The sequence below is a fragment of the Bacillus tianshenii genome, assembly GCA_020524525.2.
In the GTDB taxonomy this organism is placed as follows: domain Bacteria; phylum Bacillota; class Bacilli; order Bacillales; family Bacillaceae_N; genus Bacillus_AV.
In genome coordinates, this window is sequence record CP129018.1 from 1787114 (window position 1) to 1844784 (window position 57671).

A 57671-nucleotide genomic window follows, 5' to 3' on the forward strand; every position below is an offset into this window, starting at 1 on the left:
CGTTTCCTTCTCATAACTACCATCAAAATACACTACCAAATCATGCGGTTCTTTATCAAGCTCTTTTAAGAAACGTTCTAGGTTCTTTACAGTCCACTGCTCGTTTTTCTCATCAATTAACTTAAGTGATTTCACGCGTCCTGTCCGCTCAATGTCCTTTGCCAATTTAAGCGCTGATTGCGCCTTCATTTCTTCACTTTGAAATACGGTTTGAGGACCCTTCGGCGCTTTATATAGCCATTCAATTTTTATTTTCATCGCTTTAAACCCTTCCCTTATTTATACTATTCATATGTTTGGTTTGCACCTCTAATACGTGCCTATTCTATTGCATTTTTCAAACATTAACACTATAATAATAAACTTGTGGAAAATTTCATAGCAGGCGGTTCGAAATCTCCCGCGTTATCAAAACTATTTTCTTGGAGGTCTTTTCATGTTTAATGAATGGTTATGGCTTGGATTTGCCATTGTAAACTTTTGTTTTATTTTAGCGGCCTATCAGCTTTTCGGCAAGAGTGGACTGTTTGGCTGGATTGCCCTATCTACCATTTTGGCAAATGTACAAGTCGTTAAAACGGTTGAGTTATTTGGTATTATTGCCACTCTTGGTAACATCATGTATGGAACTGGCTTTTTAGCAACTGATATTTTAAATGAAAAATACGGACGAAGAACAGCCCAAAAAGGCGTAGCGATTGGTTTCTTTTCTCTGCTTGTCATGACGGTCCTTATGCAGATTGCAATCCGCTTCGTTCCCCATGAATTTGATGTTTCTCAAGAGGCTCTTAAGACGATTTTTGGTATTCAAATTCGTGTTGCAGTGGGAAGCCTTGCTGCATATTTAATTAGTCAATATGTAGATGTACGTTTATACAGCTTATTAAAAAATAAGTTTTCTTCTAATCGTTACCTTTGGGTCCGCAATAACGGCAGTACAATGATAAGTCAGCTGCTTGATACGCTTATCTTTTGCACAATTGCATTCCTAGGTGTGTTTCCGACCAATGAATGGGTGATGGTTGTCTTGTCTACTTATGTAATTAAATGGCTTGTGGCCGTTTTAGATACACCATTTTTATATATTGCTAAACAGTTGCAGCCGAAACAATGGGATTGAAGTTATGCTAAAAACTTCTAATGCCTTCATCCCTTATGATACAATACAAATTATCTGACAATAATGTAAATGGGGTGTACGTGTTGCTTGAAGTCTATATTGATGGTGCCAGCGCAGGAGACCCAGGACCTTCTGGAGCTGGTATTTACATAAAAAGCAGCGCTATTCAACAACGACATTCAGTACCACTTGGAACAATGTCAAATCATGAGGCCGAATATTGGGCTTTGATTAAAGCACTTGAAATTTGCTTAGAGCTTAATGATTCGGTTATTTCAGTTCGAACAGACTCGAAATTAATTGAACAAGCGGTTGAAAAGCGATGGGCAAAGAATAATCGTTTTGTACCACTTCTTGAAAAAGCTTTACTTCTTGCAGATCAGTTTGACCTCTTTTTCATAAAGTGGATTCCAAGTAAACAAAATGGTGCCGCAGACGAACTTGCAAAGCAAGCTGTTCAACAATGTAAAGAAGAAATGAGAGAAAACGAATGAAGAAAACAATATTAGCCGATGTTTGCTTACTACTTGTTGCAGTCGTCTGGGGTGCTACATTTGTCATTGTACAAAATGCAGTGGCTATTCTTGAGCCCTTTACCTTTAACGCAGTCCGCTTTGGAATTGCAGCCCTTTTTCTTTTCCTTTGGACATGGTTATTTGCACGAAAGCAATTTAAACAACTGAACAGAAAATTGGTGTCAGCAGGTCTTATTATGGGTACATGGCTTTGTGCAGCCTATGCGTTGCAAACATTCGGTCTGTTGTACACAAGCTCTTCAAAGGCCGGATTTATTACTGGGTTAAGTGTTGTGCTCGTTCCACTATTTGCTTATCTCTTTCTGAAACAAACGCCAAAACCAAATGCTATCACAGGTGCTTTGCTTGCTACATTTGGGCTTTACTTATTAACATTAGGGGATACCTTTTCGGTCAATCAAGGTGACTTACTTGTCTTCTTCTGTGCCATTTCCTTTGCCATGCATATTATCGTAACAGGAAAGTATACGTCAGCCTACCCGACACTACTATTAACATCTGTACAAATTGCAGTTGTATCAATATGGAGTGCAGTTGGCGCCTTGTTTGTTGAACCATGGCAAATGGCTTTTGACCTTGAGGTGATTGCCCATACAGATGTGCTGTTCGCTCTCATCATTACTTCTATCTTTGCAACCGCGCTTGCATTTTTGGCACAGACAAATTTCCAAAAATACACAACACCCGCTCGTGTTGCCTTAATCTTTGCAATGGAGCCTGTGTTTGCTGCGATTACTGCATTTATTTGGGCAGGTGAACGATTAACATCAAAAGCACTTGTTGGCTGTCTGCTTATCTTTCTTGGTATGATTCTCGCAGAGCTACCACAAAATGTTTTCGCCACCACAAGACGAAAGAAAAACAGTTTATATAGGTAGAAAAACGTCTAAGCAATAAAAACCCACAGCCATCAAATCATTTAAGCTGTGGGTTTACGTTTATTCGCTTTGCTTATTTTGCATTTTTTCAAGTTCCATTTCTGCATAAGAAGCAGAAACACCATCTTTCTTCATTTCCATCTTCTTTGCATTATTATTGCGCTGTGCATTTGGGTTACCTTTCTTTTGTCTACCCATTTTTCGATATCCTCCTTGTGTATTAAAAGTCTTTCCACCTTAAATTGACTCTATAAACAAGGAAATATACTTACTTACAGCGTAATATTTGCGACGTTATCTTTTCCTCGAACGGCTTGTACATTTACTGTCTTATCAGCGTATTTCTTTTTAAGCTTTTCAGCATAGCTTTGGGCAAGTTGTTTTGCTTGCTGGTCAGTAATTCCTGCTTCTAAGATAAGCGTCCCATAAGCGGTATTCTCTTTCGTATAAACCTTCCCATCAACAACACCCTTTTCTTTCTTGATCGCTGTTGTTAGATCCGTATCTTCATTATTTGCCGGCTTTTGTTCTTTTGGCTGTTCTTTTGCAGGCTCTTGCTTTGTTCCTTTTTTATCGTCAGATTTGGGCTGCTCTGCTGAATTTTTCTTATCAGCTTCTTTAGCCTGTCCCTCTTTTTCCACCTGGTCTTTAGGCTGAGCATCTTTCTCTGCGTCAGTCTGTTCTTCCACTTGTTTGTTTTCAACTTCCTTCTCTGACTCTTCTGTTTGTGAACAGCCTGCAATTAATGAAGCCGCAAGGAAAAGTGCTACCCAACGTTTCATGACCTTCATCCTCCTCTAATAGTCCCTTTAATTATTTACCATTTATAATATTCGGTCTCAGTTTCTTATTATGACCGTTTATTCCCATTTTTGATTTGTACTGTTAGTGTAAGAATAACTTGGGTTACCGTCAAGAATTTTGCATTTAAATTATACAAAAAAAGCTCTGCCTGCAATAGACAGAGCTTCCTTTATAAGGTCAGCTTATTTTGTTGAAGTTACTGATTCAACTTCAAGCTTAAGACCTGTTGTTTTGTTACCTTCCATATCTGCTACAACAGCTTCTTGGTCCACTGTGTCACCTTCAAATACTTCCTCTTCTGTTGTAAGTGTAATTGTATTCGTTCCATTACCTTCAACAGCTGTTACTTTGTTGTCACCATCATTCACAACAAATGTACCGTTGTTTACCCATTGTACTGCTTCATCAAATACGATTGTTACTGTCTTTCCGTTAGCAGTAACCTGTTTTACATCATCTTCATCTTCCATAACAGATGGTGCGATTTCATCAACAATTACCTCTTGAGCATCTTTGTCAAGTGTAGAGCCATAACGGTTTGTTGACTCCTCACCAACTGCAACTAGTTTGTATTGGATATCTTCTGGAGACATTACATCTGCTGATAAGTCTTCAGCAAGAGTAAACTTCACTTCATCTCCATCAACTCTTTCAACGCTTGAAACAGCAATTGATTCGCCGTCATCAACCAAGCCATCTCCATTAGCATCTGCAAATACAGCAAAGTCTTTAAGCTCGATATCTTCAAGTGAACCATCGAAAGTCACTTCTAGTTCATCTTTTGCAGTAGCTGTAACTTCTTCAAAGCCAATTTTCTTCGTGTCTGTTCCTTCAATTTCTTTTGAAGCGCCGATTGCAGTATAGTTACCAGCTGCATCTGCTGCACGAGCGATTGTTAGTTCATTGTAGTTTGAGATATCTGCACCATCAACAGTGATTTCAACTGCTTCACCATTTTCTACTGCGTCAATTTCTACGTCTACATCACTCTCATCAGCTAGGTCTTGAAGGTTTTGACGAGCTACTTCTGTACCTTCTTCATTTGTTTCGATAAGGTCATAGATACCTAGGTCAAGAACAGAATACTTACCATCTAGGTCCATTTTTTCGCTGTAACGAACAATGACTTTGAATTCTTTATCGTCTTCTTTTTCAAGAAGTACTTCATCAATTGTTGGTGTATCTTCATCTTCAACTGTGAAGTCTTTTGTAACACTGCTCATTTCATTGCCTTCTGTGTCTTCTACACCCTCAACAACGATTGAATAGTCGCCATTGTCAAGCTCATCATCGAAATGAACAACAACTGTGTCACCATCTTGAACGATGCGGCGAATTGCACCTTCTACTTCATCGCCATCAGCATCAAGGATTGTATAGTTATCCTTGTCTTCAGCTGTATCTTCATCTACTTCTTCTGTAAATGTAAGTGTTGCTTGGTCTTTTGTTGCTTCGATTTCATCAATTTCTGGAGCTTCTTCATCGCCTTTTACTTCAACTGCTGTACGAATATCATCAGCATTTTCGTTATCCCAAAGGTCAGAAACAGCACCTTCTTTTACATATACATATGCTGTACCTTCAGGCATTTCATTTTCATCTGCAAATTCAAGTGTTAGCTCGTTACCGTCAACCGTAACGCCGCCTTCTTTTACTTTGTTACCTGTGTTTGTATGATAGAAGTTTTCTACTGCATCATCTTCAAGTTGGATGTCTTCATTGAATACAAGTGTTACTTTGTTTGGCTCTGCGTCTTTGTAGTCGACAACTTCTGGAGCCTCTTCATCTGTCATCACATCAACTGTTTTTGTTACGGGAACAAGGTTAAAGCCAGCAAAGTCTTCCAGGCCGTTTTCTACTGAAAGGCTTAGTTCGCCTTCATCGAAAGAACCGAATACTTTTACATTTGCTTCTTTTCCGTTCTTAAGTACATCAATTTTGTCTACTGTATAAGATTTGTTGCCAACTTTGATTTCGAATTCATCTTCATATTTGCTATTTGCAACATTGTTATCATCAGCTTCGAAGTTCATTGGCTCATTAAACATTAATTTAACCGTGTCTTTTCCGACAACTTTTACATCTTCAATTTCAGGGATGCTGTTGTCGAAGAAGTTTAGGTCGAATTCAGCTTCTTCACCAGTTACAGCACTGTCAACTGTAATAGTTGCATCAGTTTGGTTAGCTGCAGCTTCTTCTAATGTAAGTGTTGCTGTTTTGCCATCTACATCAACGTCTTTGATGTCTAGTTCGTCACCATCAGTATCTTCAATTTCATAGTTTGCTGGGTCTTTTGCTTCATCTTCATCGTAATTTTCATTGTTAAATGTTACTTCAACCTGCACAAGGCTTGTTGCTTTTGCATCTTCTACAACAGTTGCGCTTGGTTCTTCAGGTTCTTCTGGCTGTTCGTCGTCACCAGCAATTTCTGTTTTATAAACAAATGCTGCTACTTGAGCACGTGTTACGTTTGCAAGTGGTGCAAATTCGTCTTCTTTCACGCCATCAACAATACCAGCATCGTAAAGAGCTGCAATATATTCTTTCGCCCATGTTGCACCTTCAAGGTCTTCAAATGGGATTTCTGCATCTTCAGCTGCTTTAATGTCATATGCTTCTGTAATCATTTTAGCCATTTGAGCACGTGTAAGTGTTTCGTCTGGACGGAATGTACCATCTTCAAAACCGTTGATTACACCTTCTTCAACAAGTGCTGACACATAATTTGCATACCATGCATCTTCATCAACATCTGGGAAGCTCACTTCGTTTGTATTTTCAACATCAAGCTCTAATGTCACTGCAAGAATTTTTGCAGCTTGGGCACGTGTAACATCTTCACTTGGACGGAAGCTGCCATCTTCAAATCCATCTAGTACATCTTTGCTAGTAAGATAGTTTACTGCATCATAGAACCAATCGTTTGATTGTACATCTGTGAAGTTTGATTCAGCATTTGCAACAACAGGAGCTACCGCAGACGCTACAACTGCAGTGCTGATTGATGCTGCCATAAATTTACGTAATGATTTTGGTTGGTAAGACATAGAAGAATTCCTCCTAAAAAGGGTAAAATATTTTATTTAACACATCTCCTGCTCTCTTTGTTTGTGCAGGTAGATGATGTTCACAATTTCTTGCTTAACTAGTAAAACATGCTATGTTCATATGTTTCAAGAATCAAAGTTTTCCAATTTCTAAATCCACCTCAATTATTATCCAAGGAATATGTTGTTTTCATATCCTGTGAATGTAACAACTTACATCTTTTATTAAAACGCTAAACATTCAATGGTTCAAGGTGAAATGTTTTCCAATGATTCCTGTAATATGTATAGCTGTTAATGAACTTGCGTAATTAACTATAACGCTGACAAAAACAACCTTCAACACGTAAAGTTTTCCAGTAAACATTCAACCCATAAAAACCAGCACTGGAAACGAACAATTCCTGTTCCTATTTTCACCATTACCTTTCGATAAATCTCCTTAAACATGTGTCTGTTGTAATATTTATGTAATTTTTTCAGCCAATAAAAAAAGCCGCCCGTGTGAACGGACGACTGTATTTAACTTACTTGGAATAATTTAAAATTGTAATCCCTTTGTAACATTGTAAAAGTAGATTATTTACCAGTTTCTACCGGATTATCTTCATATGAAGACCAATCACTCCAGCTACCAAGGTATAATTTAACATTTTCAAAACCCGCTTCTGCTAACCCAATAATATTCGGACAAGCGGATACACCTGATCCACAATAAACGATCTGTTCTTCCCCTTCACCAAAACCACGATAGAAGTTAGATAGTTCGTCTTTTGTCTTCCATGTACCCTTTTCATTGTAATTCTGTTTCCAAAACGCATTCACTGCGCCAGGAATATGACCTGCTTTTTTATCAATTGGCTCTTCTAAGCCTGCGTAGCGTTCAGGACTTCGAGCGTCAATTAAAACAGTTGAAGCAGGTCGTTTTTTTACTTCTTCTATGTCTACAACCAAATCAGATTGAATGTTCGGCGTAAAGGTCTTCTTCTCAACGACAGGGAAATCTGTATTTGTTGGATAGCCTTTACGGTTCCATTCATTAAAACCACCGTCAAGAATAAATACCTTTTCATGACCTAAATATTGAAGCATCCACCAAAAGCGTGCTGAAAACATGCCGCCATCTTCATCATAAGCAACGACTGTAATCGTTTCATCAATTCCTGCTGCTGAAAGTTTCTCAGCGAACAAGTTGATTTCAGGCAACGGATGTCTTCCGCCATGCTTTTCTGCTGGTCCAGACAGGTCTTTCTCGAGGTCAAAAAACAATGCCCCAGGAATGTGGGCTTCAATATATTTCAACAGGCCTTCTTTCGGCTCTCCTAACACAAACCTTGTATCTACCACACGAACATTCGGATCTTGCAAATGCTGATTAAGCCAATCACAATCGACGATTGCTTTTCTCATTTCCCTGCCCCCTGTTCATCTATTCGGTCATACACTATTAATCTTGTCCATTTTCTTCACGTTCTTTTAGGTTGGAAACATATTCCTCTAACATTTCTGTTGTAACGAGCTTCCGAAGAGGCGTAGGCCCTGTTTTGGCCAATTCATTAATTTGCTTTGTGATATCATTAATTGTATCAACCGAGTATGGCTCCCCTTTTTTACAAAGAAGAACAGCTTCATCAATCGCTCTTTCTCGCTCTTCTTCAAGAGAATGAAACATTTTCACTTTTTCATGCTGTGATTCGGCATGCTTTGTAATTGACTTATGTACGCTCATGCTCAAGCACCTCCATTTTTCTTCTACATGTTATTATAGCACGAGAAGTCCTTCCAGCATGGAAAAGGTGTGCAATCATAATTAATTTGCACACCTTTTGTACTTAATTACGGCCTGCCGAAACAGCAATTTGTTCTTGATGATACAAATCTAGCTTTCCGTCTTTATGCCGCGTACTATTTTTAAAATGCAAATCAAAATGCCCGTTATAGTCATTGTCTTTAATGAACTCAATGTCATGCGGCATTGATGCCATCGAAGCAGCAACCCTTCGACCATCAACTTCTACGATTACAGCACGTGTATTCCAGCTATATTCTCCGCCCCAAACTTCCTTTATAATTTCAGCATCTTTGCTTGTAAGCGGCTCTGAGTCAGCGTGGTTCGCCCCGATCGTCCGTTTAATCATAAAGGTTGTGCCAGTTTCAAAATCCGTTATTTTAGCAACTTTTCCAATTGGAAATACATATTGTGCTTCAGTCCACCAATCTAGTTCTTCTCCATAATCTGCTCCTGCTGTTTGTTTAACTGGTACATTGTGGACTGGTATTTGAATTTCCTGACCTACTGATAGAGAGGTACTTTGAGAAAAACCGTTCACTTTTAACAATTCACTCATCGGAATACCAAATTCAATGCTGAGGTTCCAAATTGTATCGCCTCGTTTAATATTATAGGAGTCGTACGTGACTGATTTCTCGATATTTTTTTGCTTAGGTTCACGTTTCGTTTCCTCTTTTGGCTTAGGTGTTGGTTCTTTTTTAGGTTTTGTCGGTACAGGTGGAGCTGGGTTTGGTTCTGGCTCTTCAATTTGAGGTGCTGGTTTCGGTAATTGAGTAGGTGTTGATACGCTGCTGCTTGGAATCACTAAAGTATGACCAACATATAACGCATCAGAAGTAAGATGATTGGTTTGCTTAATTTCTGAAACGGTTGTGTTAAACTGTTGCGATATTTTCCAGAGCGTGTCCCCTTTTTGCACAATATATGTACGGCCTGTAGTCGGTTTCACTTCTTTATCAAAAGTTTGTCCGCTAGATTGCTTTTGAGGCAGGTTCAATACTTGACCAACAAAGAGAGCCTGGCTGCTTAAGCGATTCGCTTGCTTTAACTTTGTTGCAGTTGTGCCTGTAGCAGCTGCAATCGTCCATAATGTATCGCCTTTTTTCACAATATACCGGGTATCGTCGGCATAGATTAACTTGTCCCCAACATAAAGCATATCTGAGTGAATACCATTCAACGTCCGTAATGTTGAAACAGACACCGAAAACTGTTTACTAATTTTCCATAACGTATCGCCTCGTTGGACGGTATATGTCTTTGTGGCAGCATTTGTAGGAGTTGTAAATAACGTAAATGAAAGTGCAGCTGTTGTAAGAAAGATGCCAGCTTTTTTTACTAATGTTTTTTTCTGGGTCATTTGGTGTTTCCCCCTTGTTGTGTTCTACTTTGACAATTTTACAGTATCACTGCCAATTAGCATTATGCAATACCTTTTTTCTACAAATATTAACAATTTGTAGGACATCTACAAAATTTGATTTTAAAAAAGGATTTAACAGATTAATCTCGAATTGTTTATATACCAAAATCTGCGAAATAGAGGAGCGATATCATGAAAGTCGGTTTTATCGGATTAGGTAATATGGGACTTCCAATGGCAAAGAACTTAGTTAATGCCGGCTATGAAGTATACGGCAAGAATCGAAGCAGAGGAAAAGAAGAATTATTCGAACAAGCAGGCGGTAAAACAGGCCTTTCACTTGCGGAAATGGCCCAAGAGCTTGATGTTATTCTTACGTGCTTACCACTACCAGAAGATGTCGAAAATGTCTATTTTGACGATGAAGGCCTAATTGCTCATGCACGAGAAGGTCTTATTATCGTTGATCATAGCACGGTTGCACCAGAATTAAATCGGACAGTGGCGCAAGCTGTCGAAAAAAAGGGTGCAGCCTACTTAGATGCACCGATAAGCGGTGGTAATTTCGGTGCTGAAGATGGGACATTGACAATTATGACAGGCGGTAAGAAGGAAGTATATGAACAAGTACTGCCGTTATTTGAAGTAATGGGAGAGAATATTTATCATATAGGGGATGTTGGCAGCGGTTCCGTTGTAAAGCTTCTGAACAATCTAATGGTCAGCTTTCACACGCAAGCAGTTAGTGAAGCAGTTGCTCTCGGTAAGAAGATGAACGTCGATACCGATCTCTTATTTAATATTTTAAATGCCAGCTATGCCCAAAGCCGTATCTATGAACGCCATTATAATAACTTTATTGCAAAGGATGACTTTACAGCCGGTTTTGCAATTAAGCTCCTACATAAAGATATGAAGCTTGCCGAGCAAATGGCCGACAGAGCTGAGATGGACTTACCAATCGGCAAACAGCTTACTTCACGTTTAAAAGCAGCGATGGATGATGGCCTTAGTGAGGAAGACATGTCTGCACTCTATGTATTAATGCAACGCGAAAATGCCAATATTGTAAAGTGAACAAAAGGCCCCGCTCAATTGGAGTAGGGCCTTTCTTCTTTTAAAAACGTAAACGAACCATATCAAATGGGGTGATAATACCAAGCAGCCGTTCATCCGGCCTACCGTTATCGGTAATCAATACAGCTTCAAGACGAACACCATGTCGTTCCAAATGATGATAAAAAAGTTCACGGATGTCATATACATTTTTCGACTTTGCCATAAATGTATAGTTTTTAATATTTTTTTCGAAGTTTAACACATCTTTTAGTGTAATTTCGTTTAATTGACGGCATTTTTCAAGATCATTGACAAACCAGCGAGTAATACCTCGGTCTGTAATTAACCCTGTACATATTCCATTTTGCATCACAGGAAATTGGGAAAAGCCAAAAATCTTAATACCGTCCATTAATTCCTGCACAGTTTGAGAGATGTCAAAGGTAACGACATCTCTTTCAAAAATCGGAATTAACGTTTGTGGCTCTGTCAGCTGAGAAGCAATATATTCAAGCTTCTCAACGACAGAAATATGCGGGTCAGCAATAACCCGCTCTGGAAAATCTCTGTCATGCACAATTGCATTTCGCAAATAGGAATATTCCTTCAAATCATCCTTAAAGTGCATCACAATGCCATTCTTTTTCTTAGCCATGTCGACCAATCGAAAAAAAGGTAAATATTTATTCATACCGACAATTAATTCTAATTCTTTTGTGATTGTATTGTATGCACTTAAGAATCGCTCGGCATTCGTTCTATTTTCAGCCAAACCCTTCACCTATCTTTCTGCTTCCACCAACACATCATACGCACGTTCTAACACAGTTGTATCAACTGTTTCACTCAAGGCTTCAAGCAATCCATCATAAAATTCATTCACATCACCTACACGCTTTTGCAGCTGTTCTTCTGTAAGTGAAAGAAATAATTGTTCATAGTATACCTTAAATTGCTCTGCATACTGCTCTAATTCAGCATGAACAGGAGATTGCAGACGGTCTTTCAGTATTTCTCGTATCTCTCGCTTTCCACCCTGTTCAAAGAATTGCTTTGCGTTTTTAAATTGATTTAACACATCACGGTAACGGTTTGCCTCTTCTTGCTTTAAGCCGTTTTCAAAATCTTGTTCTTCAAATTCAATCCGTTCAAACGAAAGAAAATTAAGCTCGTCATTTTGTTCCTTTGCTTCTCGCTGTAATTTTTCGTCATAAGACTGAAGCTTTTTATTAAGGACATTTTCGATCCGCAGTGTTGTCGCACGCATTTCTTGAGACAAATCAAAACCAAGTGAATCAATTAACTCTTGCATACATCGTTGTAAGACGTCTTTCGGGTTTCCATTTCGGAAGGCTCCTGGATGAAACGCCTCGTTATAGAAATCAGTAAAGCGAAGGAACATTCGCTGTTCTACATAATAGACTAATTCTTCAACTTCCTGCAGGACAGATTGTGTGTAAGAATGAAGCGAAACGTTGTTCATTTTCTCATTCGAAAGCTGTTGTTCCGTAAGTGCTTGTTCTTTCCGCTTTGCTTTCTCATCTGCACTTTGACTTGCCATTTCAAGCAACGATTGAAGGCGGTCTTTCGTTTGCGTTAAATCTGTTTTAGCAGCTTGCACGGCTACATCTGTCAGCTCATGCTGAATGAAGCTTTCTAGTGCCCCTTCAAACTCCCCAAACGCCGCACCATGGTCATTTTCTTTACCTAATTTGGATTCTAACGCGTACTTACTTGATAACGGGAAGATCTTTGGCAAACGAATTCCATAGCCAGTCAGCTCATCGCCAACATACGTAACGACATCATCAAGCTCATCTTCTGTTTTCGCTAGATCACTTGCATTGACAATAAAGAACATCTTATCAAGCTCAAATGTTTCCTTTACACGCCCTAATTGAATAAGAAATTCACGGTCAGCTTTTGAAAAAGCATGATTATAGTATGTCACAAATAAAATGGCATCCGCATTTTTAATATAATGGAACGCAGTATTTGTATGACGAGCGTTAATTGAGTCGGCTCCTGGTGTATCTACAAGCGTAATCCCTTTTTCCGTTAATGGACAGTCTTTGTACAGTGTCATCCATTCAACAAAGCAAGATTTCTCTTCCTCTGCTGCGTAACCTGCAAATTCAGCTTGCGAAACGGTTACCATTTCACCAAGACTGTCTTTCACAGCATGATAGCCGCGTTTTGCTGCTTGTAAAAACGCCAAATGTACGTTATCCTCTGCTGAATTCTTCTGTACGGAATCAACTGCTTCAAGCGCTTGTTCAACCGTTGCTTGCTCCATATTGAATGGATGAAGGGCAGCATTTAAGTCTTCTAATAGCTGCTCTGTATTTTTAAATTTGATCACAACTGTTCCATCAGGATGTTCGGCATCAGGTGGTGCGATTTTATTAATTGCAGCTGTCGTCGGATTTGGCGAGACAGGTAAAATCGCATCACCCATCAATGCATTTGCAAACGATGATTTCCCTGCACTAAATGCTCCGAATAACGCAAACGTGAAACTACGCTTTTCAAGCTTTTCCGCTTTATTACGCAGTGTGTTTGCATAGGATGTCATCCCTTTAACGTTTTGTACAGCTGTAGCACTTTTCATAAGTGCATCGATTGTTTTTTCTACTTCTTCTATTGATGTGCCCGCATCTGAGGCTTCTTCAATTTGCGGTTCTTTCACCTTACGCGCTTTCTCCTGCTTAGAACGAAGCGGGGCCTCTGCTTCTGAAACAACTTCACGAGCAGATGCCAGCCATTCCAATGCCTTATGCTTCTCTTCAATGCTGGCTTCTTGCGCTGCGATCACTTCTAATTCAGCTCGTCGCTGACTGAGCGCTTTGTCAATTTCTACAAGCTCATTTGCCGCATTCATTTTTGCTTCATATTGTTTGTATTCGTTATTTAACTCGTCAATTCGTTGTTGGTTATGCTTTTGAATGGATGCTTTCGCTTGTTCCATAAGTGGCATTAATGCATGACGATACAACCGTTTTACTTCAGCAGCTACATCATTTGTATAATTCAGTACATAATCACCTGAAACAGCAGCACCGCTTTTTACAGTATTCTTTAATAAGCTTTCATCAAAATCAACCTGAATGGAATGGATTTGACCGTGTAACTCTTCATCATCAAGGTTAAATGTTTTTAAAATCTTCTCAAGGAAGCCTTTAATATGAAAAGATAATTCCTTATCTACTTTTTCACGAAAATCGTTATAAAAGTTTTGCAGCCGTTGCTGACGCTCTTCCTCTGTCTTCTTCTTCGCAAATAACAGCCCTACTTTAAAATTAGGCTCTCTGCTTTCTAAATATAAATGCGCTAAATCACGTGTTGTGGCAGGCATTAAATAGGCGTTATCTAATAAGTCATCAAGCTCATCACGGAACGTCTTTTCAAAGGTTTCTCCTTCTCGCTTAAGCACGGCAAGCTCTTCTTGAATTTGTACTACCTTACTTTTAAGCGTTGAGACATCTTCATCTAATAGTAGCTGTTGGAGCTCTTGACGGCGTTCCTCTTGCGCGTCCTCCACATGCTTTAAATGATCTTCAATGATTTGCTGTGCTGCTGAAAGCGCTCTTGTCGAAATGACTTCTTCTGAAAGCTCACTTTCTTGTGTTAACAGCTTTTGCACTTGTGAAAACTGATTATGGGCATTTTCTGGGTCAAATAATGTCGTATAGTAGATCCCTTTCGGCTCCACTCCCCAGTTCGCAAAGCTCGCTGCTGTACTATTTTGGAAGGATGAAAAAGAAAGCTCACGTTCATCATGTTTATCAATTTGATTAACTACCAAATAAATATCTTTGCCAATATCTTGTAATGTCTTTGTAAAGGTAAAATTCACTTCAGATTGAACGTGGTTGTAATCCATCACATAGAAAATCACATCTGATAAATGCAAAGACGATTCTGTCGCAAGACGATGGGCATCATCTGTTGAGTCGATCCCAGGTGTATCCATTACAACAACATTGCTTGGAATCGCTACATCCTGATCACTTATTTCTAATGAATGAACATTTTCTCCGTCTTTACATAGCTCTTGAACGGCTTTCATATCAAACGGCGGTGCAAATTGCACCGTCTTATCATTTGTATAGTAAATGCGTGCATAATCCTCGCCTTTTTTTACGCGAACAAGGTTTGCACTTGTCGGAATTGGACTTGACGGGAGAACATCCTTTTCGAGAAGCGTATTTAACATTGTGGACTTCCCTGCGGAAAAGTGGCCGCAAAACCCAATTACTGCTTGTTTGTTCTCTACTTTTTCGATTAATTGGAGCATCTTCTTTGCTTGTATATCATCTTCATACGTTGATAACACTTCTGCCAGACGGGCAAAACGCTCGACCATTTGCTCGATAGACAGTTTTTGTCGTTCAATACTTGTTGACATCTACCCTACCCCTTTTTTATCTGCTCTTATTTAATAGTATGTTATCAATTGTTCCGATTTCTCACAATCTTTTTTTCATATGTTTCCTAAAAAAGCGACAGCATACGAAAAAAAAGCAACCGCAATATACGGCTGCTTTCTATGTAATTAATTTGTCGTCATCGCTTGTTCTTTCACATTTAGAACAGGTTTCCCATCTTCTACGACAAGTGAAGCACGAGTTGAAATAGGAGCACCTGGTTTTGTCACATACGGCACGACCTGAAAGTCAGTCTGCCAGCTTTGCTGTGTTACATGACAACGCACATAGCCTCGTTGATTATTAAAAAATTTAATATGTGGGTTCTCGTTTAATACTTTTTCTGTGCTATCACGTATATCTGAACCGTCACCACCAGAAGAGATAGACGTACCGACAAATTCAACTGCTACATTTTCAGCATTCGAATCATCGAAGTTTGCCTTTACCTCGTTAGCCCAATTTGAATGAACATCTCCTGTTAAAACGATAGGATTTGAAATATTCTGCTGTCTTAGGTGATTTAAAATTCGCTGACGGGCTGCTGGATAACCATCCCATGCATCCATACTATAGTACTCTGCATCCGGTCCCCACCCGTAATCTCTTCTGGCAAAAAAGACTTGTTGCGCCAAAACATTCCACTTCGCCTTCGAGGCAGAAAGTCCATTTAAAAGCCATGTTTCTTGATCATCTCCTAATAAAGTACGTGTCGTATCAGTTGATTGGCTTGTCGGCTCATGCCAGCCATCTCCATTTGCTTGATCATCACGATATTGACGTGTATCAAGCATATTGAACTCAACTAAATTACCAAAGGAAAAACGTCTATACAACTGAATTGCACCATTGCTTGGAAAGGATGTGCGCCGGAGCGGCATATGTTCATAGTACGCTTGAAAAGCTAAGGACCTTCTCTTTAAGAACATTGCTTTTGTTTGCCGGTCAGGGTCTTGTGGTACATCTGCAGCCCAGTTGTTATCAACTTCGTGATCATCAAATGTAACAAGCCAAGGAAACTTAGCATGGGCAGCCTGGAGATCACTATCAAGCTTATACAGTGCATAACGATTTCGATAGTCTTCTAATGTATAAATCTCTGGATAAACTTGTTCAACCGGACGTACGCCTCTTGCATCATGAACACCTTCATAAATGTAGTCCCCTAAATGAATGACAAGGTCAAGGTCATCCTTTGCCATATGCTGATACGCTGTGTAATGACCATTTATCCAATATTGACAGGAAGCAAAAGCAAAGGATAATTCCTCAACATGGCTATTTAAAGCAGGAGCTGTCTTTGTTCTGCCAACAGGACTAATATCAGAACCTACTTTAAAGCGATAATAATACCAAGAGGATGGTTGAAGACTTGATACTTCCACATGTACCGAGTGTGCGAGGTCTGGTTTTGAAAGCTCCGTTCCGCGCTGCACAATCTTATTAAACCCTTCATCCAAAGCAATTTCCCATTGCACCGGGAACGGACTTATTGGCATTCCCCCTCCATTTAACGGGTCAGGAGCGAGTCTTGTCCATAACACAATCCCATCAGGAAGCGGGTCTCCTGAAGCCACACCTAAAGTAAAAGGATAAGCTGAAAACTTCGATTGAGCAGAAGCTTTTTGAAACGGTAACGCATTAAGCATTGAAACACCTACAGCGACTCCAGCTGCTTTTCCAGTTTTCTTTAGGAAACTTCGACGACCGAATACATGTGAATCCCAATCATTTTTCTTCATTGTTTTATCCCTCCTAGTCTTGTTCACTAACTAGTGTAGGAGGGATTTTTTAAGGGAGGATAAGATTTATGTATAGATTAGAAATAGGAAGAAAATTAGTTATTTTGTTCCATTATCTTTCCATTAAGCATTCAAAAGTTCCAGTTATTAAAATCAAACTCAACCTTAAACTTCTTATTTACAAACGAAAATAGACCTACCAAATTCAAGTATCTGAAAGAATAGCTCTAAAGCACGTCTCTTTTTTTGTTAAGTTTTTTAATTATTCGTAAATAAAATAAAAACGCAGATGGCATTGCATCTGCGTTTTTACTATCGTTGATTATTTATGACTGATTGAAATGGCGCTGGGCTAAATTCACGAGCGTTTGTTGTACGTTTTTGATTTGGCTTGTAACGGTTTACTGTATGGTTTAAGACGTACACCATTATTCCACTAAAAAGTACAATTGTTAATGCCGCAAGCAAATACATCATTTCTCCTCACCGTCCCATTTCGTTTTTTCTATGTCGATAGTGATAATTATTATCAGTTGTTCGTTAGGTTCATTCTAGCACGAATGATTTTTATTTTCAATTAGAATTTTAAAAATGTTTAACGCTCCTTTTGCGGTGTAAAACGAGCTTTATGTGTAAATTTTGTTCGATAATTTGTATGCTGCATAAGTCCCTGCTCTTCAGCTGTAATGCGAACTTTCAAAATAATTCCATTTGCAAGTGAAAACATTAATGCCGTGTAATAGGCTTCAAACATCATCGGCAGGAGAAAGATCTCCATCGTAACAATTAAGTAATTTGGGTGCCGGATATATTTATAAGGCCCTTTTGAAATCACATTAACGTTTGGCAGAACTAATATTTTCGTATTCCAAAAACGACCTAACGACTTTAAGCTCCAGAACCGGATATATTGGGCACTGACAAAAAGCACAAAAAATAATGGCCAAATTGGTGATAATTGGCGTTCAAGTGCCAGTACTTCTGTCAGTAAAGAGATAAAAAATGCGATGTGCAGGAAAACAATCCATTTATAATGCTCTTTCCCAATTTCGATTGCACCATTTGCTTTCATCCATTTTTCATTTCCACGTGCAATGAATAATTCAAGCAGCCTTTGTATAATGACAATTGAAAATAATAGATAAAAGAACATTATGCATCCCTCGGTTTCCATTGAAGTAAAACAAACTCTGTACTAAACCCCGGTCCTAACGCACATACAAGACCATGCTCACCTTCACTCCGATGTTGGTTTAAAAATTCTTTTAAGACAAATAGGATCGTGGCAGAGGACATATTTCCGTATTCCTTTAAGATTTTTCGAGAGATATCTAACTTTTCTTCAGGCAAGCTCAACGCTTCAGCATAGGCATCAAGCACCTTCTTTCCACCAGGATGTGCAATAAACGCTGTAATATCAGCGGACGACAACTGTTGTTTACGTAGAAAGCGGTTGGCTTCCTCAGCAAACCAATTGTGTACAAGAGACGGAATATCACGCGAGAAAATAACATATAAGCCATTTTCTTGCACATCCCACCCCATCACATCTAAGCTGTCCTTCATCAAAACAGCTTCTGTATGCACAAAGGTCGGGATATAGTCAGCGGATACGCTGGAGCGAAGGGAGGATTGCTCTCCACATATAAGCGCACATGCCGCTCCATCACCAAATAGCGATGTCCCAATTAAGTTACTTTTGGACGTATCATCTTGTTGAAATGTAACGCTGCATAGCTCAACACATATTAGCAAAACATTTGATTTTGGATAGGTTGTACAATATTCCAGCGCCCTTGCGAGTCCAGAAGCCCCACCACAGCATCCTAATCCCCAAATCGGAATTCGTTTTGTATAGGGTGAAAAATGAAGTCTATTCATTAGATAAGCATCAATAGAAGGGGCAGAAATCCCTGTAGTTGAAACGAAAAAAACAGCATCAATTTCAGTAGCATCAACATTTTTCCGCAGTTTTTCCGAATTTAAACATCGATTAACAGCTTCTTCTGATAACGTGACAGCTGTATCAATATATAGCTTATTTTTTTCATGAAATGGTTTCTTATCCGCAAACCAGTTAATAGGAGCAGATACATATCGTTTTTCAACTTGTCCGTTTTCAAAAATTCGCAGCATCCGTTCAAGGTTACGAAATCTTCCATGAAATAACGTCTTTACAAATGTCATTGCCTCGTCTTGCTTTATTTCATGAGGAGGATTTGCTACACCGACAGAAGCAATAAATGCCATACTAATGACCTCCAATCTACTCGTCCATCATTAGTTTGAACATATTTGTAAATTTTAAACAAAATATTAAGTTTATCCTAACTGATCTCTCATACAATAAATGGTATTAGGAATATTCAGCCAATTCATACCGGTTTCCAGACACAAAAAGGATCTATTTTCCTATATTTTTTGTAATATTTTTCATCCAATGTCGATAATTGTTCTAGTAATATGTTATTATTTTTTTAAATGATAAAGAGTTTAGGGGGCTACAAAATGTCCATCGGGGTTCAAGTAACAAGTATTTTAAACGGCACGATTGAAGCAGTGAACAGCATCATTCCAGTTGAACTACATATTGATAAGCCATCATTAATGACGCAGCCGCTTCAGCAATCATCCATCGGGGTCTTAATCGGAATGACAGGAGATGTTCGGGGGCGTATTGTTATCGTTGGTGATGAATCAACTTTAAGTAATATTGGAGAAATCATGTTTGGTATGCCACTTGAAGGAGAAATGCTGCAATCATTTACTGGAGAACTTGGCAATATGATTGCTGGTAATATTTCTACGAATATTTCACAAAAAGGATTAACGACAGATATCACACCACCGACCGTTATGGTAGGCCAAACAAAAATGTATGGCTTCGATCGGGCATTCCGCGTTCCAGTCAACATCCAAGACAAAGGTGAGATTCAAATCATTTTGATGATTGAAGAAAAAAAATAAAATTCTTTTCACACAAAAAACAAAACCATGTCTTTTTGAAACTTAATAGACATGGTTTTTTGATCGATTTTTATTGTGTTACTAGTTCACCATTTTTACAAACAAGATCTAATTTGCCTGTTTTCGGATCAATAACTAATCCATGGACAGGGACATCTGTTGGAAACAATGGATGTTTCTTAATTTGCGTTACAGAAGCTTGGACATTATCTTGCGGTGAATCAAACCCACTTAACCATTTATTAAAGTCAACACCAGAGTATTCAAGCAATTGATATTTTTCATCGGTTAAACCATGCTCACGTGCTTTTTCAATCATTTTATCTGCTCTAAGGCCAGTCATGCCGCAATCATAGTGACCAATTACAAACACTTCTTCAGCTTGAAGCTCATAAACAGCAACGAGGATGCTTCGCATAATACTTCCATACGGATGAGTAATCATCGCCCCTGCGTTCTTAACCATTTTGACATCACCATGGCCAATATTCATTGCTTTTGGAAGAAGCTCTGTCAAGCGTGTATCCATACATGTTAACACAACATACTTCTTGTTCGGATATTTCGTTGTTTCATAGGATTCATACTTTTTGTCTTGTACGAATCGGTCGTTGTAATTTAGAATCTCTTCTAATCTGCCCATGCTACATTTCCTCCACTTTTTCTTTTTTCTTTTTTTCTATCTATTTTAAACAATTCGACTTTTTTTGCAAGCTCCCTGCACAGTAGAAAATAAATTATAGCATTTCGTATGAAGGCGGAAGCCAGCGACCGATCTCCTTGCCATTAACTGCGTATACTTCACCGCTTCTCCGACACTTCGGAAAGGTAATAAAATCAATGATGTAATTTGTCACATCATCTACAGAACCGATTTTCCAGTAGTCTGGCAGAGTCTCTCCTTTTTGTTCTGCATGCTGTTGCGCTTTTTCAATGACAGGTCGTGTCATATCTGTTAATGCAGCTGGTGAAATGGCATTCACTTGAATTGCATCTTTTTCAAGCTCCTTTGCTAATGTCCATGTCATACCAAGGATTCCTGCTTTCGCAGCACTATAATTCACTTGTCCAACCGTACCAACTAGGCCTGCTTGAGAGGTCATATTCAGAATCAGCCCGCCACTGCCTTGCTTCCGCATTTGCTGAACAACAGGCTGTGTTGTGAAAAACGTCCCCTTCACATGAACGTCAATCACCTCTTCGAATTCCTCTAACTTCATTTTGTACGACATCTTATCTCGAATAATACCGGCATTATTAATAAGCGTAGTGACTGTGCCAAACTTTTCTACAGCAGCATCCACAAGCTGCTGACCAACATTCTTATCCGTTACACACCCAACAACACCAACTGCTCTTCCGCCGCTCTTTCTAATTTCGTCTACCGTTTCGTTCACACACTCTTCCTGACGCCCATTTACAACAACAGCTGCTCCTTGTTGTGCTAGTTGTTTCGCTGTACTCTTTCCAATTCCTCTTGTAGAACCTGTGATAATAATAGCTTGCTTCTCCCATTTCATCGTATCAACACTCCTTAGGTCATATTTGTTACTAAATCCCCTCAAAAAGCGTCGCAAGTCCTAAGCCGCCACCAATCCCTAATGTCGCCAGGCCTTTCTTCAGTTGTTTTCTTTTCATTTCTGTAAAAAGCCTTGTGACAAGAATTGCTCCTGATGCGCCATATGGATGACCAAGTGCTAATGCTCCCCCTGAACAGTTAACCATTTCCTGTTTCAATCCTATTTCATTTAATGAAGCAATCACTTGAGAAGCAAATGCCTCATTAAACTCAACAATCTCAATCTCTGCAACAGATAGGCTTTGACGCTTAAGGAGCTTCTGAACAGCAGGAACAGGTCCTATTCCAAGGTAATTTGGGTCAACACCTGCTGCAGTAGCATCTACAAATCGTAATACAGGAGTTAGTCCATATTCCCTGCATTTCTGTTCTGACATGACAAGTACAAGCGCCGCTCCATCATTAATTGGACAAGCATTTCCGGCCGTAACCGTGCCGTTTTCAACAAAAATAGGCGGGAGTGCCGATAGCTTTTCAAATGTTGTCGTCGGACGTGGACATTCATCTTTTTCAGCACCGTGTATGCTAACAATTTCTTCATCAAACCAGCCATTACGCTGAGCTGCTACTGCTTTTTCATGACTATTCAATGCGTAACGGTCTTGTTGGTCTCTAGTGACATCATATTTACGAGCAACATTCTCTGCTGCAACCCCCATTTCAGGGTCCCCAATTGCCTCAGGTGAAAAGCGAGCCCTCTTAAAAATATGAGGCCCGCCAGGCTGATAAAGGGATGACGGCTTTTCAATTTTCCAAGGTGCTAAGCTTGTACTTTCAACTCCGCCAGCTAAATAAATGTCACCTGCTCCAGCTTGAATCAATCGTGCCGCTTGATTAATCGCTTCTAAGCCTGAACCACATTGACGGTCAACCGTAACACCTGGTACCGAGACAGGCAAACCTGCTTCAAGGGCAGAAAGCCGCGCCAGATTACCGCCTGGTCCGACTGTGTTACCGAGTATGACATCGTCAATTTCAGTCGGGCAAATTTGGCCCTGCTCTATAATCGTATTAATTAGCGGACTAACAAGCTTCTCGGGTGGAATATTCTTTAACATACCGCCAACCTTTCCAACAGCAGTCCGCTTTGCCATAACGATAACAGGCTGATTCATGCAATCCCCCCTTGTTGTCTAGCAGATAACCGATTCTTTAACTCCCCACGAGCAATTTTTCCACTTGATGTATATGGAAACTGTTCAACCTCAATAAATTCCTTCGGACATTGATATGTTGCTAGATGCTCACGACAATGCGCTTTCATGCTTTCAACGTTTTGAGGAAATTTAGCTGTATAGCATGCAACCACTTTTTCTCCCCAATAGGCATCATCTAGGCCAATAACGACAACTTCATCAATAGCCTGCATGCGTTTGATGACTACTTCAACTTGCTCAGGATAGACATTAAGCCCCCCGCTAATAATTTTATTGCGTTCACGTCCGACAAGGTGAATATATCCCTCATCATCGATAAACGCTAAATCACCAACCGTTGCCCATTCCCCATCAAAAACTTCTGCACTTTCAGAAGGGCGGTTGACATAGCCTGCGAATACCCACGGACTTCTTACATACAGTTTGCCGACCTCATTTCTTGCTGCTTCTGTTCCATCATCATGTTTTACTTTCACATCTACTCCAGCAAATGGACGCCCTACTGTCTGACTCTTACGGTGGTGTGCACCAGGAGAGAGCAGACTAACAAAGCTTAATTCAGATGCTCCGTAAAATTCATATAGCTCGGTGGTTGGAAACAATAAGGCTGCCTTTTCTTTTGATTGAAAAGACCATTTGTCACCTGAAGAAATAATGATGCGCAAATTGCCTGCATTGTGTTCAGCTTGTCTCTTTTTATACATTGCTTCAAACATCGTCGGTACTTGATAAAGAACTGTAATTGGAGCTGTATGTATAATTCCCCACACGTAGGAAGCATCAAAACGAGAGCAAAGATAAATGGTCGCCCCGAGATGCAGAGCTTGGACAGCCGCATATAAAAAGTGTGAATGTACAAGTGGACCTGGAACGAGGATATGGTCCTTTTCTGAAAGTGTAAATAATTCCTTACTGTATTGAAAACAATCATACCAAGAACGATGATTTCTCATATATCCTTTTGGCGTTCCTATCGTACCAGAAGTATATCCAATATAGAACAGATCTTCTTTATCTAAAGGTGCCTGATTTACTCTTACGTGTTCGAGCTTTAAAAATGATTCAAATTCCATCGCCTTTTCGTTTCCTTCAATCTCCACCTGCTCTTTCAAGCTTGCATGGTAGAGAAGGTAATCCGCATTACAATCTTGCCAAACATCAGTTGATTGATTTTTACTCCACTTTGGATCAAATGGCACCGCAACACCGCCAAATGCACTCACAGCGAGAAACAACGTCAGTAACTGCGGGCCATTTTCTAAAAGAAGAGCAATCTTTTTCCCTTTAAAGTTTGGAAATAAATTTGTTAAGCGTGCTTGATGGTTATGAATTTCTTGTTTTACATTTCCATATGTAAAACATCTACCATGAAAGTAGATGGCTGGCTTGTCATTATCTACAAAGTCAGGGAGCAATCCGATCATCTTTTCCACCTCCTATAAGAAAAGGTTTGCTGCTACTGAGCAAACCTTTTCATAGAATCGTTAGGCAACGCGAGAAAGACGTTCTTTATCTTTTCCAATTAACGGATATACACGTCTCATTTGATCCGCAAGCAATGCGGCCACAACAACTTTTACAAGATCACCAGGAACATATGTTACAAGTGCTGCAGTTGCAGCTGCCAGCCATGGCGTTCCTGTCATCATAGATAAATACGTTATACCAATCGAATAAACAACGAGAATACCACCGATAAAATTAAATAGCAGGAATAGTCCTACATTCATACGGTTCCAAAACTTTTCAACTAGCCAGCCAATTACAAAAGCCGCAATTGGCCACGATAATATGTACCCACCTGATGGGCCAAAAAAGACACCTATACCGCCACGTCCACCTGAAAGCAAAGGTGCACCAAACGTAACAAGTAACACAAAAATAATTAAGCTCAAACTTCCACGTTTTGCTCCAAGCAATGCGCCGGCAAGCATGACACCTAGCGTTTGTGCCGTTATTGGTACTGGTGTTAATGGGAGTGTAATTGGCGGTAGTAACCCAAGAACAGCTACTATTGCTGCACACATGGATATATATACCATAGAACGAATATTCATACGATTCACCTACTTTATGAATTTGTTTCTAGATTATAAGAATCAGTAGGTTTTGTCAACTTTTATTATAAATAAGTTTACAATTAAAAAATTGGTATTTTATACATTATTATGCAAAAACCCCTTCCAAAAGGAAGAGGTTTAAGTTCTATACTTCAATTGTCGCAACTGGCAGGACCGACCTTACTTTCTCAAGTAGTTGTGCTTCTTCATCATGAACACAGATTGTAACGAACCCACGGTCCTCACTTGTACGAATGAGCCGGCCCACGCCTTGACGTAAGCGAAGCAGCATATATGGCAAGTCAACTTGTTCATATGGCTGTACAGCATCTTTTCGCTTTGATTGGAAGACTGGGTCATTTGGTGGAAAAGGCAACGACCAAATCACAACGTGAGAAAGTGACGGACCAGGGATGTCTAATCCTTCCCAGAGCCTGTAGGCACACAGCACTGAATGCTCATCAGCTTCAAAGGCAGCAGTTAATGTACTGATTTCTTCATCGCCTTCAAAATACATCTTCCATGGCAACTCATAGCCTTGTAATTCTAATCTAAATTCTTCTAGTTCTTCTTTTGAGCGGAAAAGGATTAAGCCTCTCCCTTCGGATTTCTTCAACTGTTCAATCACTTGGGCTGTTTTTTCTGAACGTTTATCACTACATTTCATCTCTTCAAAACGCGCTTGTGTTTCATAATCAAACGGTGAATCAACTGAAAACGTAAGCGAATTTTCTACACCAAGTGAACGTTGAACATAATCAAATGACCCATTCTCTGAAAGTGTCGCAGATGTGAAAATGATCGGACGTTTCACAGCAAACAATGATTCCTTTAACATATCAGGCAGCTGTTTCGGCATAATGACAAGCGTAAAATCACTGCCACGTCCCTCAGCCCAGTAAACAGCATTTTTTTCTTTTAACAGCAGGATAAGCATGCGGGCTAATCGACTTAATCCTTCATCAAAGATGCCAAGATGGTATTCTTCAATGAGATAGCTTTCTCCTTCAAATACAAGCTCATCCTCTAGCTTTTGCACAAGTGCCAGCAGCTGTTCGCCATACGCTTGCACCGTATCATTCCATGTAATGTGATAACGCTCTGAGCCTGCAATATGTGTCGCATTATCCTGTAAAACAGCAAAGAACTCCTCATTTTGGGCAATTACTTGCTCAACAAGTTCTAAGAAGGACAGACGTAGCCCATTTTCTAAAATCGGCTCACTAGCCTGTAAGAAATGGTCAACTTTCATACGATGTGTTAAGGCTTTTTGTGCCGCAAATTCAACAAGGTGTCCTTCATCAAATACGACGGTTGACATCTCTGGAAGCAACGGAAGCTGTCCTTCTTCTACGCGTGACTCCTTCGTCCATACATGTTCCATAAAGAAATCATGTGAGCAAACAATTAAGTCTGAGGCCTTCCGATAATAATCACGGTTGAGCGTCATTCCACAGCGATGACGCTTTTCACAGGAAGGACACTGCTGCAGGGAATCCCAGTTAATTTGTTCCCATTGCTCGTCTGAAAGGTAAGGGAATTCTTTTCGGTCACCATAACGATGAAAGTTTTGCATCGTTGCTTTTTCAGACACAAACTGCGGGAGTTGTGCATATACTTCTTCAAAGATGAAATCATCGTCGTTGAGTGAGGCCTTTTCTAATTTTTGCAAGCATAAATAGCTTGATGGCGATTTTGCAAGACGAGCATCGATGTTTAAGCCGAGGTGTTCTTGAAGCTTATCTAACTCTCCACCCGGCTTCATCAATTGCTCGATTAAATTTTCATCCGCACATGCGATGACAGCAGGCTTCCCTGTGTAACGCGCATAGCAGACAGCATACAGTAAATAGACGAGTGTCTTTCCAGTTCCGACACCCGCCTCTGCAAACATAATACGCTTTTGTTTGTACGCTTGTTCTAGCTGAAACGCCATAAATATTTGTTCATCACGCTCTTCAAAGCCCGCTTCTGGAAGAATGTCATAAAAGACATCGCCAATCCAATCAGATAGCGCTTGAAAAAATGATGATTCTTTATCATATGAAAACGGCAGATTTGTACTGTTCGTCAACATTAAACCTCCATCCGTAACAATCAGTCTAATTTATGATTATCGTATATAGATCGAGGTTTTGTCAATCCCACAGCAAAGCGAACCTTATTTTTCTAAAGAAGATAACGTGCCGTATAAGCTTCGTTCGGATTGTGTTGCATATGCTAAGGCGAGCAGACAGTTTTCCTCCGCTTCACCAAATTTACGTTGTAAGCTAAACCTCTCTTCCTCACTTAACGTTAACGCTTCAGCCTGTGCTCTAGCCTTACGAAGTGCCCGGGCAATTTTCAAGACATCATTCCCGAGGTACTGCATACTCATCCCTCCATTTTTATAGTGAACAATAAAAGCTAGGAAAAAGACAAAACCTTTCCCTAGCTACAAATTCACCAAAGTATTACTTATTATATTCAATCATTTTCCTATATATTCCTCTTACTATGAATAAAAAAAGTGCATGCCATGATGGCATACACTAATTTTTCGGAGGACGCGGTCCCCAATATTGATAGTAATCTCCACGGATAAAACCGTTGAAAAGCTTTCGTTTCTTCGTCGCCTTCGCGCCGTAATGCTTTTCAAAATCACTGTAAGAGGTTAGTACATATACACTCCACGTATCAAGAGACTTAAATGCTTCCCCCATTTGACGATATAACTTTTCAACAGATTCACGTTCACCAATACGCTCGCCGTATGGCGGATTGGAAACGATAACCCCATAATCATCCTTAGAAGCAAAGTCTTTCACTTGCATTTGTTTAAAGGTAATTAAATCAGCAAAGCCTGCTTCCATTGCATTTTCTTGTGAAGCTTCAACCATTCGGTGGTCAATATCTGTTCCGTATATTTGTAGCTTCTGATCATATTTCGCAAGATCCTCTGCTTCTTGAAAAGCTTTATCCCATACATCTTGCCCAATCCAGCCCCATTCTTCTGCTGCAAATGAACGGTTAAAACCTGGAGCAATATTTTGCCCAATCATCGCCGCTTCAATCGGAATCGTTCCCGAACCACAAAGCGGATCAGCGAAAGGACGGTCTGGATGCCATGTTGTTAGCTTAACAAGTGCCGCTGCAAGTGTTTCCTTAAGAGGAGCTTCACCTTGCTTCACCCGATAACCGCGTTTGTGTAGCCCTCTTCCGCTCGTATCTATTGTGAGCAATGCTGAATCTTTTAATAGTGATACTTCGATTCGGTGCATTGGCCCGTTCTCTTCAAACCATTCGACGCCTCCATAATACTCACGCAAGCTTTCAACAACTGCCTTCTTCACGATCGATTGGCAATCAGGTACACTATAAAGCTGTGATTTAACCGATTTTCCGATTACAGGAAACTCGGCATCCTTTGAAATATAGTCTCCCCAAGGAAGGGCCTTCGTTTGCTCAAATAACTCTTCAAAAGATGTTGCTTTAAATTCTCCAACTTTTAATTTGACGCGATCAGCTGTGCGAAGCCAAAGGTTCGCCCGAGCAATCGCCGACTTATCTGCTGTGAACGTTACACGTCCGTTTTCTACCGTTACCTCTTCATATCCTAAATCACGCACTTCATTTGCTACGATTGCTTCTAAACCCATCGCCGCAGTTGCGATCAAAGTTACTTTAGTCATGTCTTAAATCTCCTGTTCTTGTGAAATATATTGCGGCTCCCATTCACTTAAAAATTCCCGTAAGTCCTTATAATTAATAGGCCTGCTAATATAATACCCTTGAATCATATCACATTTTTCGTCTTTTAAAAATTCAAGTTGCTTTTGCTGCTCGACACCTTCTGCTACGACATGCATCTGCAAGCTGTGCGCCATTGTAATGATCGCCCTTACAATGGACGCGTCTTCATGATAATTTAAAAGATTCCGAATAAAGCTTTTGTCAATCTTGATCGTATCAATTGGCAACCTTCCGAGATAGCTTAAAGAAGAATAGCCTGTGCCAAAATCATCAATTGCAATTTTAACACCGAGGCGCTTCAGCTGAACTAGCTTATCAACAGCTCTGCTCGCCATCGGCATAATCATTGTTTCAGTTAATTCAATTTCAAAGCAACGTGGGTCGAGAGATGTTTCTGAAAGAATTCGGTGAATATTCTCTACAAAGTCTTCCTGCTGAAATTGAATGGCAGAAATATTAACGCCAAGACGAATTGCGTACCCTTTGTCATGAACTTCTTTCGCTTGCTTGCATGCCTCTTTAATAGCCCAATAGCTAATCGACATAATTAAGCCTGTTTCTTCAGCCAGCGGTACAAAGGATTCAGGAGATACAAACCCAAGACTTGGATGGTACCAACGAAGCAAGCACTCCATCCCAGCAATCTCACCTGTTTTTATACAGATTTGCGGTTGAAAATTAATTGAAAATTCTTCCCGCTCAAGTGCCTTTCGCAAATGATTTTCCAGCTGCACTTCCTCTATGCGAGGTGCGCTTAAATGATGACTATAAAATGCATAATTATTCCTACCCCGAATCTTTGCTTCATACATTGCCACATCAGCATGTTTCACTAACTCATCTGCTGACTCACCATCATTTGGGTAAATGCTAATGCCAATGCTTGGAGAGGTATACACTTCATGACCTTTAAGCAAAAATGGCTTTTCTAAGCTGTCAATCACTAAGTTTGCAGCTGTACGGGCAGCATTTGAGTGGTGAATTTCAGGCAAGACGATTGTAAATTCATCGCCTCCAAGCCGGGCAATAAACGTTTCTTCACCCAAACATGCCTGCAAGCGCTTGGCAACGCCCTTTAACAGTAAATCACCGATTCCATGACCGAGTGTATCATTAATAAGCTTAAATCGGTCAAGATCAAGAAATAGAACGGCTAACTGATGCTCATTCTTTTGCGCCGCTTCGATATACTTTTTTAACCGCTTGTTATATAAATAGCGGTTTGCAACGCCTGTCAGCATATCATAATGTGCGAGGTACCTAAGGCGCTCTTCTGCTTTCTTACGTTCTGTAATATCTGAAAACACCGCTACATAATTGGTTACTTCGCCTCGTTCATCTCTAAGCGAACTAATATTTGCCCACTCTGTATAAAGCTTACCGTCCTTGCGACAATTCCATAGCTCCCCTGTCCAGCTGCCTTTTTCATTAATCTGCTCCCACATTTGTGCATAAAAACTTTCACTATGTACGCCAGATTGAAGAATTTTCGGGGTTTTCCCGATTACTTCTTCACTAAGGAAACCTGTAACCGTCTCAAATGCTGGATTCACAAATAAAATATTTCCTTGCTTATCGGTAACCATCACACCTTCGCTAGTATTTTCAATAATTTTTTCTGCTAAACGAAGCTGTGATTGTGAACGCTTCTTATCTGTCATATCGCGAAATGCAACAAGATAATTTATAAGTTTCCCATCGCTGTCATGGATCTCTCGAAGTAAAAGCCAGCACGAAATCACTTTACCTGACTTCTTTTTTAATTGGACTTCACCTTTCCACCTGCTGTTCCCTTGATGCATTCCCCAGATGCATTCATCTGTATGTTCAAAAAGGTCATCAAAGCTAAGCTTCAATAATTCATCATGTTCATAACCCGCTAGTGCCAATGCCATTGGATTCGTCACAATGACACGCTTTTCTTTATCTAAAATAATCGTTCCCTCTTCAATATGGTTAAAAACTGAGACAAGATGTTGTTGTTTTATCGTTCTTTCTTTCTTCTTCAATGGTTTCCAAGAATTCTTCATACCGTCCCCACCTTAGTTCGTCCAAATTCTCTTCTTCCATTTTACAACAAATGAAGCTGTACGTATGTATAAAAATAGAAAAAGTCCCACCTAATTGTTCATTAGATGGGACTTTGAGTTGTAAATATTATGATTTCAGCAGTAACGCTTGATAAGCCATGTTCTGTTCCTTCGTACTACAAACGGCTTTCACCTCGTACTCCGGTAGTAATCATCTATCTGCAACGACATGTGTCGTTACCCTTCTCTCCGTTCACTTCCTTCGAGAAGGCGCCCCTACCATTATTTGGGTTTCTCGCTCGAGGGGTTTACCGCGTTCCACTTTCGCCGTTTCCGACGAAACTACGTCTCTGTGGCACTTTCAAGATACTAACAGCATGCTGCAAATGCAGGTTAGCTGCTTTCTCTGCCGTCACCCTAGCCGCAGCCAAGGTGCCTTGGCTTATTGTTTCGCCAAGCACGAACACTACGGGCATCTCAGCACCGTGCGAGCATGGACTTTCCTCTGCATGCTAAGCATACAGCGATTACTTAAGCGCTACTTGAAATCTTACACAAGTATTAATTATAGTACATGTACAGAAAAAGTCAACAGGATTCCATTTATAAATATTTGGAATAAACCCCATTGTGCTTAATCATACAATTTACTTCCAAATACATGTTTCTCTAAATTGGAAAGCCGCTTTAAAATATCATAGTTCGTTGAATTTGAAGAAGGCCGTTGTGAAGTTGATTGGCTTTGCTGAGCTTCCTCTACTTGTTTCTTTAAGCGAACATTTTCTTGCTGAAGCGTTTCGATTTCCTGGTAAAATGTTTCGTAATCTTTGATGATGATATCAAGAAATTGATCCACTTCATCGGGATTATAGCCTTTTAACGCTGTTTTGAAATCTTTTTCTAAAATCTCACGAGCACTTAAACGAATTTTGTCAGATAGCATACGAATCACCTCAAATACGCTTCATATCAAGTTTTGGTTATTTAACAACATTCTTGCAAAGAGACTGCTAAATGTCAATTTCTTTATTTTATTGTGCCCAATAGTCTGAATTAGATAATTGTTCATCCTCCGCAATCATTTGAATATCATATGGCGTAATCGTAATAATCTCATAGGAAGATTGCGCCTGCTTCTTCTTCCCTTCTGCAATTAAAAAATCTGGCGTTCCCTTTCTTTCTTCATCATGAAGCACAAGAAGTCCATCACTTTTTTCCACGAGCCACGCATTTAAATTTTTAAATTGCCATGGCGCTTCATATGGACGCTTCGACAAAGTATCGGCAAAGTCTGCTTGCATCAATACCATTTCAAAGTATTCTTGCTTCTCTTCCGGCCAGCGCTTGTAGTGCTCTTCAAATGGCATCACAATCCCCAATTGCAGCTGTGGCAACTCTTCTTGCAAATCAAATACAACTTCAGCACACCACAGCTCAACACCTGGTTGTCCACTGATGAGCACCCATTCTAATCCTTCATCTACAAGCTGTAGCAGCTGCTTGCGGAACGCTTTTTGTATGTATTGAACCCCTGGATGGTCGTCCTTAAAGATACCAAGTTCATGAGGCTTATATCCTGTTATTGCCACTACCTTCATTACGCTTTCCCTCCTACGTTCGTCTATTTTTGATTGCTTCTATGTGAATGTCCGTGCCATCTTCTTACCGTTAATCATAAAATACAGAAAAAACCGGCTCCAGTAAAAGGAGCCAGCTTAAAAAATATTATTACCAACGAGGGTAAGGAGGCATCATGCCAGGGCCACCCATGCCAGGCCCCATCATACCTGGTCCGCCCATACCTGGGCCACCCATACCAGGGCCACCTTGCCCGCAGTTAAAGTTTTGATGTGATGCTTCCTGCACAAATGAATCTGTGTGCGGGAAATAGTGAAGATGCTCATAAACATTATGTTTTACATGTGTTGTGTGAGAAGGATGAATATGCGGCACAACAAACGTTTCAGTCGAATGCTCCTCACAGCACTTCGTCGGATGAACAATTGGTGCTAACTGTTGCGGACGATGACAATACATCAAACATTCCCCTTTCATAAAGTTAGGTTACTTTCCCTAATAACTTATGAAAAACAAAGGATACATGTACTAATCAAAACACCTAATTTTATCAAGAAAAGCGGAGAAAGGCGGTTAGGCTGGCCGATTGCTGGAGCCTTTACACAGAGAAAGCTGCTCTTTGCTTTCGGCGTGAAAAGGTGAAGCAACTCGCGCAGCCTGCCTTTCGCAGCTAGACATCAAGAAAAGCGGAGGCGGCTTGAACAGGGGCGACAAGCATAAGGCAGAATGTGGAGGGGACTGCCCTTTGTCCCCGCAACAGGCTGACTTATGACCTCGAGCCCCTAGCCGCCGCAGCTGGACATAAGAAAAGCGGAGAAAGCCCGCTTAAATCGTTCGGCTGGTGGAGCTTCTGACAGAGAAGGTCGGTCTTTACCTTCGACAGAAGAAGCGAAGCAGCCCGACGATTTGGCTTTCGCAGCTGGACATACCAAAAGCAGAGAAAGGCGGTTAGGCTGGCCGATTGCTGGAGGCTTTTCATATGTAAAACCAATAAATGCAAACCTAAATAAAAAACGTTGATGAAAGAGCATTCCGTGCTCTTTCATCAACGTTACGAATAATGTGTCCAGCTGCTTAAGATGATCGCCGTCAAACAAATAACTGCAAAGTACATAAACAAAATCCAATTTCTCATTCTTTCCTCACCGCTCTTAATAAAGTTATCGTTTAACATTTTAAAGGAAGAATGCATGAGATTCAATTTGAAAATTGACTTTTTTGTAACTTTTTTGTCAAGCGGCGTAATCTTTTGTCATATTTGTCATCTTCTAGTTTTTTTGTTCGTGATAACAGCTGCTTTTTTTGTTGAAAGCTGCTATAAGCAAGCTCTGTGTAATAGATTGCTTTTTCATAATCACGGAATTGATGTTCACATACTTTCGCAAGCTCAATGGCTACTGTTTCATCAATGAAAGCCTGTCCTGTAAGCAGCTCTTCCCATAGTCTACACGCATTTTCATATGCCTTTTGTTTTTTGTAGAGCATCGCTTGCTTTAGCTTTGCTTGTCGGTTAAGTGTCGAATGTGTTAATGTCTCGTATTGTGCTAAGGCTTTATCTTGCTCGCCAACCTGCTCCATCCAACGAGCAAGCTCATATTGTTCCCTATCGCTCATAGGCTTTGTTTGTAAAATTTTTTGTGACAGATGAATGTAAAGCGTGATTAATGACAGGATATCCTTTTCATTATGCACCATAACGCCTTTTATACCGCGTGGGTTCGGGTCTTTTAAGAAATCAAAGTAAATCATTGGTGCTAAATATCCTGGTACATCTTCTGTACGCTCAAGGCCAAGCTTTTTCTCTTCCACTGTTGAAAGACGTACATTATCTAATTCATGCTTCCAAAAGCGACGAGCAGCATGCAGTAAGTCAAAATGACCAAATTTCGGCAGCTCAGGTACAATGTCGCGCAGCAGCGTATGCCTTGTTTTCACTTGAGGCCAGTCAAACGCTTTGCCGTTATAGGTAACAAGGTTGGTTAAACCTTTTACATCGTTTAAAAAGTGAGCATACAGAGCCGCTTCCGCTCCAGGTGTCGGAAGCAAATATTGCTTCAGCCGCACATGATTCCCCTCAATAAAAGCACAACCGAGTAAAAAAATTGTTGTTCCAGTCCCAGCTAATCCTGTCGTTTCTGTATCAAAAAATAATAAATCCTCTGCTGCTTGCTCTTTCGGGTTTAACGGGTGTTCCAATCGACTCGCACGCCAGTTCCGAAACACCTCTAACAGCTCTGAAAAGCGGTGACTGCCGTGTTGATAATCAAGCGGGTAAGTGACGTCGCGGATAAGAATCGTTTCATTTTCAAAAGAATGCGCCTTTGTTTGGAAGCTTTCCCATTCATTTAGATAAGGGATAGCAGGCTGCTTTTCTTCTGTTGGTTTCGGCTCTGACTGATGATGACTCATATGGGATTTCAGTCGTTTAAGCTTTGTTTTTAATGACATCTTATTCCCCTGCCTTTAACGCGCTTGAAGCAATTTCGAGTACAGCACTTTTAATATCACTAGAACCGTCATCATACATCACACCAACACAAGATGGACAACCGGTTTCACATGGACATGCTGACACAATTTTTATAATCTCCCGTAAAATCACTTCATGTGTTTGGTAGACTTGTTCAGCTAATCCGATCCCACCTGGATATCTGTCATACATGAAAATTGTCGGCTTCTCATTGTGAACAGCTTTCATCTGTGGTACCACGTGGACATCCCCGCCATCACACATAACAAATACAGGAATAATTTGACGCAACACATGAGACATGCCCATTAAAGCATATTCAAGTGTATCTTTTTGAAACTGCTCTGTGACTTCATCAGCAAAAGTTATCCAAGCGGCACTTGTATGAAGCTCTTCTTCAGGAAGATGAATCGGGCCTGAGCCAATATTTTCAAAGGTTGATAGCTTGATTTTCTTAAAAATAGTTGCCTTTGCGTTAACCGTTACATCCCCATAGTGTAAAGAGAAGTGCTTTTTATCTAGTTGCTTGTCTTCTTCTAACACTTTTAATTCAACAGCAAGGTTTGCATCTGTAAAATACTCCACATCGACAGCACGTACATATGCCTTCTTCTCTTCCCAATCAAGCTCCTCAACTTGAAATTGCTGTCCTTCATGTAAGTAAATCGCTTCATCATGCAATAAAGTCATCGCGCTAAAGCGGTCCATTTCTCCAATTACTTGATGATTGCCTGTTGTACTTATATCAATGATAATGACATTTTCCTGAGATGCTGACCGCAAGCTGATTCCTACTGCTGGAAACCCATCATTCATCCAATACCATTTTCCGTTGGAACGGTGCAGCACATCTTCTTCAGCAAGATATTCTAAGATTTCTTCAACGTCCAAGCCACCGAAGGTTTCGCCTTCTCGAAACGGTAATTCATATGATGCACATTTAAGATGATCGACTAAAATAATTAAATTATTTGGGTTGATACGGGCATTTTCTGGTGTCTTTTCGAAAAAGTAGTCCGGATGCTGAATGACATATTGATCCATCGGGTTCGAACTCGCTACTAGAATCATCAATGCTTCATCTTGCCTGCGCCCAGCGCGTCCAGCTTGCTGCCATGTGCTCGCAACTGTACCTGGATATCCTGTCATAATACATACTTGCAACTGGCCAATATCAACACCAAGCTCCAGTGCATTTGTGCTTACAACGCCACGGATTTCACCATTTCGTAAACCACGTTCAATCTCACGCCGTTGTTTTGGCAAATAACCGCCACGATAAGCCCGAATTGATTTTGGTCCTAATTCTTTTTTTACAAGCTCCTGCAAATGACTAAGAATGACTTCAACACGCACACGGCTTTTTGCAAAAACAATCGTTTCAATTTTATTTTGCAAAAACATTCCCGCTAGATTTGTTACTTCTGCAGTGGCGCTCTTCCGAATGTTTAACGGCTTATTCACGACTGGAGGATTATAAAAAAGGAAATGTTTCTTACCGCTCGGTGCCCCATTATTATCAATTAACGTCATGCTTTCTCCAGTTAATTCTGAAGCAAGCTCTTTCGGATTAGCAATTGTTGCGGACGTACAAATAAAGATAGGAGAACTTCCATAAAAGTTACATATTCGCTTTAAACGACGAATGACATTTGCTACATGACTACCGAAAACACCGCGATAAGTATGCAGTTCATCAATAACGATATAGCGAAGATTTTCAAATAGTGAGACCCACTTCGTATGGTGTGGCAAAATGGCAGAATGAAGCATATCTGGGTTCGTCATCACAACGTGCCCAGCCTTACGAATGACTTGACGAATATTTGGAGCTGTGTCCCCATCATAGGTATAGCTTTTTATAGGGATCCCGATTTCATCTATAAATTCATTCAGCTCACTCTTTTGGTCTTGAGCAAGTGCTTTTGTTGGGTAAAGATACAGTGCCCTTGAAGCATCATCCTCTGCCACTGCTTGAAGGACAGGTAGATTATAGCAAAGCGTCTTCCCTGAAGCTGTCGGAGTGACTGCAACAAAGTGTTCAGCGTTTTGAGCCGCTTCAAATGCTGAAGCCTGATGCGTATATAAAGCCTCTACCCCGCGTGATAATAGCCCTTGACGGATTCGCTCATCTAGTTTCTCCGGAAAAGGAGATGTTACTGCTTGTTTTTCATCTATTTCATGACAGTAGACAATTTGGTCATTGCTTTTCAGTTGTTGAATCATTTCAGTCAATGATTGTTTGGCAGACAACAAACAAAACACCTCAATACATCTATTTTCTCATTGTACAAAGCAGTACATATGTTTGACTATGATTATAATCGTTTTCTTTTACTTTTCCAACATGCATAGCAAAAAGAAGAGGAAAGCTGCCCCCTCTTCTTTCACTTACTCTTGATTTGATAGATGGTTTGGAATTAAAATTTGCCCTTGTTTCTCTCCTTCTTCTAGCACCTTCTTAATCAATGATGACAACTCCTGCGGCTTATACGGTTTTGTAAAATAATACTTTGCTCCTAACTGTAAGCCGCGTTCTTTTTCATCAAGGGCAGAAGAAATGAAAATCGGAACATTTTTCGTCGCCTCATGTTTTTTTATTTCTTCAATTACATGCCAGCCACCATCAATGCTGTCATCTAGCATAATATCGACAACAATCGCATCAGGTGTTTTACGCTTAATAAGATCAATCGCTTGAGAGCCAGTTGTACAATGTTCTACGATAAAACCACTCTCTTTCATTTCATCCTTAAGCAGCAAGGCTAAGCTCTTATCATCTTCTACAATCAATAAATTAGGTTTGTCTTGCTGATGTGCAGGTAATGGCTGCTGTTCACTACTTTGTTCAGGAATTGCTTGCTGCACTTTACTTTTTGCGATAACTGGAAAGATTAACGTAAACGTACTGCCTTGGCCCAGCTCTGATGATACCTGAATATCACCATTATGAGCCTTCATAATTTCTTTACTAATCGCAAGTCCTAACCCAGTCCCGCCGATTTGCCTGCGGTCTGTATTGTCGATTCGGTAAAATTTTGTAAATAACTTGGATAACGCTTCTTTCGGGATACCAAGCCCTTCATCCTTAATATGAATCAAAATCTGCTCTTGGTCTGCTTCTACACTAATGTCAATCTTGCCGCCATCTGGTGAATATTTCACCGCGTTGTTTAAAATATTTGTAAACACTTGCCTTATTTTATCAACATCACCAAATACAGAAGTTTGAGTGGTATGAATATCAATGTGAAAAGCATGGTTTTTCGTGTTTACTGCTTGCTTTTCAATGACATCTTCTAATAGGTGCTTCACTTCAACAATTTCTTTTTCATATACTTGACGACCTGACTCCATCCGTTGAACATCAAGAAAGTCATTAATCAATGCTGTCAAGCGCTTTGCTTCCTTATGAATTGTTTCTAAGTACTTCTTCTGTCGTTCAGGTTTTAATGTCTTATTGAGCATTAGCTCTGTAAAACCAAGTACACTTGACAGTGGAGTGCGTAATTCATGGCTGACCGTGCTCACAAACTCAGATTTCATTTGGTCAACTTCATATTCTCTTGTAATGTCACGATGAACAAAAATGGTGCCAATCCACTCATCTTTTTGAAAAATCTTTTCGACATACACTTGAATAATTTGCTTATCTTGGTGATTAACTTCATAGTTAATGCGCTGTTCATCAGTTGTACGCCCTTCAAGCACATGCTCCATAAATTTCAGCAAACTATCAGGGTTCTCAATTTTCTTTTCTAAATAACGGAACCATTGCTCTCGCTTTCGAAGTTCCTTTCGCTTACTAGGCTCACATTCAAGCAAATCACAAAACTGTTGGTTCGTCTGAACGATATTCCCTTCTCGGTCGACAAACTGAATACCCTCACGCATCGTATCTAAAATTTGCTGATTAACAATTCGTTCGTGCTCGGAATCCTCATACATAAATAATTTATCAAGTGAAATCGAGACTTGGCTTATAAATCCGACAAGCTCATTCACTTCTTGTTCTGAGAACGTCCGCCCTAACCTTGTCAAACTAATACAAGCTACAATTTCCTCATCAAAAGAAAGAACTGGTACATTAATATCTTCAAGCTGAAATTCAATTTCCTCATGGTAGCCTTTTTCAGATGGGGTAGCATTACGCCGAATCACAACAGGCTGCTTCTCCTCAGTAAGCTTTGGTAACAGATGCTCTTGGAAATATTGCGCATATTGGTGTAAACCAGCTTTATTAACACCGAAGCTTTTCATCTTTAAATTATCTGTAAGAATAACAATCGCTTTGTCCGCATCCATCATTTCTTTTAAGTTATGAATAATGCTTTCAAGTAATTTTTCTTGCTCTAACGTATTGGCCAGCGAATGTGTGAACAGGTTGCGCCGTTCTAATAAGCCTTCTTTTGTAATCATTTCCTCCAGGGTCGTTTGCAATCGTCCTTGCTGTTCTTCAAGCTCGTCCTGCTGTGCCTGTAATTCTTCGTTTTGAGCAACAAGCTGCTGTTCATTCTCTTGGATACCTTTTACCATTCGATTAAAGGACCGCGCTAATAATCCGATCTCATCCTTACGATGTTCATCTGTTAGTACCATATATTCACCGTTTGCTAATTTATCAGATGCAACTGCTAATTGACGAAGTGGAACACCAATCTCTTTGGCAAGTCGTGCTGTAATCCATGTTAAAATAGCCATTAATACTAGCACAAAAATGATAAAGTATAATTGATTATTTGCAAGCTGCTTTCGATAGTTTTCTTCTAATTGATAAATTTCTTGCTCCATCTCATTTGTAAACTGCTCGCTAATGGACCGAATATAATTAATGTTATTCGTGATGCCCTCATCCTTTGACATCGATTGAATAATCTCATTTTGACCTTCTTGCTTTGCTTTGATAGCACGTGGGAACGGATCATTAAATAAGTACATATAAAACGAAGTAATCTCTTCTACTTTCTTCTGTTCATCTAATGTTAAATCTAACTTTTCTAACTTTGCTGCTGTATTTTCAAACCGGTTTCGTTCTTGTTCAATCGTTTGCAAAAAATCAGATTGGCCGAAAAGAAGATAGCCTCTTAGTTGAAACAAAATATCATTCAATGAACTTTCTAACTGGTCGACATAGTTCGTTTTCTGGACGAGTTTTTCAATGTTTTCGGTATATTCTCTTTCAATGTTTTTATTATTTGTATATAGAAAGCCAGCTCCAATGCTGGTCAATACAATAATCGCAACCATAATAAACACAAGCCGTGTTGAAATGCTTTTTTTAATTAACCTTTTCAAGCGAGGACCTCCTGCACTAAATCAACAAGCTTTAATGGGCTAAATGGTTTTGCAAGAAAGTAATTTGCTCCTGCTTCCTTTGCTCGGTCCTTATCAGATTGCTGACTTTTCGCCGTAAGCATTAAAATTTTTAATTCTTGGTTATTCAACTCAGAACGAACCTTTTCAATTACTTCAATTCCTGTCATTCCAGGCATCATATAATCAATCATTACTAAGTCGTACGTATTTTCTTTAATTTTTTCATAAGCTTCTTCCCCATCTTCAGCTTCATCAATTTCATAGCCCTCATCCTCAAGTGTATCAACGACTAACATGCGAAGCACTTCCTCATCTTCAGCTAATAACAACCGTGCCATGTTGTCTTTCCCCTTCCTTTAACATGAATCTTCTACTTCATTCTTTGCAGCATTCTTTTTATTCTTGCTTCAAACTCAATAATACTAAATGGCTTTGTAACATAATCATCTGCTCCAAGCTTAATAGCCCGCGAAACATCTTCTTCAGAATTTCGTGAGGTTAACATAATGATGTGATAGCGATGAACTGGGAAGTGCTTTCGTAAATATTGCAGCACTTCAAGACCATCAAGCTTCGGCATCATCCGATCAAGAATAATAAGAAAAGGCTCATTCTTTTTGTGCCATTCATCCTCAATAAACAGCTCACCATTTTCGAACATTTTAATATTAAAATGGTAAGAATGATGTTCAGCGAAAGTATCTAAAAAATGATCCTCGAGCATACTTCGAACAATATAATCGTCATCAATAACTGCGATGTTAAATACCTCTTTTTCCTTCTCTTGTTCCCCTTCACTATGTGCTGTTACAATTTGATTACGGCCATTTTGCTTTGCTTTATATAAGGCATTATCTGCAAGCTCAAGCCATTCTTTTCCATGGAGGTTTGGATTATCAATTTCAATAAGCCCAGAAGAAAATGTAACATGAAAATTTCCTTTCTTTGTTTCAAATACTTCTTTTGAAAAGCCGACAAGAAACCTTTCAACAATGAGTTCTGCTTCAGCTGCTGTTGTATTTGGAAACAATAATACAAATTCCTCTCCGCCATAACGAATGACATAATCATATTCACGAATGTGGGCTAACAAATATTTCACGAATCTCTTTAACACTTCATCCCCAACAAGATGACCGTACACATCATTTACCTTTTTAAAATAGTCGAGATCAAGCAACGTAATGACAAACGGTTTTTTCGTTCTTCGGTACTCACCAAGACGATGCTCGAGCTCTTTTTCTAAAAACTGCCGGTTAAATGCCCCTGTCAAATAGTCAATTAATGTATTCCGTTCAAATGCTTCTCGTTTTGTGATTTGCCGTTCAATCCGGACGACCATTTCATCAATGTCGAACGGTTTTGCCATAAAGTCATCTGCCCCTGTTTCAAAAGCAGTAATTCGAGTTTCTTTTGTATTTTCAACACTAATCATAATGACAGGTGTTAAAAAAACCGTATCCGATTGTTGAATTTCTCGAATTACTTCAAATCCATTCTTTCTCGGCAAATGAACATCAATAATGACACAGTCTGGCTCAAGGTTATACCATAAGTGTACCGCTTGATCTGGATGAAGTGTTGCCAATACATGATAACCATACTCTTCTAATGAATGCTTAAGATATTGCAGCATACTATAGTCATCATCAATAATGAGGATAAATTTCCCCTTGTTTTTACTTGGTTTCTTCATCACATCAGGCGCAACGATAAATTCATCGTATTGATAGACCACCTTTATAAACGAAACCATCAACAGTTCAAGCTCTTCTTTACGCCATGATTGTTTATCTGCAGTCACCACTTTATCGTGAATAATTTCTGCATGCTCTGATACTTCAAATAGATTAATAGAGGCGGCTGTACCTTTCACAGAATGAAAAAACCGGATCACTTCATCACTAGAAATTATTTCATCATTGTGAAGCCACCCATTTATCTTTTTCTTTACCATTTCGATATGTAATTTTTGATATTTGGAATAATCTCGTCCTTTGTTCATGGATACTCTCTCCTTGTCCTCACCTGCTATTCTATTATATCTACTTCATATTTCCAATAAGTTTATTCAATCCCACTAATTACCGAACTGGTTTGTGAACAAAAGAGGAACAAATTATTATAATCAAAAAAAAGAGGCTGAGACAAATGAATTAAAGAAAACCCGAACAAAGTTGTTCAGGTTTTCTTTATACAGCAACAAATGTAGTACCGCTCCGTCAACATACTTCGCTTTCCGCGGGCACGGCCTTAGTCTCCTCAGAAAGCAAAGACCGCTTTCCTGCGGGGCCTTCGGACTCGTGCTGTTCCCGCAGGAGTCTACGTATGTTGACTACGCTACAGCTTATCCATTTGATGAATAATATTTCGTTGTTCGTCTTTTCTATTGACGATTAAAGCTGTGTCCCAGCTGGTTCATTAAACGGCGAGCATGCTATAGAAAAGCCCGATAAATACGATAAATAATAACTGCTCGACAATACCTCCTGTATGAAAAGCAAGCGGACTGCGAATTGTTTTTTTGATCGGATAGAAGAAATGAACCCCCTTCACAGTAAACATATCGCCTACAACATGACTGACCACTCCAGTAATTAATCCTGTAATAAAATCAGCCGGAATACTTGTCTGATACAATAAAAAAAGCAATCCAATAAACAATGCACTATGAAAAAAAGTACGATGGCCTGTTGTGCTTGAAATGGCCTTGCCTAGTACTGGTACTGCTCGGCTGATTTTACTGTTTGGGTGATCAATATCCGGCAACAATGCTCCAACTAACAATCCACCACTATATAAAAATGTCTGTTCGATGGAAACTTGTGGTATGTATGTCATCACCGCTGCCCCTGCAGCTGCCCCAAATGCTAAATGTGTATGGTATTGCATCATAATCACCTTTCTAAAGTACACTTATATCCAAACATCCGTTTGTTTATTTTAGCATATATTGGGCAGATCGGATACTAAATGAAGAACATACGTACTATTTTGTTAATTGTTGCAAGATAGCCCGTGCAAAACCGCCAAGTTCATCACGGCTATACGCACGAAGCACTTCAGGTGCCACTGATTGAAGGGCTTCTTGAATATATGCTTGTTTCACGTCTTCACTACGCAGCTGTTGTTCCATTTCAAGCGACGCTTGAAGAGCAATCTTAGTAGCAGTTTGGTTAACATGCTGTACAATCGTTTCGTCATCTACAACAACTCGCCCAGCTTGTTCATAGAAAGAGACCAGCTCTTTAGGTAGTTCTGTTTCTGCGATAAAGAGCCCATCTCCCCGCGTCTTTAATGTTGCTGCGTTTCCCATGTACTTTACTCCGATAAGATGCAATTGTGGAAATTTCTCTCTTAATGAAGTAGTTGATAGCGCAGTTGCCATATTAATGAACGTAGTAGTTGTTTCTTTTTCCTGCAGCTTTGTAAGTAGTGTTTCTATTTGCTGTGGTGGAAGCGCAAAAATGCAAACATCTAATTGTGAAAGGTCTTCTATAGAAAGAAGATCGATATGTTCTGTTTCCTTTATAAACTGCTGAGCTTTCTTTGTATCATAATGATATATCCCAATATTCTGATAATTATGCGCAAGAATAGCTGTCCCTAATCTTCCAATACCAACTAAACCAATCTTCATCGTTTCACCCTTTCATTAAAGATTGTATTTAGTATACCATATGACTAAATTGAAACGTAAAAAAACAGAACTGAATGTTACTTCAGCTCTGTCTCTTATTTTCGGACTTACTTCCTTTTTTCGAACGATATTCTGTTCCTTTATTATTATCACCTGCACGCAGCTCTTCTGAAAATTCGAGACTGCTGTTTTTTGGTGAACCTTGATTTGTGCTTTTGCCGTTCGAATTACGATTTGTCATTGCACCACACACCCCTTTCATTACACTTAGGATGTGTGGCGTATAGCTAAAATATTCTAAATGTAAGGGCTTACATTTTTATAATTGAGAACTTCGTAAATTTTGATTTGCAATTACTTGATCGAGCATTGCTTCAATATAATTTAATCGGGAGTCATGTTCATTCGTATACGTTCCATCTGTTTTTAACGCTTCTAACTGAGCACGCTCTCTTTCCAACTTATCCATCCATTCCTTTATGTCTTTGCCCATTACAAGCACCCCCTGAGAAAAATTTAATTATTGTAACCTACTATTATTTTATGCTTTTTTTGCAAAAAAATGTAGGCTTTGATGTAAGAATTTATTAAAATTATGTGACAATTCAGATTTCTCAAGGGGAGGGCAAAGGTTATTGTGGAATAATCATGATCGGACAAGAAACCATTTGCAAAATAGCTTCACTTACACTTCCAAACTTTTTCGAAGCCGCTTTGCCTGCTCCTTTTGATCCCATAATGATACAACGGACGTCCACATCATTGGCCTCTGAAATAATTTCGATTGATGGCATACCAACACGAATTGCAGATGAGTATGCTACACCTTCTTCCTTCAAAAAAGCTTCTGCTTCACGAACCGTATTCTCGCCTAGTATCGGAGAGCTCGATTGAATGTTAACAACGTGTACTTCATCTTGAAAGGCCTTTGCCATTTCAGCAGCAGTCCGTAATGCCTTTTCCGCTAGGGCAGAGCCATCATATGGAACGATAATTTTTTTCAATTCACTTACTCCTTTTTTACAATTTAAACCACTGTCTCCTATTATATATTGGAAAACGTATAGTTGGATGAAGTATTGCCGTTGTTTTATGAACTTTTAAAGAAGGTTTGTTTTTCATTGAACACTCATAAGTCATTTTAGAAACGCACATTCTATACATAAAGGAGTTGATATGAATGGGTAGAGGCAAAAATTTTAACCCAAAACGCAAAGACCATGAAAATCAAAAGCCAAAACGTGCTGAAATGACGACACCGCTTGCGAACGAAGGCGCTCGACCATTAGAGGAAAAAGAATAATAAGGGTGTGGCTTATGAAGAAACTGCAAAGGAAACATCCAGCAAAAAGGTACGTCAAAAAGGAAAAGCCGTTTCCAACTGAATTAGAATTTTCCGAGGAATTAGCGGAAACGGACTTTCTACCCAAACGACAAAAACAAAGAAATTAACAAACGGATGGTACTTATGGTAAGAAAGCAAGCTCCGGCTTGCTTTTTTTACATTTCCGACTGTACACCAGATAATGTATAGGTAATCGCTTCAGCCATTTCCATAAACCGTTTCTCTTTCACATCATGAAAGAATGCTTGTAAGGCAAGGTTCATTATATTTTCATGCGCATCTTCAATGTTAAGCGGATGAACATATTGCGGTCTTGTTTCTTTGATCCACTGCAACCCAAGTGTCCGCCATTCATCTGCCTCTGCTTGTAGCTTATCAACATACGGCTTTACATCTTTGTAAAAGTCCGGTTTCTCTTCACTAGTGCGGACAAAGATTTGTTTCATCTCTGCCACTCTTGTATGCATATTTTCAGTGCTTTTTCGTAATTGCTCCTTCATCTTTCGCACCTCCAATATGACTGTATCATATGATTGAACTGTTACAAACTTAGAAAATTCGTCAGCCAGCTCTTTTTGCTTGTTTTTGCTGCTGCAACTTCCTCGTGATAGACAGGGCTTACTTGCTTGTCCTCTAATTGCCCGATCTGTTCTTCAATTTTTTCTAACCGTTTAACAACTTCCTCAATTTCAGAGCGGTGCTGTAAAACTTGAACAGAGACGACTTCATCTGCCTTTTGGCTAATTTGACGTTCTAAATCTTCGATACGGCTTGATAATTGATTGACAAGCTTAAACCATTTCGAAAGGTCTACCCCCTGCTCTTTCGGTTCTTGTGGCACGCTCTCAACCTCCTGTGTACTTTTCTCTTCAAATTCAACACTTTTCATTTCACAAATACGCTCAACAACCTCCTCTGTTATTAAATAATGACCGTTATCATTTTTCTCACACGGAATGTTGAAATCTTTAATCCACTTACGAACCGTTCTAGGTGCTACTCCAAGGCGTTCAGATACTTCCTTTGTTTTCAATACCTCTTGCATCCGCCATCCTCCTCGAAATGATTTGGTAGCGTTAGAATTCGCCGCTTCAAAACAACTCCCTGCATACAAGACAAAACTAGTTTTCATTCGTCAAAGGTAGTGTTGTGCCTCCAAAATAGATATTTTCGACAGCATGACAGAAACTTTTTGTGAAAATGTACGAACCATTCCTAAGTATGAAATCTTACTACCTGCGAAAACTAGCACATGGAGGTGTTAGATTTGACGAAAAACCAAAAAAACAATCACAACAAACAACCGACAAGCAAATCAAACCAGCCAGAGCAACGACCGGGCTACGGCGACAAAAAACTCGAAGGGCCAAACTTCCCTTCGACATAAAGTGAAACTGGAAGAAACCGTCGTGTGTATTAATACGACGGTTTCTTCAACACATAATTTTCAATTGCAACAGCAAGGTGTAGTTGCTCCTGCTTTCTTTTATACCATTCTGTTATGCAAATATTATCCTGCATTGGAACTGTCTTAAACCATTTGTCTAATTGTTTCTTAGACGCATACCATTGAGAACGTGCTGCTTGATGATGGTAAATACGTGGAAACATTACCCTTAATGGTGGTGTTTCCTTCTCTGAAAAGTTTTTCATGTTTCGTTCATAATCATACCGGGAACCTGTATGTTCGATAGAGAGAGCAAACTCATAAAATTTCGAGTAGTGTTCTGGATGAAATAAGAGGTGTGCAAGCCTCTTGCCCAATGTAATCCGATCATTTAGGTGACTAAAATGGTTAACAGACAATCCATATACCTCCCCTGAAAGGGTTGGAAAGATGACAGAGCAAAAGTGCAGCCAATCTTGAAAACGAAAACAAAACGAACGAAAAACTTTCTTTTTATAGAAAGGATGCTCAATAACAGGCTTTTGAATTAAATTCTGCTCGTTAATAATTAACGCAGTCATTAACCGTTTTCGGTCTCCCTCTTGAAAGAATCTTTCCCACTCCTTCTGCATAAAAATAGAAACAGAAAATGCGGACAAGCAGTGGAAAAGAGGCTTTCCGGAACGTTTTGACGCCTCATAGATAAGCAACTGAGGATAGGCATCGCTAAAAATCAACCAATTTGCTCGTTCGTACGTATAAAAAATCTGTTCACGTTTTTCTTTTTCGATACAAAAAGGAAACCAACTGCCTTCAAGATCCGTCATATTATAGCCGGCATTACGCGAAACCATGCTGGCAAGAAACGCCCACTCAATTTCAGGATTTCTTTTATAATAATTAAGATACGCTTTCGTTCTAGATATATTGTCGATGTTTCCTTTACCTGTCAGAAATTGAATAAGCTGTATGAGGGTATGATGTTGTGGCTTAATTTTGTTCACCGCTTTCACCTCACAAATATCTTGTGCACAATGTATCTTTTTTAACCTACTTTACGTCTAATGAGGTGAAGCGGTGTGTTATGATAGGTATTTAATATGAAAAACTTGTCGAATTCTAAAAGTTTTTCTATCATTTAAAGAAGAAAACCCTAAGAAAAGCAGGTAAAACTGCGAAGAAGATGTTGAGGTGAAGGGAATGGTTTTTCGTTATCCGAACGGGAAACGCTACCGTCCGGCGGAAACGAGACAAAAGCGGTCTCCCCAGCTTAAGAGCAACAGCTACAGCAACCGTGGGATGACACTGGAGGAAGATATAAATGAAACGAATCAATACTATCTAGATAGCGGTCGAGCAGTTATTCACAAAAAACCGACTCCCGTACAAATCGTTAATGTGGATTATCCGAAACGAAGTGCTGCGGTTATTAAAGAAGCCTATTTTAAGCAGCCTTCTACTACCGATTATAACGGACTGTATCAAGGCCGCTACATTGATTTTGAAGCAAAAGAAACACGCAGCAAAACATCATTTCCTTTAAAGAATTTTCATGAGCATCAAATTAACCATATGCAACAAATTACGATGCATCATGGCATTTGCTTTGTCCTTCTTCGCTTTTCTGCAATTGATGAAATCTATCTACTGCAAGCAGAGCAATTATTAGGCTATTGGAAACGTATGAAGGACGGAGGTCGTAAATCGATCACGAAAGAAGAAATTGAGGTTCATGCACATCGTATTCCTATCGGTTTTCAACCGAGGATTGACTATTTAACGGTGATCGATAAAATATATCTAGAAACTTCAGCCGAAAGGTAGGATCCAGTTATGGCAGATGAATATCGTTCGAGACAAGAACGACGAAATAAAACCACTTCAAATTCAAGTGGAAGCTCAAAAGGAACAAAAAAGAAAAAAAGCGGCGGCGGTGGAGGTGGGAAGATTTTCAGAAGAATTCTCTTCTTCGGAATGATTCTATTTTTAGTTTTGTTTGCTGCTGGCGGTATTTTTGCTTTTTCAATGATCCAAGGGGCTCCAAAGCTTGATTTAAACCAATTGAAAGACCCGCTCTCATCAAAAGTTTATGATATGAATGGTGACGTCATTGCAGATTTGGGGCAAGAAAAACGGACAAAAGTATCTTATCAAGATATCCCACAAGTTGTGAAGGATGCATTTATCGCAACTGAAGATGTTCGATTCTATGATCATATGGGGATCGATGTAAAACGTATCGGCGGCGCCGTACTAGCGAATTTTAAAGAAGGCTTCGGTGCTGAAGGTGCTAGTACAATTACCCAACAGGTTGTAAAGCGTTCTTTCCTTTCACCAGATAAAACAATATCACGGAAAGCTCAAGAAGCATGGCTATCCATTAAACTTGAGCAAAAATTAGAAAAATGGCAAATACTTGAAATTTACTTAAATAAAATTTATTTTGATAACAGAGTTTACGGAGTTGCGAAAGCAGCTGAATTTTATTTTGATAAACCATTAAGTGAACTTGAAGTTGAAGAGGCTGCCTTACTTGCAGGAATTCCAAAAGCACCTGCATACTACGACCCGTATGACCACCCAGATGCAGCCGAAAAGCGACGAAATGTTGTCATCGGCTTAATGGCAAAGCACGGCAAAATAACAGAAGAACAAGCGAAAAAAGCGAAAGCAATTCCGATTGAAGACACACTCTCAAAAGGTGAACGAGATTTTTCATCTTATGACGCATTTATTGATCAAGTCATTGAAGAAGTCTCTGAGCTTGAAGATGTAGATATCTACTCAAGCGGCCTAAAGATTTATACAACAATTGATCCGAAAGCACAGCAATATGTTGAAGACATGCTTTATACAGACAAACATGTTTCATATCCAAATGACCGCTTCCAAGCAGGGCTTGTCTTAACAGATACGCAAACAGGTGAAATTCGTGCAATTGGCGGTGGACGTAACGAAAATGCAAAACGCGGTTACAACTATGCAACAGATATAAACCGTCAGCCAGGTTCTACTGCAAAGCCTATCTTTGACTACGGTCCTGCCATTGAATATTTAAAATGGTCAACGTATCATCAAATTATTGATGAACGCCATGAATATTCCAATGGTACACCAGTTAACAACTGGGACAATCGTTATAAAGGGCAAATGTCAATTCGTAAAGCACTTGCAGAATCACGTAATATTCCTGCCCTTAAAACAATCCAAGAAGTTGGGCTTGATAAATCACGTGAATTCGCTGCTGGCTTAGGACTAGATTTACCGAATGATATCTATGAAGCATATTCAATCGGTGGGTTTAATGGTTTGTCACCACTTGAACTTGCTGGAGCATACAGTGCATTCGGTAACAATGGTATTTTCAACAAACCACACGCTGTTACAAAGGTTGAATTCCCTGATGGTGAAGTAGTTGACTTGAAGCCTGAACCGAAAGCAGCGATGAGTGACTATACAGCATTTATGGTTACAGACATGATGAAATCCGTGATGACAAGAGGTACAGGGACTGCAGCAAACGTTCCTCGCCTTAATATTGCAGGTAAAACAGGTACAACAAACTTTGATGAAGCAACACAACGCAAATACGGCATTCCAAGCAAAGCTGTCCCAGATAGCTGGTTTGCAGGCTATACACCTGAGTATACAGCAGCGATTTGGACGGGATACCCGAAGACTTCTGCTGAAAACTATTTACCATATAATCAGCAGCAAATTGCAAAACAAATGTTTAAACAATTATTTGAGCATATATATGAAGGAAAAGAAAGTAAAGATTTCAAAAAACCAGACAGTGTCGTCCGTGTCGGTATTGAAGAAGGCACGATGCCTGCACGACTTCCAAGTGACTACACACCTGAAAGTCGTATTACGTATGAATACTTCGTACGTGGCACTGAGCCGAATAAAGTATCAAAGCAATTTGAAGAAATTGATCCTGTTAGCAGCTTAAATGCTTCTTATACAGCTCCACTTAATCGAATTCTTGTTCAGTGGAATTACGATAAAGAAGCTACATTTGAAGTCCAACAATCAATTGACGGGGGCGGCTATCAAACAGTCACAACGACGAAAGATAATTACTTCCTTGTTAACGGACCTCAGGAAGGCTCAGAATACAGCTTCCGAGTTGTTGCAAGAGCTGATGGTACACAAAGTCCTCCCGCTACAACAAGCGTTCGAGTCGGCGGCAGAGGTGACGATGATGAAAAAGATGAAGAAGATATGTCTCCTGGTCTAGATGGCGACATCCCGTTGCCTCCTGGCCAAGAAGACAAAGATAAAAAAGATAAAAAAGACGAAAAAGATAAGAAAAAAGATGACAAAAAACGAAAAGAGGATGAGCCAGCACCTGACGAAGGTGAGCAAACTCCTCCTGATGAGGGTGAGCAGCCCCCTGAAGATGGCATCATTATTCCTGAATAAAGACGAAAGGCCTGACCAAGTATTTTCGGTCAGGCCTTTTTTTCATAGATAAAGCATTTTTGCGCTTGTTTTTCAAGCTCGGTATATAGTTGTTCAAGTTGTGTAAACGCATGATGGTGTGCTGGTCTCATTAAAATAAATTCAAACCGCTCTTCAATATTTACAGGTTTATAGGAAAAAGAAGCTACAACATTCTTCCACTGTGATGCATTGTTTACCGGCTTTCCATTCAACCAGTACATTAATGATAAAAAATTCGCGGTAAATTGCAGCATCGGTTTCTTCACTTCTGAAACCTTCCGTGCAGCAAAGGCAGAACGAATACTTTCTTTTTCTTTTTTCCACAAAACAAAAGCAGGCAGAATCAACTCTTGCTTTTGTTTCCATGGTTGATATGATTCATACCCTGCTTCATGAAGTAAATCATAAGCAAAAAAAGTCGCTATTAAGCCCTCTTCAAACGCTTTGGGTTCATCTAACGCTACAACCTCTTCAAACTCATAAAATGGCGCAAGAGTCATCCTCTCAGAAATATGACACTTAAGCATTTACTTTTGCCTTCTTTCTCATCCGCTTCTGCCCTTCACGGCATAATTCAAGTAATGGACAAACCTCACATTTTGGAGCTTGCGCTTTACAATGATAACGTCCAAAGAAAATAAGTCTGTGGTGCGCATCGCTCCATTCTTCTTCAGGAATTTTGCGCATTAACGTTTTTTCCACTTCAAGAACGGAATCTTTCCAGCGGCAAATACCAAGCCGTTTACTCACACGCTCAACATGTGTATCAACTGCTAGTGCCGGCACATCAAATGCTACAGAAAGCACAACATTTGCGGTTTTACGACCAACCCCAGGAAGATTTTCCAACGCCTTACGATCATTTGGCACTTCCCCGCCATGTTTTTCAATCAGCTGTTCACAAAGCTTGCGTATATTTTTCGATTTATTACGGTATAAGCCAATGGAACGGATGTCTTGCTGAAGTTCTTCTAGCGGCACAGCTATATAGTCTTCAGGTGTTTTATATTTCTGAAATAAGTCTTTCGTTACTTTGTTCACAAGATTATCGGTACATTGCGCAGATAAAACGACCGCAATTAATAAATCAAATGAATTGCGGTGGTTCAATTCACAATGTGCATCTGGAAACATTTCTGCCATCGTATCAAGTACTTCACGTATTTGTTTGTTTGTAAGCAATTTTGTTCACCTGCTTTACATTACTGTTCAAGCCAGTTATAAAACGGGACAGCTTTTTTATTGATCGGTTTGTTACCTCGCTCTTGCGGCTGTCTTTTGGTCGTTTGATGCTGGCGGAAATTCATGCTTCGTTGCTTTGCCTGCTCAACTGTTTGGATCCCATTCTTTTGCCACTCAAATAAAATTCGGTCAATATAGCGTAAATTTAACTTTCCGCTAATGACCGCTTCTTGTAAGGCTGCCTTAATTAAGACAGGTGAGTGATTTTCTTTGTCGATCCAAAGTGTGAGCGTTTCATATTCCATTGGTGACAACGGACGAGCAAATTCTTGTTCAAACAGCTGAAAGATTTTTGCTGCTTCTTCTTGTGAAAGGTCTTTTTCTTGCTGCTTGTCCTGTTGCTCTAAATAATGGCAAACCTTTTCCCAAAGAGGATGAAGTGTATAACGTTCATAAATAACACCTGATATATCCTTCTCTTCTTCTATCCCAAGCGCTCCCTTGCGAAGTAATGAACGCAATAAATTTGTACAAGCTTCAACATCAACACTCATTCGCTCTGAAAGTTCATCTGGGGTTGGAAAATGATTTCCTCTTTCCACATATGTCTGCACATGAAGAATCAACATCATTTCATGCTCATTTAACCCGATCTTCGCATAATGCTCCATTAATAGTAACGGAACCGTTGTATTTCCTTTTGCGAGCCAGTCAATCATTTGCCCTCTATCCATCTCTACAACACCTCTAACAAGCATTATAACATGAGCTTCCATCGTCATGACACATCGATTGCTCATAATTAGAAAAGCAAAAAGCACCAAGGACGATTGCTTCTACAAAAGAAAAGCCCCGGATACCGGGACATTTCTCCTTAAGGATATAAACGGTTCAATAGACGAGGGAATGGAATCGTTTCACGAACATGCTCCACACCTGCAATCCATGCGACTGTCCGCTCCAGACCTAAGCCAAAGCCGGAATGTGGGACTGAACCATATTGACGAAGCTCTAAATACCATTTATATGCATCTCCGCCAGCTAAGCCGTGGTCTTCATAGCGCTTTTGCATTAAATCAAGGTCATGGATTCGCTCAGAGCCACCAATAATTTCACCGTAACCTTCTGGAGCAATTAAGTCTGCACACAAAGCTACTTCTGGACGGTTGGGGTCAGGCTGCATATAGAATGCTTTGATCTTTGCTGGGTAATGCGTAATAAATACAGGTTTATCAAAGCTTTCCGCAATTGCTGTTTCATGCGGTGCACCGAAATCTTCTCCCCATTCGATATCATCGAAACCTTTCTCATGAAGAAGCGTGATCGCATCATCATACGTAATACGCGGGAAAGGTGCCTTTACATTTTCAAGCTTGGATGTATCACGACCAAGTGCATTTAATTCGAGTGCACAGTTTTTCAACACAGATTGAACAACATAGCTGACATATTGTTCTTGGATTTCAAGACTTTCAGCGTGTTCGATAAAAGCCATTTCTGGTTCAATCATCCAAAATTCGATTAAATGACGGCGTGTTTTTGATTTTTCTGCACGGAAAGTTGGGCCAAATGAAAAGACTTTTCCAAGCGCCATTGCGGCTGCTTCCATATAAAGCTGACCACTTTGTGAAAGGTATGCATCTTCATCGAAATACTTCGTATGGAACAATTCCGTCGTTCCTTCTGCTGATGTCCCAGTTAAGATCGGTGGATCAACTTTAACGAAACCATTGTCATTGAAGAATTCATATGTCGCACGAATAATTTCATTTCGGATTTTCATGACGGCATGTTGACGCTTATGACGGATCCATAAGTGACGATGATCCATTAAAAACTCTGTACCGTGCTTTTTCGGAGTAATCGGATAATCAACTGCTTCATGAATTACTTCAACATTTGTTACACCTAACTCATAACCAAATGGTGAGCGCTCATCTTCGCGTACAATACCTGTTACATAAAGGGAAGATTCTTGTGTAAGCCCTTTCGCAACTTTGAACATCTCTTCATCTACTTCTTCTTTTACCATGACGCCTTGAATAAAGCCCGTCCCGTCACGAAGCTGCAAGAAGGCTATCTTACCGCTTGAGCGCTTATTTGCAAGCCAAGCTCCAATCGTGACCTCTTTTCCTGCATATTTATGTACTTCAGAAATTGTCGTTTTCACGTACTTTCCCTCCAACAATCGAATTCATCTCTAATTTCGTCAAAAAATAACATGCGACGCAATTATACATTTATTATAGAAGAAAAATCAAGATTTTAAAAGGAAAGTCCAAATAAGAAAGCTATTTCGACTGTCCGGTTGCAAACACCGCCCATATAGCAGTGAAAAATAGATGGGGAAGCAGTGTGCTAAGGATCAAATAAAGACGCCCTGCCGACATGCAGAACGCCTTTATTTAAAACATTACATATGGTTATTCATAAAACGCTCAATACGCTCTAATGCGCCTTCAAGCTGGTCAAGCGACGTCGCATATGAAAGACGTACATTTTCAGGAGCACCAAAGCCTGAGCCTGGGACTAGCGCTACTTTTTCTTCTTCTAGAATAGCTTTAACCCAATCGTCGACACTGTCAAAGCCTGTTTTCTTAGCAGCTTCACTTGCATTTGGGAACAAGTAGAAGGCACCCTTAGGCTTAACGCATGAGAAACCAGGAATTTGTACAAGCTTCTCATACACTTTATTCAAACGATCTTCAAATGCAACACGCATTTCTTCTACAGGCTCTTGTGACCCTTCATACGCCGCAATTGCGCCGTATTGAGCCATTGAAGTCGGGTTTGACGTTGAATGACTTGCCAGGTTAGTCATCGCTTTAATGATTTGCTCATTACCTGCTGCATAACCAATACGCCAGCCTGTCATTGAATGAGATTTCGATACACCATTGATGATAATCGTATTTTCTTTTAATTCAGGTGACAGCTGTGCAATGGAAACATGCTCATTGTCTCCATAGACAAGGTGCTCATAAATTTCATCAGAAACAATAAGGATATTGTTTTCAAGAGCTACTTTTCCAAGCGCTTCAAGTTCTTCCTTCGAATAAAGCGTTCCTGTTGGATTGCTCGGTGAATTAATGATGACAGCTACTGTTTTGTCTGTAATAACTGATTTTAATTGTTCAGGCGTCAGCTTGAAATCATTTTCTTCAGCTGCGTCGACATAAACAGGTGTACCTTCTGCAAGCTTCACTTGCTCAGGATAGCTGACCCAGTAAGGCGTTGGAATAATAACTTCATCACCTGGGTTAACAAGCACTTGAAACAATGTGTAAAGCGCATGCTTTGCTCCTGTGCCAACAATAATTTCAGATGGTTTGTATGTAAGTCCTTGGTCGCGTTTGAATTTTTCAATAATTGCTTCTTTTAATTGAGGTAAGCCGCCAGCTGGTGTGTATTTAGTATGTCCTTCGTTCATCGACTTTGTTGCTGCATCGATAATGTGCTGTGGTGTGTTAAAATCAGGCTCCCCTGCCCCTAAACCAATTACATCATGTCCTTCTGCTTTCAGCGCTTTTGCTTTTGCTGTAATTGCTAATGTTGATGAAGGAGTTAACGCTGAAACTCGTTTTGCCAATTCCATTATTGTTCCTCCTTAAGTCCTTTTGTTTTTAAACTGTAACGTTTAAGAAGTTCCCCGCTTTGAAAATCAAGGTAGTAATATGTATAACGCTGCTGTTGATCACGATATGTCACTTCCCAAAGCGGTGTTCCGCTTTCCATTCCTAAGCGGATATCTATTATGTTTAAAGGTTCACGCTCATTCATAACGTGTTCCTTTACACGCTTTTTCGTCCAACCTTCACTTGCTTTTTTCGTTATGACTTTGCCTTTTTTATTCATCGGCACCCACACATAGATGCTTTCTTTATTTGAAGTGCCGTATACAACTTGATAAGGTTGATTGCCATAATAATGTTCCACATCTGTAACCGTCAAATCATCCACTGCTTGTTTAGCTTTTGCAATGGCCTTTGCTTGCAAGTCTTTTTCACTTGAAAGCGTATCTTGATAAAGTGCTGCAGCCTGCCAGACCAAAATGATCGGAATAATAAGAAGCAGCCACCACCATTTTCTCATGTAATCACCTTACGTGCGGTATATTGTAAAAACTGCCGTATCTTGGTCTTCTTCATCAAGTGCTAGACCAAACATTAAATCTTTTTCCTTTAAAGTGCGATTTAATGAATCAACAATTTTGTACATATCTTCTGAATGCTTAAGGCGGACGGTTGATAAAACTTCAATTTTGTCCTCCATCTTGTAATCCTCCCAGCGTACACAGTATTTGTTACACATGCGAATGCTATAACCGTTCATACTAACCGTAAAGCAATACCAAATCAGATCCTTTTCTTATTATAACAGGTTCAATCAAAAGTGAAAGTATGAAACGTGATTTACTACAGTAACGTACCAAAATTTCTGATAAATGCATGCCAATAACATTTATTCCAGGCCGCACCAACACATTTACGCACGTTCATCGACGTGCTTTTTTTATGTTGAAAAAAACGCGTCACCTAAATGGCGACGCGTTTCAATTATTTTCTTCGCTTTCAATTGTGACAACTTCATAATTTTCAGCATCACAGCGGAATGAAACATTGCCAAACTGCCGTGTTTCATAGATGTCGATCCACGTTTCATTTAAACGTTCTAACACTGCAGAGCTCGGCATTTTCTTCCGTTCATGAAAAATGACTGCAACATGTGGATCGGTTTTTTCCAAGAAATCTTGCGATGTACCGCCTTCTTTTGCAAATTCCGCTACTTTAAGGATTTCTGCATTTAAAGGGGCGCGCTTTAATAATGCTTCTTCTCCTGCTTTATCGGCTTTCCCCATTAAGAGAAAATCATGCTTTCCGTACGAAAAATAAAGGCTCATTCCGCCAGTAGCCTGCATATCAACAACCCGCATTACCATATGCGGTAATACTTTCTCCACTGAGTTGATTGTCCAATACTCTGTGTTGTCATGTTGGACGGCAAAATCATTTATCCATTGTTGCTTGAAAACTTGCGGAACAACCAGCCTTTCAATCATATAACTCTTTTGTAGCCAATCAACATTTGCTGCATACTCTCTGTCTACATTCGTTAAGATTACGGCGTCAAATTTTAGTACGTTAAACATTTCAAGTCGGTCAAGTAGCTCCTCGCCTGTATGTGGTCCACCTGTATTAATAAGGATGGTTTCGCCTTTGCCTGTTTGCACTAAAATCGCTTCACCACTCGAAAGGTCGAGAAACGTCACAACAATTTCATTTTCCTTTAAATTCAGATCAACTTTTTCAATGACGGTCTCTTCCTCAGCTCCAGCTATAAACGGAAGCATCAGGAAACAAATGATGATGAGAAATACCTTTTTCATACCGCATTCCCCTATTCGTGTAATAGGGTTAGTTTGACACGTAAGCTTCGATACTAATCACAGCCACCTTGAAAGTTCATCATACAAAGTTTGGGAAGGAGCTTCACGCACTGGTACAGCAGGCAATGATTGAATAAACTTCTTGCCATACCTTGTCGTGGTAATACGTCTGTCAAACACAAACACAGCTCCTCTGTCTGTTTGCGTCCGTACTAAGCGGCCAAACCCTTGCTTAAAACGAATAATTGCTTGCGGCAGTGATAATTCCATAAATGGACTTTTACCCTGAGCTTTCAGCCGTTCACTACGCGCACTCATGACCGGACTGTTTGGTGGTGAAAATGGCAATCGAACGATAACGAGGCAGCTCAATGCTTCACCTGGGATATCAACACCTTCCCAAAAGCTACTCGTTCCAAACAAAACAGAACGCTCCCCTTGTTTGAACCGTTTCGTTAATTTCGTCCGGCTCCCTCCGCTTACACCTTGTGCAATTAAATTGAAGGCTTCTGGAGATGAATGCTTTTTAACAAGCTTATAGACGGTTTTCAGCATGTCATACGACGTAAACAAAACGAGCATTCTTCCCTCTGTAATTTCTGCAAGCTCTGAAATTTGCTCTGCT

At 39.8% G+C, this 57671-nt stretch carries 56 protein-coding genes and 1 other RNA gene (2 of these 57 running past the window's edge); 8 read left to right on the top strand and 49 right to left on the bottom strand.

The genetic code is table 11. The features are described 5' to 3' along the window. A protein-coding gene (locus tag LC040_09040; protein WLR53011.1) for a ribonuclease H family protein crosses the window boundary here: on the bottom strand, positions 1 to 258 show its start. The gene continues 399 nt to the left of window position 1, outside the view; only the first 258 of its 657 coding nucleotides appear in the window; it begins with the start codon at positions 256 to 258; its stop codon lies off the left edge, out of view. Between the two features lie 178 nt (positions 259 to 436). On the opposite strand from LC040_09040, the gene LC040_09045 reads away from it, so the two are divergent. The 3 genes from LC040_09045 to LC040_09055 all read left to right on the top strand — a co-directional run bounded on the left by LC040_09045 (position 437) and on the right by LC040_09055 (position 2534). After that, complete coding sequence (locus tag LC040_09045) at positions 437 to 1120, top strand: queuosine precursor transporter (GenBank protein WLR53012.1); 684 nt, start codon at positions 437 to 439, stop codon at positions 1118 to 1120. Between the two features lie 83 nt (positions 1121 to 1203). Beyond that, entirely contained in the window at positions 1204 to 1614 is a 411-nt protein-coding gene (locus tag LC040_09050) for a reverse transcriptase-like protein (GenBank protein ID WLR53013.1), read from the top strand. Next, positions 1611 to 2534, top strand: a complete 924-nt coding sequence (locus LC040_09055; protein WLR53014.1) for a DMT family transporter — start codon at positions 1611 to 1613, stop codon at positions 2532 to 2534. The genes LC040_09050 and LC040_09055 overlap by 4 nt, the downstream gene beginning before the upstream one ends. A 60-nt stretch (positions 2535 to 2594) precedes the next feature. On the opposite strand, the gene LC040_09060 is transcribed toward LC040_09055, so the two are convergent. The 6 genes from LC040_09060 to LC040_09085 form a co-directional block, all read right to left on the bottom strand. After that, a complete protein-coding gene (locus tag LC040_09060; GenBank protein WLR53015.1) occupies positions 2595 to 2732 on the bottom strand; it encodes a hypothetical protein in 138 nt (45 codons plus the stop codon). 74 nt (positions 2733 to 2806) lie between these two features. Beyond that, a complete protein-coding gene (locus LC040_09065; protein ID WLR53016.1) occupies positions 2807 to 3316 on the bottom strand; it encodes a hypothetical protein in 510 nt (169 codons plus the stop codon). Between the two features lie 204 nt (positions 3317 to 3520). Continuing rightward, a complete protein-coding gene (locus tag LC040_09070; GenBank protein ID WLR53017.1) occupies positions 3521 to 6385 on the bottom strand; it encodes an S-layer homology domain-containing protein in 2865 nt (954 codons plus the stop codon). A gap of 579 nt (positions 6386 to 6964) precedes the next feature. Next, positions 6965 to 7795: a sulfurtransferase gene (locus LC040_09075; protein ID WLR53018.1), complete on the bottom strand. Its 831-nt coding sequence runs from the start codon at positions 7793 to 7795 to the stop codon at positions 6965 to 6967. 37 nt (positions 7796 to 7832) lie between these two features. Beyond that, the gene (locus LC040_09080; protein WLR53019.1) at positions 7833 to 8114 is read right to left on the bottom strand and encodes a DUF2533 family protein; all 282 of its coding nucleotides are present in this window, start codon (positions 8112 to 8114) and stop codon (positions 7833 to 7835) included. Positions 8115 to 8217: 103 nt separating this feature from the next. Then, positions 8218 to 9537 carry a LysM peptidoglycan-binding domain-containing protein gene (locus LC040_09085; protein ID WLR53020.1) on the bottom strand — a complete coding sequence of 440 codons (1320 nt, stop codon included), beginning with the start codon at positions 9535 to 9537 and terminating at the stop codon, positions 8218 to 8220. Between the two features lie 195 nt (positions 9538 to 9732). Here LC040_09085 and LC040_09090 point away from each other — a divergent pair, with 195 nt between their 5' ends. Next, the gene (locus tag LC040_09090; GenBank protein WLR53021.1) at positions 9733 to 10617 is read left to right on the top strand and encodes an NAD(P)-dependent oxidoreductase; all 885 of its coding nucleotides are present in this window, start codon (positions 9733 to 9735) and stop codon (positions 10615 to 10617) included. Positions 10618 to 10657: 40 nt separating this feature from the next. On the opposite strand, the gene LC040_09095 is transcribed toward LC040_09090, so the two are convergent. The 6 genes from LC040_09095 to LC040_09120 form a co-directional block, all read right to left on the bottom strand. Next, positions 10658 to 11371, bottom strand: coding sequence for a CBS domain-containing protein (locus LC040_09095; GenBank protein ID WLR53022.1), 714 nt, complete (start codon positions 11369 to 11371; stop codon positions 10658 to 10660). Between the two features lie 9 nt (positions 11372 to 11380). Beyond that, positions 11381 to 15007, bottom strand: a complete 3627-nt coding sequence (locus LC040_09100) for a dynamin family protein (GenBank protein ID WLR53023.1) — start codon at positions 15005 to 15007, stop codon at positions 11381 to 11383. Between the two features lie 147 nt (positions 15008 to 15154). Next, positions 15155 to 16768 carry an alkaline phosphatase D family protein gene (locus LC040_09105; GenBank protein WLR53024.1) on the bottom strand — a complete coding sequence of 538 codons (1614 nt, stop codon included), beginning with the start codon at positions 16766 to 16768 and terminating at the stop codon, positions 15155 to 15157. 312 nt (positions 16769 to 17080) lie between these two features. Then, positions 17081 to 17245: a hypothetical protein gene (locus LC040_09110; GenBank protein WLR53025.1), complete on the bottom strand. Its 165-nt coding sequence runs from the start codon at positions 17243 to 17245 to the stop codon at positions 17081 to 17083. 118 nt (positions 17246 to 17363) lie between these two features. Continuing rightward, on the bottom strand, positions 17364 to 17921 hold the full coding sequence (locus LC040_09115; protein ID WLR53026.1) for an isoprenylcysteine carboxylmethyltransferase family protein: 558 nt from the start codon (positions 17919 to 17921) through the stop codon (positions 17364 to 17366). Further along, positions 17921 to 19018: a 3-oxoacyl-[acyl-carrier-protein] synthase III C-terminal domain-containing protein gene (locus LC040_09120; GenBank protein ID WLR53027.1), complete on the bottom strand. Its 1098-nt coding sequence runs from the start codon at positions 19016 to 19018 to the stop codon at positions 17921 to 17923. Before LC040_09120 ends, LC040_09115 begins: the two co-directional genes overlap by 1 nt. A gap of 258 nt (positions 19019 to 19276) precedes the next feature. Here LC040_09120 and LC040_09125 point away from each other — a divergent pair, with 258 nt between their 5' ends. After that, on the top strand, positions 19277 to 19735 hold the full coding sequence (locus LC040_09125; GenBank protein ID WLR53028.1) for a chemotaxis protein CheX: 459 nt from the start codon (positions 19277 to 19279) through the stop codon (positions 19733 to 19735). Between the two features lie 70 nt (positions 19736 to 19805). On the opposite strand, the gene LC040_09130 is transcribed toward LC040_09125, so the two are convergent. From LC040_09130 to LC040_09245, 24 genes are all read right to left on the bottom strand, one after another. Then, positions 19806 to 20378 (bottom strand): carbonic anhydrase, encoded by a 573-nt coding sequence (locus tag LC040_09130; GenBank protein WLR53029.1) that lies wholly within the window; start codon positions 20376 to 20378, stop codon positions 19806 to 19808. Positions 20379 to 20472: 94 nt separating this feature from the next. Further along, positions 20473 to 21255 (bottom strand): SDR family NAD(P)-dependent oxidoreductase, encoded by a 783-nt coding sequence (locus tag LC040_09135; GenBank protein WLR53030.1) that lies wholly within the window; start codon positions 21253 to 21255, stop codon positions 20473 to 20475. Positions 21256 to 21286: 31 nt separating this feature from the next. Further along, positions 21287 to 22429: a thiolase family protein gene (locus LC040_09140; protein ID WLR53031.1), complete on the bottom strand. Its 1143-nt coding sequence runs from the start codon at positions 22427 to 22429 to the stop codon at positions 21287 to 21289. Continuing rightward, positions 22426 to 23895: an AMP-binding protein gene (locus LC040_09145; GenBank protein ID WLR53032.1), complete on the bottom strand. Its 1470-nt coding sequence runs from the start codon at positions 23893 to 23895 to the stop codon at positions 22426 to 22428. Before LC040_09145 ends, LC040_09140 begins: the two co-directional genes overlap by 4 nt. Positions 23896 to 23955: 60 nt before the next feature. Beyond that, positions 23956 to 24528 carry a biotin transporter BioY gene (locus LC040_09150; protein ID WLR53033.1) on the bottom strand — a complete coding sequence of 191 codons (573 nt, stop codon included), beginning with the start codon at positions 24526 to 24528 and terminating at the stop codon, positions 23956 to 23958. 148 nt (positions 24529 to 24676) lie between these two features. Next, positions 24677 to 26608 carry an ATP-dependent DNA helicase gene (locus LC040_09155; protein WLR53034.1) on the bottom strand — a complete coding sequence of 644 codons (1932 nt, stop codon included), beginning with the start codon at positions 26606 to 26608 and terminating at the stop codon, positions 24677 to 24679. A gap of 84 nt (positions 26609 to 26692) precedes the next feature. Next, complete coding sequence (locus tag LC040_09160; protein ID WLR53035.1) at positions 26693 to 26902, bottom strand: hypothetical protein; 210 nt, start codon at positions 26900 to 26902, stop codon at positions 26693 to 26695. Positions 26903 to 27062: 160 nt separating this feature from the next. Beyond that, positions 27063 to 28202 (bottom strand): class I SAM-dependent RNA methyltransferase, encoded by a 1140-nt coding sequence (locus LC040_09165; GenBank protein ID WLR53036.1) that lies wholly within the window; start codon positions 28200 to 28202, stop codon positions 27063 to 27065. A gap of 3 nt (positions 28203 to 28205) precedes the next feature. Next, a complete protein-coding gene (locus tag LC040_09170) occupies positions 28206 to 30293 on the bottom strand; it encodes an EAL domain-containing protein (protein WLR53037.1) in 2088 nt (695 codons plus the stop codon). A gap of 147 nt (positions 30294 to 30440) precedes the next feature. Beyond that, an RNA gene (gene rnpB, locus LC040_09175) (RNase P RNA component class B) lies at positions 30441 to 30832 on the bottom strand. Between the two features lie 95 nt (positions 30833 to 30927). After that, a complete protein-coding gene (gpsB, locus tag LC040_09180) occupies positions 30928 to 31236 on the bottom strand; it encodes a cell division regulator GpsB (GenBank protein ID WLR53038.1) in 309 nt (102 codons plus the stop codon). 88 nt (positions 31237 to 31324) lie between these two features. After that, positions 31325 to 31891, bottom strand: a complete 567-nt coding sequence (locus LC040_09185; protein ID WLR53039.1) for a DUF1273 domain-containing protein — start codon at positions 31889 to 31891, stop codon at positions 31325 to 31327. A gap of 130 nt (positions 31892 to 32021) precedes the next feature. After that, entirely contained in the window at positions 32022 to 32330 is a 309-nt protein-coding gene (locus LC040_09190; GenBank protein ID WLR53040.1) for a spore coat protein, read from the bottom strand. Positions 32331 to 32653: 323 nt separating this feature from the next. Further along, positions 32654 to 32998, bottom strand: coding sequence for a hypothetical protein (locus LC040_09195; GenBank protein WLR53041.1), 345 nt, complete (start codon positions 32996 to 32998; stop codon positions 32654 to 32656). Positions 32999 to 33068: 70 nt separating this feature from the next. Then, positions 33069 to 34319, bottom strand: coding sequence for a ribonuclease H-like domain-containing protein (locus tag LC040_09200; GenBank protein WLR53042.1), 1251 nt, complete (start codon positions 34317 to 34319; stop codon positions 33069 to 33071). Between the two features lies 1 nt (position 34320). Further along, positions 34321 to 36567 (bottom strand): DEAD/DEAH box helicase, encoded by a 2247-nt coding sequence (locus tag LC040_09205; GenBank protein WLR53241.1) that lies wholly within the window; start codon positions 36565 to 36567, stop codon positions 34321 to 34323. A 165-nt stretch (positions 36568 to 36732) separates the two neighbouring features. After that, entirely contained in the window at positions 36733 to 39636 is a 2904-nt protein-coding gene (locus LC040_09210) for an ATP-binding protein (protein ID WLR53043.1), read from the bottom strand. Beyond that, positions 39633 to 39995: a response regulator gene (locus LC040_09215; protein ID WLR53044.1), complete on the bottom strand. Its 363-nt coding sequence runs from the start codon at positions 39993 to 39995 to the stop codon at positions 39633 to 39635. Before LC040_09215 ends, LC040_09210 begins: the two co-directional genes overlap by 4 nt. Before the next feature lie 32 nt (positions 39996 to 40027). Beyond that, entirely contained in the window at positions 40028 to 41662 is a 1635-nt protein-coding gene (locus LC040_09220; GenBank protein ID WLR53045.1) for a response regulator, read from the bottom strand. A gap of 416 nt (positions 41663 to 42078) precedes the next feature. Beyond that, the gene (locus LC040_09225; GenBank protein ID WLR53046.1) at positions 42079 to 42552 is read right to left on the bottom strand and encodes a metal-dependent hydrolase; all 474 of its coding nucleotides are present in this window, start codon (positions 42550 to 42552) and stop codon (positions 42079 to 42081) included. A gap of 94 nt (positions 42553 to 42646) precedes the next feature. After that, the gene (locus tag LC040_09230) at positions 42647 to 43297 is read right to left on the bottom strand and encodes a hypothetical protein (GenBank protein ID WLR53047.1); all 651 of its coding nucleotides are present in this window, start codon (positions 43295 to 43297) and stop codon (positions 42647 to 42649) included. A gap of 82 nt (positions 43298 to 43379) precedes the next feature. Beyond that, positions 43380 to 43538 carry an imidazoleglycerol-phosphate dehydratase gene (locus LC040_09235; protein ID WLR53048.1) on the bottom strand — a complete coding sequence of 53 codons (159 nt, stop codon included), beginning with the start codon at positions 43536 to 43538 and terminating at the stop codon, positions 43380 to 43382. Between the two features lie 78 nt (positions 43539 to 43616). Then, the gene (locus tag LC040_09240) at positions 43617 to 43790 is read right to left on the bottom strand and encodes a hypothetical protein (GenBank protein ID WLR53049.1); all 174 of its coding nucleotides are present in this window, start codon (positions 43788 to 43790) and stop codon (positions 43617 to 43619) included. 139 nt (positions 43791 to 43929) lie between these two features. Beyond that, complete coding sequence (locus tag LC040_09245; protein WLR53050.1) at positions 43930 to 44301, bottom strand: universal stress protein; 372 nt, start codon at positions 44299 to 44301, stop codon at positions 43930 to 43932. A gap of 176 nt (positions 44302 to 44477) precedes the next feature. On the opposite strand from LC040_09245, the gene LC040_09250 reads away from it, so the two are divergent. After that, a complete protein-coding gene (locus tag LC040_09250) occupies positions 44478 to 44600 on the top strand; it encodes a hypothetical protein (GenBank protein WLR53051.1) in 123 nt (40 codons plus the stop codon). A 197-nt stretch (positions 44601 to 44797) separates the two neighbouring features. On the opposite strand, the gene LC040_09255 is transcribed toward LC040_09250, so the two are convergent. From LC040_09255 to LC040_09265, 3 genes are all read right to left on the bottom strand, one after another. Further along, entirely contained in the window at positions 44798 to 45142 is a 345-nt protein-coding gene (locus tag LC040_09255) for a YppE family protein (protein ID WLR53052.1), read from the bottom strand. A gap of 41 nt (positions 45143 to 45183) precedes the next feature. Beyond that, positions 45184 to 45687, bottom strand: coding sequence for a MerR family transcriptional regulator (locus LC040_09260; protein ID WLR53053.1), 504 nt, complete (start codon positions 45685 to 45687; stop codon positions 45184 to 45186). Between the two features lie 371 nt (positions 45688 to 46058). Beyond that, positions 46059 to 47033 carry a DUF2515 domain-containing protein gene (locus LC040_09265; GenBank protein WLR53054.1) on the bottom strand — a complete coding sequence of 325 codons (975 nt, stop codon included), beginning with the start codon at positions 47031 to 47033 and terminating at the stop codon, positions 46059 to 46061. Positions 47034 to 47229: 196 nt separating this feature from the next. On the opposite strand from LC040_09265, the gene recU reads away from it, so the two are divergent. Together recU and LC040_09275 are read left to right on the top strand one after the other, a co-directional pair. Further along, positions 47230 to 47853 (top strand): Holliday junction resolvase RecU, encoded by a 624-nt coding sequence (recU, locus tag LC040_09270; GenBank protein WLR53055.1) that lies wholly within the window; start codon positions 47230 to 47232, stop codon positions 47851 to 47853. A 9-nt stretch (positions 47854 to 47862) separates the two neighbouring features. Next, positions 47863 to 50457: a PBP1A family penicillin-binding protein gene (locus LC040_09275; GenBank protein WLR53056.1), complete on the top strand. Its 2595-nt coding sequence runs from the start codon at positions 47863 to 47865 to the stop codon at positions 50455 to 50457. A 29-nt stretch (positions 50458 to 50486) separates the two neighbouring features. Here LC040_09275 and LC040_09280 read toward each other — a convergent pair whose 3' ends face one another. The 9 genes from LC040_09280 to dinG all read right to left on the bottom strand — a co-directional run. Then, on the bottom strand, positions 50487 to 51005 hold the full coding sequence (locus LC040_09280) for a hypothetical protein (GenBank protein ID WLR53057.1): 519 nt from the start codon (positions 51003 to 51005) through the stop codon (positions 50487 to 50489). After that, positions 50998 to 51660 (bottom strand): endonuclease III, encoded by a 663-nt coding sequence (gene nth, locus LC040_09285; protein ID WLR53058.1) that lies wholly within the window; start codon positions 51658 to 51660, stop codon positions 50998 to 51000. Before nth ends, LC040_09280 begins: the two co-directional genes overlap by 8 nt. A 20-nt stretch (positions 51661 to 51680) precedes the next feature. Then, the gene (locus tag LC040_09290) at positions 51681 to 52394 is read right to left on the bottom strand and encodes a DnaD domain-containing protein (GenBank protein WLR53059.1); all 714 of its coding nucleotides are present in this window, start codon (positions 52392 to 52394) and stop codon (positions 51681 to 51683) included. 140 nt (positions 52395 to 52534) lie between these two features. Next, positions 52535 to 53830: an asparagine--tRNA ligase gene (gene asnS / locus LC040_09295; GenBank protein ID WLR53060.1), complete on the bottom strand. Its 1296-nt coding sequence runs from the start codon at positions 53828 to 53830 to the stop codon at positions 52535 to 52537. 243 nt (positions 53831 to 54073) lie between these two features. Continuing rightward, on the bottom strand, positions 54074 to 55255 hold the full coding sequence (locus LC040_09300; GenBank protein WLR53061.1) for a pyridoxal phosphate-dependent aminotransferase: 1182 nt from the start codon (positions 55253 to 55255) through the stop codon (positions 54074 to 54076). Next, a complete protein-coding gene (locus tag LC040_09305; protein ID WLR53062.1) occupies positions 55255 to 55752 on the bottom strand; it encodes a DUF5590 domain-containing protein in 498 nt (165 codons plus the stop codon). The genes LC040_09300 and LC040_09305 overlap by 1 nt, the downstream gene beginning before the upstream one ends. Positions 55753 to 55761: 9 nt before the next feature. Beyond that, complete coding sequence (locus LC040_09310; protein ID WLR53063.1) at positions 55762 to 55932, bottom strand: YpmA family protein; 171 nt, start codon at positions 55930 to 55932, stop codon at positions 55762 to 55764. A gap of 280 nt (positions 55933 to 56212) precedes the next feature. Continuing rightward, a complete protein-coding gene (locus LC040_09315) occupies positions 56213 to 57046 on the bottom strand; it encodes a hypothetical protein (GenBank protein WLR53064.1) in 834 nt (277 codons plus the stop codon). A gap of 57 nt (positions 57047 to 57103) precedes the next feature. Then, a protein-coding gene (gene dinG / locus LC040_09320) for an ATP-dependent DNA helicase DinG (protein ID WLR53065.1) crosses the window boundary here: on the bottom strand, positions 57104 to 57671 show its 3' portion. It continues 2306 nt past the right edge of the window; the window shows 568 of its 2874 coding nt (coding positions 2307-2874); the start codon falls outside the window, past its right edge — the gene reads right to left on this strand; its stop codon occupies positions 57104 to 57106.

Coding starts and splice junctions, on each gene's coding strand:
- LC040_09185 (WLR53039.1), bottom strand. CDS start 31,891: ATGAAGGTAGTGGCAATAACAGGATATAAGCCTCATGAACTTGGTATC.
- LC040_09065 (WLR53016.1), bottom strand. CDS start 3,316: ATGAAACGTTGGGTAGCACTTTTCCTTGCGGCTTCATTAATTGCAGGC.
- LC040_09280 (WLR53057.1), bottom strand. CDS start 51,005: ATGCTTAAGTGTCATATTTCTGAGAGGATGACTCTTGCGCCATTTTAT.
- LC040_09310 (WLR53063.1), bottom strand. CDS start 55,932: ATGGAGGACAAAATTGAAGTTTTATCAACCGTCCGCCTTAAGCATTCA.
- LC040_09125 (WLR53028.1), top strand. CDS start 19,277: ATGTCCATCGGGGTTCAAGTAACAAGTATTTTAAACGGCACGATTGAA.
- LC040_09290 (WLR53059.1), bottom strand. CDS start 52,394: ATGGATAGAGGGCAAATGATTGACTGGCTCGCAAAAGGAAATACAACG.
- LC040_09105 (WLR53024.1), bottom strand. CDS start 16,768: ATGAAGAAAAATGATTGGGATTCACATGTATTCGGTCGTCGAAGTTTC.
- LC040_09255 (WLR53052.1), bottom strand. CDS start 45,142: ATGAAGGAGCAATTACGAAAAAGCACTGAAAATATGCATACAAGAGTG.
- LC040_09145 (WLR53032.1), bottom strand. CDS start 23,895: ATGATCGGATTGCTCCCTGACTTTGTAGATAATGACAAGCCAGCCATC.
- LC040_09075 (WLR53018.1), bottom strand. CDS start 7,795: ATGAGAAAAGCAATCGTCGATTGTGATTGGCTTAATCAGCATTTGCAA.
- LC040_09165 (WLR53036.1), bottom strand. CDS start 28,202: ATGACTAAAGTAACTTTGATCGCAACTGCGGCGATGGGTTTAGAAGCA.
- LC040_09260 (WLR53053.1), bottom strand. CDS start 45,687: ATGCAAGAGGTATTGAAAACAAAGGAAGTATCTGAACGCCTTGGAGTA.
- LC040_09235 (WLR53048.1), bottom strand. CDS start 43,538: ATGACAAATCGTAATTCGAACGGCAAAAGCACAAATCAAGGTTCACCA.
- LC040_09070 (WLR53017.1), bottom strand. CDS start 6,385: ATGTCTTACCAACCAAAATCATTACGTAAATTTATGGCAGCATCAATC.
- recU (WLR53055.1), top strand. CDS start 47,230: ATGGTTTTTCGTTATCCGAACGGGAAACGCTACCGTCCGGCGGAAACG.
- LC040_09160 (WLR53035.1), bottom strand. CDS start 26,902: ATGCAGTACCTCGGGAATGATGTCTTGAAAATTGCCCGGGCACTTCGT.
- LC040_09110 (WLR53025.1), bottom strand. CDS start 17,245: ATGATGTATTTGCTTGCGGCATTAACAATTGTACTTTTTAGTGGAATA.
- LC040_09190 (WLR53040.1), bottom strand. CDS start 32,330: ATGTATTGTCATCGTCCGCAACAGTTAGCACCAATTGTTCATCCGACG.
- LC040_09315 (WLR53064.1), bottom strand. CDS start 57,046: ATGAAAAAGGTATTTCTCATCATCATTTGTTTCCTGATGCTTCCGTTT.
- LC040_09215 (WLR53044.1), bottom strand. CDS start 39,995: ATGGCACGGTTGTTATTAGCTGAAGATGAGGAAGTGCTTCGCATGTTA.
- LC040_09140 (WLR53031.1), bottom strand. CDS start 22,429: ATGAATCAGCCTGTTATCGTTATGGCAAAGCGGACTGCTGTTGGAAAG.
- LC040_09150 (WLR53033.1), bottom strand. CDS start 24,528: ATGAATATTCGTTCTATGGTATATATATCCATGTGTGCAGCAATAGTA.
- LC040_09130 (WLR53029.1), bottom strand. CDS start 20,378: ATGGGCAGATTAGAAGAGATTCTAAATTACAACGACCGATTCGTACAA.
- LC040_09205 (WLR53241.1), bottom strand. CDS start 36,567: ATGATTCAACAACTGAAAAGCAATGACCAAATTGTCTACTGTCATGAA.
- LC040_09135 (WLR53030.1), bottom strand. CDS start 21,255: ATGAAATGGGAGAAGCAAGCTATTATTATCACAGGTTCTACAAGAGGA.
- LC040_09220 (WLR53045.1), bottom strand. CDS start 41,662: ATGAACAAAGGACGAGATTATTCCAAATATCAAAAATTACATATCGAA.
- gpsB (WLR53038.1), bottom strand. CDS start 31,236: ATGCTATCTGACAAAATTCGTTTAAGTGCTCGTGAGATTTTAGAAAAA.
- LC040_09090 (WLR53021.1), top strand. CDS start 9,733: ATGAAAGTCGGTTTTATCGGATTAGGTAATATGGGACTTCCAATGGCA.
- LC040_09225 (WLR53046.1), bottom strand. CDS start 42,552: ATGATGCAATACCATACACATTTAGCATTTGGGGCAGCTGCAGGGGCA.
- LC040_09275 (WLR53056.1), top strand. CDS start 47,863: ATGGCAGATGAATATCGTTCGAGACAAGAACGACGAAATAAAACCACT.
- LC040_09155 (WLR53034.1), bottom strand. CDS start 26,608: ATGTTGACGAACAGTACAAATCTGCCGTTTTCATATGATAAAGAATCA.
- LC040_09250 (WLR53051.1), top strand. CDS start 44,478: ATGGGTAGAGGCAAAAATTTTAACCCAAAACGCAAAGACCATGAAAAT.
- LC040_09300 (WLR53061.1), bottom strand. CDS start 55,255: ATGGAATTGGCAAAACGAGTTTCAGCGTTAACTCCTTCATCAACATTA.
- LC040_09240 (WLR53049.1), bottom strand. CDS start 43,790: ATGGGCAAAGACATAAAGGAATGGATGGATAAGTTGGAAAGAGAGCGT.
- LC040_09170 (WLR53037.1), bottom strand. CDS start 30,293: ATGAAGAATTCTTGGAAACCATTGAAGAAGAAAGAAAGAACGATAAAA.
- LC040_09045 (WLR53012.1), top strand. CDS start 437: ATGTTTAATGAATGGTTATGGCTTGGATTTGCCATTGTAAACTTTTGT.
- LC040_09055 (WLR53014.1), top strand. CDS start 1,611: ATGAAGAAAACAATATTAGCCGATGTTTGCTTACTACTTGTTGCAGTC.
- LC040_09200 (WLR53042.1), bottom strand. CDS start 34,319: ATGTCATTAAAAACAAAGCTTAAACGACTGAAATCCCATATGAGTCAT.
- LC040_09230 (WLR53047.1), bottom strand. CDS start 43,297: ATGAAGATTGGTTTAGTTGGTATTGGAAGATTAGGGACAGCTATTCTT.
- LC040_09120 (WLR53027.1), bottom strand. CDS start 19,018: ATGGCATTTATTGCTTCTGTCGGTGTAGCAAATCCTCCTCATGAAATA.
- LC040_09085 (WLR53020.1), bottom strand. CDS start 9,537: ATGACCCAGAAAAAAACATTAGTAAAAAAAGCTGGCATCTTTCTTACA.
- LC040_09080 (WLR53019.1), bottom strand. CDS start 8,114: ATGAGCGTACATAAGTCAATTACAAAGCATGCCGAATCACAGCATGAA.
- LC040_09305 (WLR53062.1), bottom strand. CDS start 55,752: ATGAGAAAATGGTGGTGGCTGCTTCTTATTATTCCGATCATTTTGGTC.
- LC040_09060 (WLR53015.1), bottom strand. CDS start 2,732: ATGGGTAGACAAAAGAAAGGTAACCCAAATGCACAGCGCAATAATAAT.
- LC040_09100 (WLR53023.1), bottom strand. CDS start 15,007: ATGTCAACAAGTATTGAACGACAAAAACTGTCTATCGAGCAAATGGTC.
- LC040_09115 (WLR53026.1), bottom strand. CDS start 17,921: ATGTTCTTTTATCTATTATTTTCAATTGTCATTATACAAAGGCTGCTT.